The sequence below is a fragment of the Sphingomonas sp. genome, assembly GCF_050725575.1.
GTDB lineage: Bacteria > Pseudomonadota > Alphaproteobacteria > Sphingomonadales > Sphingomonadaceae > Sphingomonas.
This window is the reverse complement of sequence record NZ_JBOHHW010000002.1, coordinates 55,211-111,310: the sequence shown is the minus strand read 5'-3', so window position 1 is coordinate 111,310 and position 56,100 is coordinate 55,211. Positions and strand designations below refer to the sequence as shown.

Here is a 56,100-nt window from a genome sequence, read left to right as displayed (position 1 = left end):
TGCAGATCAAGCTGCTGATGGTGCAATTGCTCAGCCGCTATCAGATCGAGCTTGACCCGGGGGCAGGGCGTTCCTGGCAAAGCGTGCCCATCCCCCGGCCAAAGGATGGGCTGCCGCTCCGCTTCGTCCCGCTGAGCTGAGCTAGGTCTTCCGGTTATTCCGCCGTAACGCTCTCCAGTGCCGGATAGTCGGTATAGCCTTCGGCCTCCTGGCTGTACCAGGTTTTCCAGTTCGACTGGTTGAGCGGCGCGCCCATGCGCAGCCGTTCGGGCAGGTCGGGATTGGCGAGGAAGGTACGGCCGAACGCGATCGCATCCGCGGTGCCCGCATCGAGCACGGCTTGGGCCTGTTCGACGCTCGTATAGTCCGAATTGACGACCAGCGGCCCGCTGAACACTTCGCGAATCGCCGGCGACAATTTGGGCACGTCGGTACGGCCGAAAGTGCCGTCTGACCCGGGTTCGCGCAATTCGAGGAAGGCGATGCCGATCTCGTCGAGCGCCTTTGCCGCCGTCGTGAACAGCGCAGTCGGATTGCTGTCATCGACGCCTTGCGATTCGCCATTGGGCGACAGGCGGATCGAGGTGCGCTCGACCCCGGCGACCGAGGCGACGCGCTCGACCACCTGACGCATCAGGCGCACGCGATTATCGATGCTGCCGCCATAGATATCGTCGCGGAAATTGGCATTGTCGCGCAGGAACTGGTCAATCAGATAGCCGTTCGCGCCGTGGATCTGCACCCCGTCGAACCCGGCGGCCAGCGCGTTGCGTGTCGCCAGCTCATAATCATTCAGCAGGCGTGGAATCTCGTCGATGTCGAGCGGCCGCGCCGTCTCGTGATCCTGTTTGCCTTGATAGGTATGCACCTGGCCCGGGGTGGCGGTCGCCGATGACGATACGGCTTGCCCGCCGATCACCGACGAATGAACCTGACGGCCCATATGCCAGAGCTGGACGACGATATGGCCGCCTGCGGCATGGACCGCGCCGGTGACCGGCTTCCACGCCTCGACCTGCTCGTCGGTCCACAGCCCCGGCGCGAATGGCCAGCCCAACCCCTCTCGGCTGATCCCGGTACCCTCGGTGATGATCAGCCCCGCGTTCGCACGCTGTGCATAATAATTGACCATCAGGCCGGTCGGCACGCCCTGCGGGGTCGCGCGGCTCCGGGTCATCGGCGCCATCAGGATTCGGTTGGGTGCTTGGATCGCGCCAAGCTGGATCGGATCAAACAGGCTGGGCATTCGGTTTCCTTTTGCTACCTGACGCCGACCAGATAGGACGCTAAGGCGCAGCATGCACCTCCCCGGACTCAAGAAAAACTAGCATGGCTGAAACCACCGACACGCCCCGCGCGCTGCATCGCCTGGCCTTTGCCGCGCTGATCGCGTCCAACATGCTGCTCGCGTTCGGGCCATGGTTCGTGCGTCTTGCCGATACCGGGCCGGTCGCCGCCGGTTTCTGGCGCGTGACGCTCGCCGCGCCGTTGCTGCTCGGCGCAGCATTTGCCGGCGGCTGGCGGGGCAAGGGCCTGAACTGGGGACTATGGCTGATGATCGCCATTGCCGGGATCAGCTTCGCGGCCGATCTGGCCAGCTGGCATCTCGGTATCCTGCGCACCACGCTGGCCAATGCGACATTGTTCGGCAACGCCGCGACACTGATCTTTCCGATCTACGGCTTTCTCATCATGCGTGCCTGGCCGACTCGCGTGCAGGGCCTAGCGCTGATCCTCGCCGCGATCGGCGCGGCGCTGCTGATGGGCCAGTCCTACAGCCTCAACCCGCGCAACCTGGCCGGCGACCTGCTCTGCCTGCTCGCCGGCATTCTCTACACGCTCTATTTCATCTGTATGGCGCGCGCGCGCGACACCATGTCGCCGCTGCCCGCGCTGGCGCTGTCGACGATCGCCGGGATGCTGCCGCTGCTGGTGTTCGCCTGGGCGCTGGGCGAGCGGATCCTGCCTGACAACTGGACTCCGTTGATCGGCCTTGCACTGGCCAGCCAGGTGTTCGGCCAGGGACTGATGATCTATGCGCTTGGCCAGCTCTCACCGCTGATCGTCGGTCTCGGCTTGCTGACGCAGCCGATCGTCGGGGCGACGGTCGGCTGGCTGGTCTATAACGAACGGCTCGGTACCGCTGACTGGATTGGTGCAGTGCTGGTCGCGGTGGCGCTGGTGCTGGTACGGCGGACGCCCCGCCCGGCACCGCTTGCGCCCGGCGGCACTGAGCCTAGATTGGAGCCCGAGGAACTGGCTCCGGAGGAGACGCCGCGATGACCGATGCGCTGCCGCAGGATCCGACCCTGGACGAAGTGCGCGAGGCGCTCGCCCCGCTGATCGCCACCAATGCCGCGTTCGACGGCTGGGGCGACGCCGCGCGCGATGCCGCCGCGGATATGGCGAAGGTCGATCGCGACATCGCCCTGCTTGCTTTTTCCGATGGCCCGGTCGACATGATCGACGCCTGGTTTGCGAGCGTGGACCGCGCCATGCTCGCGGCGCTGCCGCCCGAAACGCTCGCGACGATGAAAGTGCGGGCGAAGATCACTGCATTGGTCGAGGCACGGCTCGCCGTCACCGCGCCCAACCGCGAGGCACTGCGCCGCGCGCTGGCGATCCTCAGCCTGCCGCAGAATATCGTGCGCGGCGCAAGGCTCGGCTGGCGTGCCGCCGATCTGATGTGGCGCGCCGCCGGCGACACCGCGACCGATTATAATCATTATACCAAACGTACGATGCTCGCCGGCGTCTATGCCGCGACGCTGACGGTGTTCCTTGACGATGAGAGCGCGGGGCACGCCGATACCAGCGCATTTCTGTCGCGCCGCATCGACGGCATCATGCGCTTCGAAAAGGCCAAGGCCGGTTTCCTCGCGCGCACCGCGCACCGGCCCAGCCTGTCGCGCTTTATCGGCCGGCTGCGCTACCCAGTGGTGTAATTCCGCTGGCGCGAATGGGGAGTTATTGATAATCAGTCGCATCATGGACGCCATGACCACCATCGCCATCAGCCTCGAGTCGTTGCCGCGCGGCCAGCGCGCGGTGGTGGCGGGTATCGACTGGCAGGGGCTGAGCATTCCCGAGGCGCGGCGTCTGCGCGAACTCGGCTTCGATGAAGGCGTCGGGGTCGAGGTGCTGCATCGCTCGCCGCTCGGCCGGGGGCCGATGGCCTGCCGCATCGGCCGCATGACTGTCGCGCTGCGTCGCACGGTTGCCGGAACGATCCGCGTGTCGCCACTGCACCGCTAGGATCGATGGACACATATCCTAGATGACGACGATTCCACTGGTGGCGCTGGTCGGCAATCCCAATGCCGGCAAGAGCGCATTGTTCAACGCGCTGACCGGCGCGCGGCAAAAGGTCGGCAATTATCCCGGGGTCACGGTCGAACGCCATTCGGGCAAGCTTGCGCTGGCCGATGGCCGCCCGATCGACCTGGTCGATCTGCCCGGCGCCTATAGCCTGGATCCGTCGAGCCCCGATGAGCGCGTGACGCGCGACGTGGTGACCGGGACACAGGCCGGCGAGCGGCTGCCCGATGCGATCGTCATCGTCGTCGATGCCGCCAATCTCGACAATCATCTGCGCTTCACGCTGCAATTGATTGCGCTCGGGCTGCCGGTGGTGGTTGCGCTCAACATGATCGACCTAGCCGAGCGCGACGGGCTGACGCTTGATGCGGCAAAGCTGTCGGCCGAACTCGGCGTGCCGGTGATCCCCACCGTGGCGGTGCGCCGGCGCGGCCTGGATGAGCTCAAGGCTGCGTTGACCGGTGCGATCGGATCGGGCGCCGCGGTGCGCCTGCGCTCGAGCGAAGGCCATGTCGGCGAGGACATCGTCACGCTGCAACGCCGCGCGCGCAGCATCGCCGCCGCCTCGACTGTGTCCGAAACCGCGGTGCGGCGCTGGACGCACATGCTCGATGCAATCGCGCTGCATCCGGTGGCAGGCCCGATCCTGTTGCTGACCATTCTGTTTGTCATGTTCCAGGCGGTGTTCGCCTGGTCGGAAACGCCGATCGGCTGGATCGAATCGCTGTTCGCCTGGATCGAAAGCGGCGTCCGTGCCGCAACAGTGCCGGACTTTATCCGGTTGGTGCTGGGTGACGGCGTCATCGACGCGGTTCGCTCCTTCCTGAGCGACGGCGTGATTGCCGGGGTCGGCGCGGTGATCGTGTTCCTGCCGCAGATCCTGATCCTGTTCACTTTCATCCTGGTGCTCGAGGCGACCGGTTATATGGTCCGCGCGGCGTTCATGATGGACCGGTTGATGGCCAGTGTCGGCCTGTCGGGGCGCGCTTTCATTCCCTTGCTCTCATCCTTCGCCTGCGCCGTGCCGGGTATCATGGCGACGCGCACCATCGATGATGAAAAAGACCGGCTGACCACCATCCTGATCGCGCCGCTAATGACCTGCTCGGCGCGGCTGCCGGTCTATACCCTGGTGATCGGCGCGCTGATCCCCAATACCCGAATCCTGCCGTTCGTCGGGCTGCAGGGGCTGGTCATGCTTGGCCTGTATGTGCTCGGGGTCGTCGGCGCGTTCTTCGCCGCGCTCGCGCTGCGCCGCACGGTGACCAAGGGGCCGTCATCGGGCTTCATGATGGAAATGCCCAAATATCAATGGCCCCGCCTCGGCGATGTCGCGCTCGGGCTGTGGAGCCGGGCGCTGATCTTTTTGAAGCGCGCTGGCACGACGATCGCGGCGACCGTGGCCCTGCTCTGGGTGCTGGCAAGCTACCCGGTCGCGCCGGCGGGACAGCGGCAAAGCGAATATTCGATTGCCGGTCGCATTGCGTCGGGGATCGAGGTGGTGGTCAGGCCGATCGGCTTCAACCATGATATCGCGCTCTCGCTGCTGCCTGCCATGGCCGCGCGCGAGGCGGCGGTCGGTGCGATGGCGACGGTCTATGCGATCGATAATCCCGAGGACGAGGCCGGCCAGGGCAAGCTGTCGGAAAATCTGCGTGGCCGCTGGAGTTTGCCCACCGCGCTCGCTTTCCTGATGTGGTTCGTATTCGCGCCGCAATGCATTTCGACCATCGCCGTCACCCGGCGCGAGACCAATGGATGGAAATGGCCTGCCTTCATGGTTGGCTATTTGTTCGCGCTCGCCTACATCGCTGCTGGGGCGACTTATTGGGCCGCCATTGGACTCGGATTGTAGGAAGTACGTTATGGCGGGCAGCGTCAATAAAGTGATTTTGGTCGGCAATCTCGGTCGCGACCCCGAAAGCAAGAGCTTCCAGAATGGCGGCAAGGTCGTCAATCTGCGCATCGCCACGTCCGACACCTGGAAGGACAAGAATACCGGCGAGCGCAAGGAAGCAACCGAATGGCATTCGGTGGCGATCTTCAACGAAGGGCTGGCGAATGTCGCCGAGCGCTATCTGCGCAAGGGCAGCAAGGTCTATATCGAAGGCGCGCTGAAGACCCGCAAATGGCAGGACGCGCAGGGCCAGGACAAATATTCGACCGAAATCGTGCTGCAGGGCTTCAACAGCGTCCTGACCATGCTCGACGGCGCGCCGGGTGCCGCTGGCGGATCGGGCGGCGGCGGATCGCGTGACGATTTCGGCGGCGGCAATGATTTCGCCGGTGGTTCGAGCGGCGGCTATGGCGGTGGCAGCCGCAGCGGCGGGTCGTCGGGCGGCGCGAGCCGGGGCAGCTTCTCAGACGATCTAGACGACGACGTGCCGTTCTGATGACGAGGCGCCTCGAAAGGGCCGTTTTGAACCCGAAACGGCCCGCGGGCGTTCTCCTCTCGCATGACTGACACCTCCTCCACCGATACGCCGGCCGCGAGCGGCTGGCGTATCGACGAATCGGCCCGTACGGCGGCGATCGCTCAGCACGATATCGAATCGCTGCGTGACAGTTCGGCGCTCAAATCGATCACCGATTTCGCAGCGGCGCTGTGCGATGCGCCGATCTCACTGGTCAGCCTGGTTGAGGAACGGCGCCAAACCTTCCTCGCCCGCACCGGGCTGGCGGCGACGGAAACACCGCGCGAAACCTCCTTCTGCGCGTTCGCCATGCTTGGCGATGATGTGATGGTCGTGCCCGATGCGACCCGCGACCCGCGCTTTGCCGACAATCCGCTCGTCACCGGCGAGCCCAATATCCGTTTCTATGCCGGCGCCCCGCTGATCGCCGCCGACGGGACGCCGCTCGGGTCATTGTGCGTGATCGATTCCGTGCCGCGTACCGGTCTCACCCCGCTGCAGCGCCAGGGGCTGGTGACGCTGGCGGGATCGGTGATGGAGCGGCTCAACGACAGCCGTGACGCCGCTGCCTGGCGCGATTCTGAAAATGCCAGCCACCGCGCGCTCGCCGAAAGCCATAATCGCTTCCGCGTGCTTGCCGATTCGATGCCGCAAATGGTGTGGTCGAGCCGGCCCGACGGCTATCACGATTATTACAATGCGCGCTGGTACGACTTTACCGGCGTGCCGGAAGGATCGACTGACGGAGAGGAATGGAATGGCATATTCCATCCCGAGGATCGCGATCGCGCCTGGACCATCTGGCACCAGTCGCTGGAAAGCGGCGACCCCTATCAACTCGAATACCGGCTGCGCCGTGCCGATGGCGCCTATCGCTGGACCCTGGGCCGGGCGCTGCCGATTCGCGACGATGCCGGCACGATCACGCGCTGGTTCGGCACCTGCACCGACATTCACGAACAGAAAGAGGCAAGCGAGGAGCGCGAGGTCATCGCGCAGGAACTGAGCCACCGCATCAAGAACATCTTCGCGGTGATTTCCGGCCTGATCAGCTTTGCGGCGCGGATGAATCCCGGTTTCTCGCCGATCGCCGAGGATTTACGCGCGCGGGTGACGGCGCTGGGCCGGGCGCATGATTTCGTCCGGCCGCACAGCGCCCAATCGGCCCCTGCGCTGGCCCAGACCAGCCTGCACGGCCTGCTCGATGAGCTTTTCCGGCCTTATCAGCCGATCGGCGGGCGACGGATCATGGTCAGTGGGAGCGATGTCGAGATCGATGACCGCTCTGCGACACCATTGGCGCTGCTGTTCCATGAACTCGCCACCAACGCGACCAAATATGGCGCGCTGTCGATCGATAGCGGCCATATCACGCTGGACTGCGCGATCGACCATGACGGCGTGGTGCTGAACTGGGTCGAGCATAATGGGCCGACCGTGACGACGCCGCCGGCCAGTCACGGCTTCGGGTCGCAACTGATCGAAATGAGCGTGGTGCGCCAGTTGGGCGGCGCGATCGACCGGTCATGGGATGCTGCGGGGTTGCACATGACGGTGCGCGTGCCGGTATCGGCCTTCAGCCGGCGCTAGGCTCGTCTAGCAGAACGAAGTCATCGTTTGCACCCGGCGCCAATTTGCTCTTGGCGCTGGCCAACGCCGCGGCGGCAAGGATGGCGGAATCGCTGAACGGCTTGCGGACATAGCCAAGCGCGCCGCTGGGGCACGCGATCTGACCCGGATTGGCGGTCACGAACACAACCTTCATGCCGTAATCGCGTGCCAGCGTCTTCGCCAGATCGGGCCCGGTCGGGCCATCGCGCAGATTGATGTCGACCAGGGCGAAGCTGCACTCGCCCGCCACTTCGTCCGCCGCCCGGATCGCGCCGGTCTTGTCCGCCGCGATCGCCTTCACCGTATAGCCCGCACCAGTGAGGATGCGTTCCAGGTCGAGGGCGACGAAGATCTCGTCTTCTACGATGATCGCGGTTGCGGACATTCTTTTAGGCGGTTCCAAGCGGTTGTTCCTGCCAAGAACCATGCGGACCGTCATTTGTTCCTGATCGAGATCAATTCTTCAGCAGGAACACCGCATGTTCGGCCAGGAAATTGGCCGCCGCCGAGGTCGTTTGCTTGTCGCCCGACAGAAACCACGCGCCTTCAACGGTGAGTCCGCGATCATTTACCAGCGCGCGAAAGTCATCGATCGTGACATGGTGAATATTGGGCGTGTCGAACCATTGTTCGGGCAAAAGCCGCGTCACCGGCATCCGCCCGCCCCACAGCAGCGACGCGCGCACCCGCCAATGCGCGAAGTTGGGAAAGGACACGAACGCGCGCTGGCCGATCCGGAGCAGTTGATCGAGCACGGCGTCCGGGCGCCTGGTCGTCTGCAGGGTCTGGCTGAGGATCGCATAGTCGAAACTGGCGTCGGGATAATCGGCCAGGTCGGTATCGGCATCGCCCTGGATCACCGACAGGCCGCGCGACACCGCCGCCGCGACATTGGCCGCTTCGATCTCCAGCCCCCGCGCATCGACGCCGCGCGTGTCGCGCAGCGCCGCCATCAGCGCGCCGTCGCCGCACCCGACATCGAGCACGCGCGATCCTTGCGCGACATTGTCGGCGATGATCGCCAGATCGGGGCGCAGCGTCACGCGCCGACCCGCAAAAAGCCGTCGATCACCCGGTTCATCTCCGGCGAGTCGAGCAGAAACGCGTCGTGCCCGAACGGGCTCGACAATTCGACGAAGCTGACCGGTGCGCCCGCCGCGTTGAGCGCATGGACGATCGCGCGCGATTCGGGCGTCGGATAGAGCCAGTCGGTGTCGAAGCTGATCAGGCAGAAGCGCGCCTTGCTTGCCTTGAATGCGTTTGCGAGATGCCCGCCATGCTCCTCGGCGAGATCGAAATAATCCATCGCGCGAGTGATATAGAGATAGGAATTGGCGTCGAAGCGATCGACGAACGCAATGCCCTGATGACGCAGATAGCTCTCGATCTGGAAATCGGCGTCGAACCCGAATGATTTCGCACCGTCCGGCCGGTCGGGCCGCGCCTGCAGCCGCCGGCCGAACTTCTCGGTCAGCCCGGCTTCGGACAGATAGGTGATGTGCGCTGCCATCCGCGCCACGGCCAGCCCGGCGGCGGGCGGATCGCCGCCATTCTGACCATTTACGCCCTGATCCCCGCCATAATAGTCGCCGCCGCGCCATTTCGGGTCGGCCATCACCGCCTGGCGACCGACTTCGTGAAAAGCGATGTTCTGTGCGGTATGGCGCGCGGTCGATGCGATCACGACCGCCGCCCTGACCCGTTCGGGGAAAGTGGCGGGCCAGCTCAGCGCCTGCATTCCGCCCATCGACCCGCCGACCACCGCATGCAGCACGCCGACGCCGAGATGATCGAGCAGCATCGCCTGCGCACGCACCATGTCGCGGATCGTGATGACCGGAAACGCCATGGCCCAGGGCGCGCCGGTCGCCGGATTGACGCTCGCCGGGCCCGACGACCCCATGCAGCTGCCCAGGACATTGGCGCAGACGACAAAGTGCCGGTCGGTGTCGATTGGCAATCCCGCGCCGACCATGCCGGCCCACCATCCCGGCTTGCCGGTCCGCGGATGGGCGCTCGCGACATGCTGATCCATGGTCAGCGCGTGGCAGATCAGGATCGCATTGCTGCCCTCGGCATTCAGCGTGCCATAGGTTTCATAGGCGATATCGACCGGCGAGAGCAGTCCGCCGCCATCGAGCCGAAGCGGGCCGGGCAAGGTGACAGTACGGGCAAGGCCGAAGCGCTGATCAGTGGTGGACACGCCGCAGGCGCTAGCGAGTTCGCTGGCGCTTGTGAACACCCTGCACTCGGTTTGGGCAGATCATGCCTCCCGGGCGAAGCGGCCGGGGGACAGAAACACCCGCCAATCCTTGTCAATTCGTGGCGGAACGTTATGCCCCGCGGCCATGACCGCACCGATACCCAAACCCTGGATCATGGCGATCGCGCCGTACATCCCCGGCCGCTCGACCACGGATGATGGCCGCAAGGTCGCCAAGCTCTCGTCGAACGAGAATCCGCTCGGCACTTCGCCCAAGGCGCGCGAAGCCTTTGCGGCGGCGAAGCAGTCGCTCGAACGCTATCCCGATGCGAGCGGCGCGATCGTGCGCGAGGCGCTGGCGGAAAAGCACGGGCTCGATCCGCAGCGCATCATCTATGGCAATGGCTCGGACGAGATTCTCCATCTCGCCGCCGGTGCGTTCGCCGGACCGGGCGATGAGGTGATCTTCGTCCATTACGGTTTCGCGGTCTATGAAATCGCCGCGCGGCGCGTCGGCGCGGTGCCGGTGATTGCGGCGGACAAGGATTATGCGACTGATGTCGATGCGATCCTTGGCCATGTCACCGACAAGACCCGCATCGTCTATATCGCCAATCCCAACAACCCGACCGGCACCTATTCGCCGGCGTCGGAAATTGCGCGGCTCCATGCCGGCCTGCCGGGCCATGTGCTGCTCGTGATTGACCAGGCCTATGCCGAATATCTCGATCCGCAGGACGATGACGGTGGGATGGCGCTGGCCATGACTGCGCCCAATGTGCTCGTCACGCGCACCTTTTCGAAGATCCACGGCCTCGCCGCCGAACGGATTGGCTGGGGCTATGCTTCGGCTGCGATCGTCGAGGCACTGCACCGCATCCGCCTGCCCTTCAACATCACCATTGCCGGGCAGCAAGCCGCGGTCGCGGCGGTCGGCGATGCCGAATTCGTCGAACATACCCGCTCGCACAACGCGACCTGGCGCGCCTGGTTCGCGGAACAGATCGCCGCGCTGGGCAATGCCGGCCTGCGCGCCGTGCCGTCCAAGGCCAATTTCCTCCTTGTCCTGTTCGAAGGCGCGCTGACCGCCGAGGTCGCGTATAAGGGGCTGATGGATGCGGGCTATATCGTCCGCTGGCTGCCCGGCCAGGGGCTGCCGCACGGCCTGCGCATCACCATCGGTACGGAGGAGGAGACGCGCGGCGTCGCCGCTGCGCTACGTCAACTGGTCGAAAAGACCGCCTGATGCTGCCCTTTGCACGTGTCACGATCATCGGGCTCGGGCTGATCGGCTCCTCGATCGCGCGCGCGGTGCGCCAGGCCATGCCGACGGTGCGGCTGACCGGCCATGATGCCGATCCGGAGGTCCGCGCGACCGCTGATGCGTTGCAGCTGTGCGACGATATCACCGACACGGCCGGGACAGCGGTGATCGATGCCGATCTGGTCATCCTGTGCGTGCCGGTCGGCGCAATGGCTGCCGCTGCCGCCGGGTTCGCCGCCGATCTGCCCGCCGATGCGGTCGTCAGCGATGTCGGGTCGTGCAAGGCGGAGGTCGCGCGCGCGCTCGCCGCGGCATTGCCCGGTGCAACGGTCATCCCGGCACATCCCGTCGCGGGAACCGAGCGCAGCGGGCCCGAAGCGGGCTTTGCCAGCCTGTTCCATAAACGCTGGTGCATTCTGACCCCGGCCGAGGGCGCCGATCCGGTCGCGGTCGAGCGCCTCGCCGAATTCTGGCGGCGGCTTGGCGCCGATATCGAACTGATGGCGCCCGACCATCACGACCGCGTGCTCGCGGTGACCAGCCATTTGCCGCATCTCATCGCCTATACCATCGTCGGTACAGCCTCGGACCTGGAGGAAGTGACTCAGTCCGAAGTGATCAAATATTCCGCCGGCGGCTTCCGCGATTTCACGCGCATCGCCGCGTCCGATCCGACCATGTGGCGCGATGTGTTCCTGTCCAATCGCGAGGCGGTGCTCGACATGCTGCAGCGCTTTTCGGAGGATCTGACCGCGCTGCAGCGTGCGATCCGGCTCGGCAAGGGCGACGAACTGTTCGACCATTTCGAACGCACCCGGGCAATCCGGCGCGGCATCATCGAACAGGGTCAGGACGATCCGGCACCCGATTTCGGGCGCAGCCATGATTGATCGGGGCGGGGTATGCGGATGATATCGGTCGGCGCGCTCAATCTGCATATCGAGGAAGTGGGGCCGACGGACGGCCCGCTCGTCATCCTGCTGCACGGCTTTCCCGAAACATCGCGTGCCTGGCGCAAGGTCATGCAGCCGCTTGCCGACAAGGGATTGCGGGTGGTTGCGCCCGATCTGCGCGGTTACGGCAAGAGCGATGTGCCGGTGGGACGCGACGCCTATGCGCTCGACACGCTGGCGGCCGATGTGGTCGGCCTGGCGGATGCGCTTGGCGCGCCGACTTTCGCGCTGGTCGGGCATGACTGGGGCGGGATCGTCGCCTGGGCGGTCGCGGCGCGCTATCCGGAGCGGCTGAGCCAGCTGATCATCCTGAACGCGCCGCACACCGATACCGTAAAGGCCGAGATGCGCGCGCACCCGGCGCAGATATTGCGCAGCCTTTATGTCGGCTTCTTCCAGATTCCGCGCCTCCCGGAGGCGCTGCTCGGCGCGTTCCGCTACCGCGCGCTGCGCCGCTCGCTCACCCGCACCTCGCGCCCGCTCGCGTTCGATGCCGGCGATCTCGACGCCTATGTGGAAAGCTGGTCGCGCCCCGGCGGGTTGACCGCGATGCTCAACTATTATCGTGCGCTGCGGGTGCCACGTGCCCCGCTCGGGCGCATCCGCGTTCCGACCCTGATCCTGTGGGGCATGAAGGACGGCTTTCTCGGCGCTCATCTCGCCGATGCCGCTGCGGCGATGTGCGACGATGCACGCATCTCGCGATTCAACGAAGCGACGCACTGGATTCAGCACGAAGAGCCGCGCCAGGTTGCAACGAAGATCGCGGCGTTCATTCAAGGCTAGGGTCCAGACCCTAGAAACGGCGGGCCGATTCAACGCCGGCATCGGACGCGGCAACATGTGCGGGTCGGGTTTCGGCACCGCTCTTTGACATGACGAACAGCTACCGCCGCACTCCCTGTTTCCGGCACGAACAGGGAGCGGCCGCTCCCTGTTATCTCCCTGTTATTGATAACAGGGAGATTGGAAGTAAGGTACCGGGAAACATTGGAAAATTTCGGTCAAAATGCGTCCGCCAGACCGAAAAAATTGTTTTCCCGAATAACAGGGAGAAACAGGGAGTTTAGTGCAGGAACAGGGAGCGTGCGGATCGGATCGAACGGCCATTGTCGCGCACGGCGTCAGGCGCAACGCATGGACGCTTTTGCCGATGCGCTCGTCACAATTGCCGTACTGGTCGGTGCCAGCGCTACCGCTCACGCGCCTTCTTCTTGTTGCGGACGATAGCCGCGATGATTCCACCGACGACGACAATGCCGACCGCGCCGGCCACCACGTCGCTGGTCTTTGTATCTTTCTGCCGCCTGCGCTCACGTTCGCGCTCGCCGCGACGCCATTTATCGTACCGTTCCACGCTGGAGATCCAGCGCCCCTGCTCGCCGTCGCAGCGCAGGCGATTACTACCATCCGGATCGCCGCTCGGATCGCCGCCCGGATCGCCGCAATGTGGCCGCGCGAAACGCTCTTCCCGTCGCTCGCCCGGCCGGTCCTGCGCATGGGTGGGGCCGATGACCGACATCGCGCCGATCAGCCACGCGCCGGCGCTTGTCGCCAACATCCATCTTCCCGGATTCGGCCCCATCATCTTATTCCTTGCACGCCGACCTCCTTGGGGCCGCGATGCAAGAAGGGGCGCCGGACATTGCCGCAGCATGGCGCGAGCCGGAGGCCCATTGCCTCGGTCAGCAGCCCAGGGCGGGCTTCGCGAAATCGTCGAAGCGCCAGCCATCCGCTGTGCGGTGGGCATAGAAGGTATAGAAGCAGCGCTGCTCGTGGGTGGTGCTCGGCGCGTACTCGGTGCGTATCTTCGGCCGGCCGCCATGCCGGCCGCCCTCGGCACGGGTGATGGCCTCCCCTTGCTGGGTGGTCGTCTCGACCTCCAGCCATTGATAGGCACGCCGGCCATCGGGCAGGTCGCGGACGTCGACCGGCGGTCCGTACTTCGCCATCACCGCTTCGGGCGAGCGGCCCATATATCCCCGCATGATATCCGCTGAGCAAGCGGCCAGGGACAGTGTCGCCACGGCCAGAACGGGCAGATTCAGGGAAAGACGCGATCTCATCACTGGCTCCATTGTCGTTGGAGAGCCGACGTGCGGCGAGAAGGTTGCGTCAGGGTTGCGGCGCGGCAACGAATTCCAGCCGCATGATCGTGCCGCCGCCGGGCGCATCGAGCGCCTCCACCCAGCCGCCATGTCGATCCATGACTTGCCGGACCAGATTCAGGCCAAGGCCAGCGCCGGTCTGTCGGGCGCGCAGGCGGTGGAACGGCTCGAACACCATATCGCGCTCTTCGATCGGGATTCCCGGACCGTCATCCTCGACATCGATGACAGGGCCGTCGACCCGAATGACGACCCGGCAGCCGCCATGTTCGATCGCGTTCTGGATCAGGTTGGTCAGCACGCGCTCGATCGCAGGCGGATCCCCTCGCACCAGCCCGGCACCGAGATCGACGACTTCCAGGTCACGGCCATGGGCAATCGCAAGGGGGGCTAGGTCGGCCGCCACCCGGCGGGCGATCGCACCGAGATTCACAACGTCGTCCGGCGGTGCGGTCCGGCCGATCCGCTGAAGATCGAGCAACTGCTCGGCGAGCGTGGCGAGGCGTGCGACGTCACGTCCGAATCGCTGCGCGATCATCCGGTCGCCCGATGCCTCGATCTTCGCCTGGAGGATTGCGATCGGCGTCCGCAATTCATGCGCCGCGTCGACGATGAACCGCTGATGGCGATCATACCCCTCGTCGAGCCGCTGCAGCGCGCCGTTGACCGCGCCGACCAGCGGCGCGACTTCCAGCGGGATGTCGGCCGCCGAAAGGCGGTGGCCGCGGCGGTCGATATCGATCCGTCCGGCCTCGTCGGCGATGACCGACAGACCCGCCAGGGCACGTCGCACGATCAGCGGCGTGGCGACGAGAGTCACCACCGCCAGCAGGCCGAGGATCGGAATCATCAGCAGGTTGGACAGGAACAGCACGACGAATGTCATGCTGAACAAATCTCCCTTGCCGAACACGGTAAACTCCCCGGCGGGTCCCGACGCACGGCGGATGATCGCCAGATTGGAGAAGGGCGCGGTCGTGTCGCGGATATCCGCAAAGGTCATCCGGTCCAGATGCTGGGCCATCGACCGGTACATTTCGGGTGTCTCGCCGGTCGTCACCACCTCGCCGCGATCATTGCGCGCAACGAACCAGAAATCGGGTACGTTGCGCCGCAGCGCGGCAAGCTCGTCGGTTTCCCACAAGCGGAGCCGTCCATCCGGGGCACGCGAGATCGCCTGCGCCGCGACTCTCGCGAATTCGGGACTGACCAGTACGCCGCCCTCGTCCGCCCGGACCAGATAGCCGACGAAGATCACCCCGAACAGAAGGAGGATGCCGGAATGGAAGAACAGCAACCTGGCGATCAGGCGTCGCTTGAGCGAGGTCGCCTTTATTGTCTTCACGCCGGCTGGCACAGCAGATAGCCGACGCCGCGAATGGCATGGATCTCGACGCCGGCGCCCGCTTCCGCCAATCGCCGGCGCAGCCGCGATATGTGCGAATCGAGCGTGTTGGACTGGATTTCGTCATCGAAGCCATAGACCGCGTCTTCCAGCGCCCCGCGTTGCACGGTGCGGCCGCGCCGCCGCATCAGCGCGGCAAGCACGAGCAGCTCGCGCCGCGGCAGGTCGAGCCGCTTGCCCGCGACGATCGCCTCGTTATTGACCAGATCATAGACGAGCCGGCCGAGCTGGACTTGCTGGGTGGGCAGGCTGGTCGGCCGCCGCCGCACCGCGCGGATGCGGGCAAGCATTTCCTCCATCGCGAACGGCTTGGCGAGATAGTCGTCGGCGCCGTGATCGAGGCCGGAGACGCGATCAATCACGTCGCCGCGCGCCGTGATGACGATGACCGGCATGCCCGGATTGCCGTGCCGCAACTCGGACAGCAACGAAAGCCCGTCGCCGTCGGGCAGCGTACGGTCGAGCAGGACAAGATCGCCGCAGCTCGACAACAACGCCTCGCGGGCATCGGCAAGACTGGCGACATGGTTCACCACATAGCCTTCCCGCTCCAGCACGGTGCGCAACGCGGTTGCCATCTCCATCTCGTCTTCGACCAGCAGGATTCGCAAGATCGTCTCCCGGTTTCCGCCCTGCCGGCATCGGCCAGGCGGCTCATATGCGCCGCCTGGCCGATGATATCGGGGCTGTTTTAGAAGCCCACCGACATTCCCAACAGAATCTTCGACGATTTGAAGCCGTCGCCATAGTTCACGCGATCATACTCCGCGCGCAAGAAATAGCCGGAGGATATCGCGGTTTCGATACCGCCGCCGTAGAGGATTCCGCCTTCGGTCGCGCTGCTTTCCTTGTCCTTCAGGGCAATGTCGCGAAAGTCGGTCTTTTCGCGTACCCGCAGCCAGCTATAGCCGGCCCGCCCATAGAGGAGCACCGACGGGGCGGGCAGGACGCCGACGCGTCCGGAGGCATCCCAGTTCCAGCGCGGCTTGATCGAATAATCGCCCGCCACGCTCTCCGTACGCAGCGTCTTTCCGCCGCGCCCGAACCCGGCCTCCCCGCCAATCACGAATGCGCTGCCAATCTGCGCGTCATAGCCAATATGTGCGCGATAGCCGATGCCGCCGCGCTTTTCGTCGATTCTGGTTGCGATGCGCGGCAGCGAATAGTCGCCATCGTGCCAGCGATAATCCAGCGATGCGCCGATCTTGACGCCGCTGAATGTGGCGTCTTCGGTCGATTGAGCGAGCGATGCTGTCGGCACAAGCGCCAGGGCGGCGGCAATCAGGTAACAACTCTTCATTGTACACGTCCTTGATTCTGAAACCGCCGGACGGGCGGCCGAACCATGGTCGATGACAAGAATTGCCTGAGCATTGCGGCACTCGCCGCCCGGGATTACCGCAGCGCGGCGTTAATCAGGCTGGCGTACATCCAGCGAATTGATTGCGGCATGGACCCGTGCCTCGGCTTCGGCGCGGGGCAGGCCGGGCGGGATGACCTCGCCGAAGCGGAACGTCACTGTCCCGGGCAGCTTCGGGCCATGTCTCGGCCAGACCTTCCCGGAATCGATTGCGATCGGCACCACCGGGATCTTCAACATCTGGTACAGGCCGGCAAAGCCGGCGCGCAGCGGCGGCTGCTCGCCCGGCGGAACGCGCGTGCCTTCGGGAAAGATCAGGATCGACCGTCCTTCCGCGAGCGCGACCTTCGCCTCGCGCAGCATTCGCCGCAGCGCGCCGGCCGATGCCTCGCGGTCGACGACGATGACGCCATAGCGTCGCGCCGCCCAGCCCCACACCGGAATGCTCGCCAGTTCCTGCTTCATCACGATCGCCGGCGTCCTGAGCATCCGGCCGAGCTCGAGCGTCTCGTACATCGCCTGGTGCTTGGCGGCGTAGATCACCGGGCCCGCACCGAACTGCGTGCCTTCGACCTGCTGGTTGATGCCCAGGATGGTGCGCGACGCCCAGTGGTGGAATTTGGTCCAGAGATGCGTGTTGGCGATGATCGCCTTGCGCCCGAACAGCGCTGTGATCGGCGTGGCCAGGACGATCGGTACCGATATTGTGTAGAAGACCAGCTGGAAGAGCAGCGTACGCAGCGCGTTCATCGGCCGATCCCGATCCAGAGGGCGACCCGGCGGAGCAGCAGCTTGTTATATTCGGCGACGAGCAGGGCGTAGCGCGGCTTGCTCGGCACGCCGTCGCCGACCACCGTCACATCATCGTCCAGCGCATTGACCAGCTCCATCTGCGCGCGCGCGACGTGCCAGTCCGACGTCACCAGCCGTACCGACTTGTAATGATGCTCGCGCACCCAGCGAGCGGTTTCTTCGGCATTGGATCTGGTATCGACCGCCTCATGGCCCAGGTCGACGCAACAGGCGAACAGCCTGGACGAGCTCTTATACTGTGCCGCAAGCTCAACCGGCCGTACCTCCGGCGCGACACCGGTGACCAGCATGCGCTGGGCCGCCTTCCGCTTCATCAGCGCCAGGCCGCGGTCGATCCGCCCCGCGCCGCCGGTCGGTACGACGATCGCGTCGGTATGGACGTCATCAAGCGGCTTGGGCAGTGCGAGCATGAACAGCGCGAAGCCAAGCAGCCACAGGATGATGGCGACGAGCAAGGTGCGCCAGATCACAGGATCTTCCTCAGCACGCCCAGCACCGCGATGCGCGCGGCGAAGGTCGCGAGCAGGGCAAAGGCGACGGGCAGAAGCGCGAGCAGCAGCCAGTCGCGCACGCCGAGCGTCAGGCCGCTGAGCAGGTCGGAGCCAAGCGTGCCGAGCTGCAACCCGATCAGGCCGATCAGGCCACATGCCAGCATCGTGCCGAGGATGCCGCCGAGCAGCGTATCGAGCGCGATGCGGCGCTGAAACAGCCGCGCGACCTGGACATCGGTCGATCCCAGCATGTGCAGCACCTGGATCGTGTCGCGATGCGTCTCCAGTCCGGCGCGCGCGGCGAGGATCACCACCGCTGCGGTCGCCGCCGCCATCAGCAGGACCAGCGCCGTGGCCAGAGCGGTGACCATGGTCATGAAGTTGCTCACCGGCGACATCCATGTCTCATGGCGATCAACCCGCGCGGCGGGGGCCACCGCCTGCACCGCCGCGGTAACGCGCGCAACCGCCGCATCGCTGCCGGCGCCGAGATCGACATCGATCATCGCTGGGATCGGCAAATCGGGATCGGCACCGTCCGCGCCCAGCCAGGGACGCAGCAATGACGCCAGTTCGGCCCGGTCGACCAGGGTCGCCTTTGACACGTCGGGCAGGCCGCGCAGCACCGCGACCGTGGCGGCCGCCTGCGTATCGCGCGTGCGTTCGACCGGCTCGACGATCTGCACCGTCAGCCGCCCGGCCAGCTGGCGGTCGAGCAGGTTGGCGGCCGACCGCGTGCCCAGCCCCAATGCGCCGGCCAGCACAGTCAGGAACAGCATGATTGCCATGATCCAGCCCATCGCGCGGGTGCGGCGGCTCTCGTCGAGCAGGCGGCGATCGGCGGCGGAGGGAATGAGGTTGATACTCATGTCTCGTCGTCTGGCGGCGGGAAGCGCAGCGAGCCGGTCGGGTCGAGCAGTCGTCCATTGTCGAGCCGCATCATATGCGCGCCGGGGATACGCCCGAGCAGATGGAAGTCATGCGTCGCCACCACCACGGTGGTGCCGAGCCGGTTGAGCGAATCGAACAGATGGAGCAGCCGTTCGGCCATGTCGGGATCGACATTGCCGGTCGGTTCGTCGGCGACGAGGATCTCGGGCCGGCCGATCACGGCGCGGGCGATGGCGACGCGCTGCTGCTCGCCGCCAGACAAAGTGCGCGGCTTGGCCGCGATCCGGTCCGACAAGCCGACCCAGGCGAGCATCTCGCGGACCGGCGCCTCGACATCGCTTTCCGACACACCCGAGACGCGCAAGGGGAGCGCGATATTGTCATAGGCCGACAAATGCGAGAGCAGCCGGAAATCCTGGAACACCACGCCGATACGGCGTCGGAAGCCAGGCAGCCGCTTGCGCGGCAGCGTCACCGCATCCTCCCCGAACAGCCGGATCATGCCGCGGGTCGGGCGCTGTGCGAGATAGAGCAGCTTGAGCAATGACGTCTTGCCTGCACCCGATGCGCCGGTCAGAAAATAGAATGAACCGCTCGCCAGCGTGAAACTGACGTCGGACAGCGTCTCCTGGCCCGTGCCGTAGCGCAGCCCCACATTTTCGAACTGCACGATATTGGCCATTACCGGCGCACGCCCACTCGCTCTTAGATCAGCCCCGCCCTGCCATCGCACGTTCGCACCCGCGGCATCAAGCACGCCGGGGCAATTGGGCGCGGGACTTGCCACACGCGGCCATCGGGTGTTTAGTTTTGGGTCACCACCCGGCGGCCGTAAAGCGTCCAATCATGATCCTCGAATGCACCCAGTGCCGTACCCGATACCTCGTCCCCGACTCGGCAATCGGAGCGGATGGGCGCACCGTGCGCTGTGCGAGCTGCAAGCATAGCTGGTTCCAGCCCGGGGTCGTGCTCGATCTGGTGGAACGGGCCGAAGCGCCTGCGGCTCCGCGCTCCGCCGCTCCACCTGCCGCCGCACCGCCCGTTGCGGAGCCCGTGTCGCCGCCCTCCCCACCCCCGCCCCCGCCCCCGCCCCCGCCCCCGCCGTCGCCGTCGCCGTCGCCGTCGCGGGTCGAACCGGCCTATGCGTCCGATGACGACGATGATTATGACGCCTTTGCGCACCGCGCGCCGTTTCGCCCGCGGCGCAATCCGGCGCGGCAATGGACGATGGTGGCGATCGCCGCCGGGGTCGCCATGCTGGCCGGGGTTGGTGTCCTGCTCTATTCCGACGCACCGGGCATTGCCTCGCGGCTCGGCTTTGCGCTGACCCCGGTGGAAACGCCGCTCACTCTGGTCGCCAACAAGCTCGACCGCCGCGATCTGCTCAGCGGCAGCCAGTTGTTCGCGGTCAGCGGCAAGGTGGTCAATCCGACCGACGCGCGCCAATCAGTCCCCGATATCCGTGCGGAACTGCGCGATGCACAGGGGCGACTGGTCTATAGCTGGACGATCCGGCCCGAGGCGACGACACTGCCGCCGCGCGGCACGGTCGAGTTCAACAGCGCAAAGCTCGATGTGCCGGTCAATTCGAAGAAGCTGGCGCTGAGCTTCGCCGACGAAGCGCCGCGCTGATCATCCAGAAGCGCGCGCCGTGGAGCAGGGTCGCAGCGACCATGCCCAGTCCCGAGGCATAGACCAGCCCCATCGGTCCGACGCCGTGATGGAGCATCCACCAGCCCGCACCGCCGGTCACCAGGAAGAAGGCGATGATGCTGTTGGCCCCGGCGACCACCTGATCGCCGAGTGAACGCAGCGCATAGACGAACACCACCTGCACGCCGTCGAACAGGATGAACGGCGCCCACACCGGCAGCATCGCCAAGGCGAGCGTATGAACGCCGGCCACCGCCGGAAATGCCGCCACCAGCGGCGCGCGCGCCACCACCAGGATCACCGCGAGCAGCGCGGTCGCCAGCGCCGCGACGGTCGCGGCAATCAGGGTGCGCGGAATCGCCTGCGCCGCATCGCCCTCACCCACCGCATTGCCCGCCCGAACCCCGGCCGCCGATCCCAGCCCGAGCGCGACACCGAACGTGACGTTGTGGATCGAGAAGACGATCTGGAATGCGTGGGTGGTGACGTCGCCAAGCTGAGTCGACAGCGCGATCAGGATCGAAAAGCCGGCCAGCTCAAGCCCCGACGCGATCGCCGGCACCACCCCGAACAGTGCGAGCCGCGCAGCACCCGCCGGTACATCGCGCCACGCCGCCCGTGAAAAGTCGTGCACGCCCCGGGCGACGGCGCGCGGCAACGTCCAGACCGCACCGATCATCCCGACCGCGCCAAAGGCCGACGCGATCGCCGTCGCGGTCGCGGCGCCCACCGCGCCCATCACCGGAAATCCGAGATGTCCGCCCGACATCGCCCAGGCGAGCACAGCATTGAACGGCAGCATCAGCAGGTTGATGGTCATCACCCGGCGCGGGCGGCTGACCCCTTCGAGGAAGAAACTCGCCGCGACGATCACCATCTGGAACGGATAGGACAGCGCCATGATCTGCACGACGCGCGCGGCGGGGCCGACCAGCGCGTCGGCAACGCCCATGCCGGCGAGCATCGGTGCGGCGAACAGGCTGAGCAGCAGCGCGCTGACCGATCCGAGCAGCAGCGCGAGCGCCAGGCCTTCGCGCAGCACGCCCCCGGTGCGTTTCAGGTCGCCCGCCCCGTCGGCGCGCGACACGAACACCAGTACACCGGACAGCCAGGCCAGGCCGGTGACGATCGTCACAAAGGTCAGCGACCGGCTCGCGCCCAGCGCCGCGACCTGATCGGTGCTGACCAGGCCGACCACGATCACATCGGTCAGATGCAGGATCGTCCAGTTCAGGCTGGTCAGCGCGACCGGCCAGGCGAGCGCGAGGATGCGCCGCGTTTCGGCCGAAATGGAGAAGGGCGCGGCCGTCGACATGGCGGCCCTGCTATAGCGTGCGGGATGCCGGGGGAAGGGCGTAAGCTCCGGATGCGCCGCTGGTGATGCGTTCCCCGGTTGCTATCTGTCGAACTGCTTGCTAGGGGCGCTCCCCTACCAGCTGCCGGGCGTGTCCGGTGGTGTTTCACGTGCGGCCGTGGCGGAACTGGTAGACGCGCAACGTTGAGGTCGTTGTGGGCGAAAGCCCGTGGAAGTTCGAGTCTTCTCGGCCGCACCACACTCTCTTTAGAACCATGACAAATGGGGAAGTTTCGGAATAGGCCGAACTTCTCCCCGCCCCGGTGCGTCGGTGCCGGTCGCTTTCGTCGCGGTGGGGCGATATCTCCCGATCATTGCTCGCTCGGGAGTCGCGCCATGATCAATCGCGTCCGTTTCGGCCTGTCGCTGCTCCTTGCCGGAATCCTTGGCGTCGCCGCGCTGGCTCAAACGCCGCTTGCCCAAACCATCTCTGCTCAGGCCCCGTCTGCTCAGGCCCCGTCTGCTCAGGCCCCGTCTGCTCAGGCAGCGTCGCGGGCGGGACCAACGCCGGGCCGGGACGATGTCTATGCCGACCGCAAGCGATTGCTCGTCATTGCCGACATTTCGACCGGTAATCAGACCGCGCATGGCGCACTGTCGCATGCCGCCTCGACGATCGAACAGATCGGCCGCGTGTCGGGCGCCTATGTGACGTTCATCCGCACCGACACCGATCTGGTCACCAAAGGCGAAGTGTGGGGCAAGGGCGATTATGCCAAAGGCGGCAGCAAGGCGTCGCGTGGCAATAATCTCGATTATTATGACGCCGTCCTGTTCTACACCAATGGTGAAACCAACCTCACCAGCGACCAGAAACGCGACCTGCTCGATTTCGTCGCGAAGGACGGCAAGGGCTTCATCGGCGTGCATACCGCGACCGCAACGGCCTATGGCTGGCCCGATTATGGCGAGATGATCGGCGGGTATTTCGACAATCATCCCTGGGGCGTGACCGATGCGAAGATCATCGTCGAGCGCCCGGACTTTCCGGCGATGAAGGCGTTCCGCACCGGCATGACGGTGCGCGACGAACATTATCAGATGCGCGCGACGCCCTATTCGCGTGCCAAGGTCGACGTCCTGGCGCGGCTTGACCCGAACAGCCTCGATCTGACCAACCCGAAGGTTCATCGCACTGACCGGGACTTCCCGCTCGCCTGGATCAAATCCTATGGCAAGGGCCGCGTCTTCTATTCCGATCTCGGGCATACCGATGCGAGCTGGGACGATCCGCGCGTGCGCACCTTGTATCTCGAGGGTATCAAATGGGCGCTCGGACTGGGCAAGGCCGAACCTCGGCCACATCCGATCCGGGCCCGCTAGAGATTGCCGCCATTGAACGCGGGGCGTACAGTAGCGTTATGCAACTCATGCACGGCGTCCGGCCGCGCTGCTGAAAGCCGCCCCCGCCCTTGTCCTTACCTGTTCCCGTCTATCTCAATGCGATCGGAACCGCTGTTCCGGAGCATGATATCCATCACGCTTTCATCGCCTGGGCGCGCGAGCGGCTGACCGATCCGCGCGTCGCGAAGCTGTTCGACCGGATGGCGGCGCGCTCGGCGATCAGCCATCGCTGGTCGATCCTGCCGCCGACCGGCAGCGGCGGCTCGCCGGTCGATCCGCAGGGCTTTTACGCCGATGCCATCCTCCCCGGCACCACGGCCCGTATGGGGATCTATGCCGAGGCGGCGCCCGCGCTGGGCATCGCGGCGATTGAGGCATTGGGTGACCGGATCGTCCCTGGCGACATCACCCATTTCGTCGTCGCCAGCTGCACCGGGTTCGTCGCGCCGGGCATCGATCAGATCGTCGCGAGGCAGATCGGCTTGTCGCCTTCGGTCGAGCGGCTGCTGATCGGCTTTATGGGCTGCTATGCCGCCGTCGCTGCGCTGCGCACCGCGCGGCACATCGTCCGCTCCGACCCCGCCGCGCGCGTGCTGGTGCTGTGCGTCGAGCTCTCGACGCTGCATTTGCAGGATGTCGCCGAGATCGAACCCTTGCTGGCGATGCTCCAGTTCGGCGACGGAGCCGCGGCCGCTTTGGTCACCGCCGAACCCGGCGGGTTCGTGCTGGGCGAGCCGTTCGCCACGACCTTGCCCGATTCGGAAGGCCTGATTCGCTGGGACATTACCGATCGCGGCTTCGCGATGCATTTGTCGGGCGAAGTCCCGGCGCGAATTGCCGCCGCGCTCGCCGATCCCGTTTTTGCCCAGGCGACGACCGGCGGGCGCGACCCGGTCGGGATTGATGGCTGGGCGGTTCACGCCGGGGGGCGGTCGATCCTCGATGCGGTGGAAGGGGCATTGCATCTGCCGGCCGAATCGTTGGCGGCCTCGCGCGGCGTGCTGGCCGACAATGGCAACATGTCCTCGGCGACATTGATGTTCGTGCTCGCGCGGCTGCTGGACGGACCAAGAGTCGCGGACGGCGTTGCGCTGGCCTTCGGCCCCGGCCTTGCCGCCGAGGGCTTCGGGTTCAGGAGTGCTGTATGAGCCTCGCGGTCCGTGCCCAGGCGGAGGAGCTGATGGACGCCGAGGATCTCGACGCCGCTACCTATGCCGATGTCGTCGGCGATCTCGCCCGGGTCAATGTCGTGACGATGGCGGCGCGGCCGACGCTCGATTTCCTGGCGCGCGGCACAAGGGGTATGACGCGGTTCCGCCTGCTCGATGTCGGTTTCGGCGATGGCGACATGCTTCGCCGCATTGCGCGTTGGGCGAAGCGGCGCGGGCTGGAGGCTGAGCTGGTCGGCGTCGATCTCAACCCGCGCAGCGAGCTGGCCGCGACCGCGCATACGCCGGCCGATCTGGGCATCACCTATATCACCGGTGATTATGCCGATCATGACGGCGCCGACCGCGGCGGCTGGGACTTCGTGATCAGCAGCCTGGTCGCGCATCATATGACGCATGACCAGCTGGTCGCGTTCCTGCGCTTCATGGAAGCAAAGGCCGTGCGGGGCTGGCAGGTCAACGACCTGCATCGCCACGGCTTTGCGCATTGGGGGTTCCCGATCCTTGCCACTCTCGCGCGCTGGCACCCGATCGTGCGGCATGACGGGCAATTGTCGATCGCGCGGTCGTATCGGCCGGACGAATGGTCGCCGATCCTGGCCGAGGCCGGCATCGTCGATGCGCGGGTCGCACGCGTCTTTCCTTTCCGGCTATGCGTCGAACGCCTGCGCTGATCGTCGGCGGCGGGCCCGCCGGGGCAAGCGCCGCGATCATCCTCGCGCGTGCCGGGCTGCCGCATCTGCTGATCGAGCGGAACCGCGAGACGGGCGATGTGCTGTGTGGCGGGTTTCTCAGCTGGCGGACGCTTGAGTCGCTGGCCAGTCTCGGCGTGGATCCGCAGGCGCTTGGGCCCGCGCGGGTCACGCGGGTGCGCCTCCTCGCGGGCGACAAAATGGTCGAAGCGTCGTTACCGCGACCCGCGCACGCCGTGTCGCGGCATCGTCTCGACACGCTGCTCCTCGCCCGGGCCGAGGCGGCCGGGGCGGCAATCGAGCGCGGTGTGACGGTAAAGGCGATCGAAAGTCGCGCGGCGCGACTTGGCGACGGCGCCGAAATCGCCGCTGAGGCGCTGTTCCTGGCCAGTGGCAAGCATGATGTCCGCGGCCTCGCCCGACCCGACTCCGCGCGCGGCGTCGATCCCACGCTCGGTCTGCGGGTCCGGCTGGGCCCCGCGCCGGCAGTCGAGCGGATGATCGGCGATGCGATCGAGCTGCACCTGTTCGACCGCGGCTATGCCGGGGTCGTGCTGCAGGAAGACGGTACCGCCAATCTGTGCATGGCGGTCCACCGCTCGCGCCTGGCCGAGGCCGGCGATCCCGAACGGCTGCTCGAGGCGCTGGGACGAGAACTGCCCGCGCTGGGCGAGCGGCTTGCCTGGCGCGCGACGGGGGCGGTCGATGCGGTCGCCAATGTGCCTTATGGCTGGCGCGCCCGGCAGGGTGAGACGGGGTTGTTCCGGCTCGGCGACCAGGCTGGCGTCATACCGTCACTCGCCGGCGAGGGCATAGGTATCGCCATCGCCAGCGGCATTCGCGCCGCCACGGCTTATGCAGCGGGCGGCAGCGATGCCGCGACGGCGTTCCAGACCCGGCTCGCGCGCGATCTCGCCCGGCCGATCGGGCTGGCCGGATTGATCCGGGATGGAGCCGAATCGCCACGCATCGCGCGAGCGGTCTTGCCGATCGCCCGCATCGCACCAATTATGATCGATGTCGTCGCCCGACTCACCCGGATCGGCCATGCTCGCGCCGACACGCGTTTCACTGCAGCCAAAGGTTGACCCGATGGATCATCTGACCCTGTCCGAAGGCGAGTGGCGCAAGAAATTGTCGGCCGAACACTATCATGTCCTGCGCGAAGCCGGGACCGAGCCGGCCTTTTCGGGCCGCTATAATCACAACAAGGCGGACGGCGTATATCGCTGCGCCGGCTGCGCCACGCCGCTGTTCGACAGTGCGGACAAATATGATTCGGGGTCGGGCTGGCCGAGTTTCACCCGGCCGATCGCCGCGGAGCATGTCACCGAACATGGCGATGACAGTCATGGCATGACGCGGATCGAGGCGCGCTGTGCCAAATGCGACGGCCATCTCGGCCATGTCTTTCCCGACGGTCCGCCGCCAACTGGCTTACGCTATTGCATCAACTCGCTGAGCCTGGATTTTCGCGCGCGCAGCGACGGCTGACGGTACAATAGCGCCGCTGCCGGTCTTGCCGACCTAACGCCCATCCCGGCCGAAATTGAGCCGCCGCGTCACGTTATAATCGAGCACCGCCATCACGAAATAGGCAGCGGCCTGCTTGATCCGCAGCCAGGGCGTGGTGCGGGCCTTGTACAGTTCGGCCGTGATCGCTTCGGATTCGGCGATCTCGCCATCGACATAAGCGCGGGCGTGCGCGGCGAAGGCGGCATCGTCGATCCGCAGCATGATTTCCAGGTTCAGGAACATGCTGCGAATGTCGAAATTGGCCGATCCGACATAAGTGACGTCATCGATCACGAACAGCTTGGTGTGGAGCTTGGTGGTCAGATACTCGTAGATCTGCACACGCTTGCGCAACAACCCGGCATAAGTGAAGCGCGACGCCCAGATCGATGCGCCATGATCATTCTTGGACGGCAGCACGATACGCACCCGCCCGCGCTTGCCGACCCGGTCGAGCCGGGTGAGCATGGCCGGGTTGGGAGCGAAATAGCCCGCGATCAGGTCGAACCGCGATGCGCTACGCATATCGTCCCGCACGGTCCGCGCCCAGGGCGACAAGCGCCGCGTCGGTCCGCCCAGCAACCAGCGCGCCGTGCCGTGCGGTTCGCTCCATACCGTAAGCATACGGCGCAACCGGCGCATCGACGCCTTGGGCTGCTTCGCCCAGGCCGACAGCGCGTCGAAATAGCCGGCCAGGCGCGTCGCCGCAGGCCCCTCGACCAGCAGCCCCAGGTCGCGCCAGGCCTGTTCGGCCGGGGTGCCGAAATAACTGTCCTGGATGTTGAACCCGCCGATGATGACGCGCGCCTGCGGGGTCGCGGCATCGGCGAGCGCGAGCTTCTGATGGTTGCGCAGCAGGTAGCGCCGCCCCCAGCGCGGCACGAAGCGGCATACCGTGACGCCGGCGGCATCGAGCGGCTCGAAGAAATGGCGTTGCGCGGCATGTTCGCTGCCCAGCCCGTCGACGATCAGCGACACCGCCACGCCACGCGCCGCCGCCGCGATCAACGCGCCGCGCACCCGCGCACCCGCGGCGTCATCGACATAGATATAATAGAGCACCCGCAAACTATGCTGTGCGCCGTCGATCAGGGCGATCAGCGCCTCGATCCGCCGCGGCCCGGTATCGAGCATTGTCAGCCGGTTGCCCTCGACGGTGAAGCACGGCTGTTCGGGCGGGTCGATCATCGCCTCAAGTGATGGCGACCGATTGCGCCAGGGGCAAGCCGGATTCCCCAACTCCGGGACGACTCCCGGATTCCTTGACTCTGGACCGATGGCACCTTAGATCGCGGCGCTTCACCTTATCGTCGTAAAGCGAAGGAAAGCCGTTCATGGCGCGCGTCACTGTCGAAGATTGCGTCGACAAGATTTCCAACCGGTTCGACCTGGTCCTGTTCGCCGCACAGCGTGCGCGTCAGATTTCGGGTGGTGCCGACCTCACGATCGATCGCGATCGCGACAAGAACCCGGTCGTCGCGCTGCGCGAGATCGCCGAGGAAACCGTCAAGCCGCCGCATCTCGAAGAAGCGGTGATTGCGGGCCTGCAGCGCGTCCAGGTCGATGACGAGGACGAGGCCGATGCCGTCGGCAGCATCGCCGCATCGGCCGAGGCGCTGCGCCTCACCGCTGCTGCGCCGCCGCGCAACCAGAATCTGGGCGCTGATTACGAGGGCTGAGCCTCCGCAGTCCGTTGTCCAATAAGCAAAGGGCCCGGGATGCGAATCCCGGGCCTTTTTGCGTTTGGCTCCCTTTTTTCCGTTGGGGATGCTCCGGCGCAAAGCCGATGACGCCCCTCGGCGCAAAGCCGATGACGGACGCGCGCGAAGCCGTTACAGGAGGCGGGATGAACCGTCCTGCCCTGTCCGTCGTCATCCCCTGCTACAATGAAGAGGCCTGCCTCGACCTGCTCCATGCGCGCGTTTCGGCTGCGGCACAGGCAGCGGTGGGCGAGGATTACGAGCTTGTCTTCATCAATGACGGCTCGCGTGACGCCAGCTGGCCGGCGATGCAGCGCCTCGCCGCTGCCGATCCGCATGTCGTTGCGATCAACCTGTCGCGCAATCATGGGCATCAGCTCGCACTGACCGCCGGACTCGATCTGTGCGCCGGCGCGCAGATCCTGATCATCGATGCCGATCTGCAGGATCCGCCCGAGTTGCTGGTCGACATGCGCGCGACGATGATCGCCGAGGATGCCGATGTGGTCTATGCCGTGCGTCGCAAGCGCGAAGGCGAGACGATCTTCAAAAAGCTCACCGCGGCTTTGTTCTACCGCATGCTCGACCGGCTGACCGATACGCCGATCCCGCTCGACACCGGCGATTTCCGCCTGATGAGCCGGCGCGCGCTCGATGCGTTCCTCAGCCTGCCGGAACAGGCGCGCTTCATCCGCGGCATGGTCGCCTGGATCGGCTTCCGTCAGGTGCCGTTCCTCTACGACCGCGCCGAACGCCATGCCGGGGAGACCAATTATCCGTTCGGCAAGATGGTGCGGCTCGCTTTCGATGCGGTGACCGGCTTCTCGACCGCGCCGCTGCGCTTTGCCAGCCATGTCGGCCTGGCGCTGACCGGCCTGTCGCTCTTGTTGTTCGTCTATATCGCGGTCGGCTTCATTTCGGGCAGCGCCGTGCAGGGCTGGACCTCGACCATGCTGGTGGTGGTGCTGCTCGGCGCAGTGCAGATGTTCGTGCTCGGCATGATCGGCGAATATCTCGGCCGGCTCTATGTCGAATCGAAACGCCGCCCACTCTATCTCGTGTCGGATATTGCCGGACCGGTGCAGGGCACAGCGACGCTTGGCTATCGTGCCGAAGCGCGTGTCGTGACGCTGCCGCCGGGGCCGGTCGAGGCGCTGATATCGCCCAATGTGGCGGGTGGTGCTCCGGCCAAGCCCCGCACGCGGAAACCCCGGGCCAAGGTTTGATCCGGCTGCGCTGACGCGTGGTACCAGCCTCGCTACGTTGACGGATTTCGAGTGGTCGGTGATCGAGCCGATCGGCGAGCAGCACGCCGCCGCCGAGCGTCTCTCGTCAAACTCGCTTCAGCCAAAATCTGGATGCGTCTTATGAGTCGGTGACCTAAGCCCTTGGTGCCGCCAGCGTGATGATCGATACGCCGGGCGTCATCGGCACGCGCCCGACCAGATGTCGTTCCAGCCGGAAGATCGCCTCGAACAGTGAATTGACCGGCTTGGGCGGCGGCGAATCGTCGCTGTCGTCGCGTCCGGTCACCCTCCCGAGCAGCCGCGCGGCGGCCGCGAGCGGGAAAAGCAGCGAGTTGAAATAGCCGAGCTTGCGCGGTTCGAGCCCGGCCTTGCGGATCGCCGCGATCAGCGTGCCCTTGGAATAGCGGCGGTGGTGATGGTTCACCACGTCATGCGCGCTCCACAGCCATTGATGCGCCGGGACCGTGATCAGGATCTTGCCGCCCGGCTTCAGGCAGGTCGCCATCGCCTGCAGCGCCGCGACATCGTCCTCGATATGCTCGACGACATCGAGCACCGCGATCAGGTCGTATGCGCCGCGTTCGACCCCGGGCAGGATCGGCAGCGGCGCGGCGCTGACCTCGCGCCCGAGCCGGAGGCTCGCGATATCGCGCGCGGCGGGATCGATCTCGATCGCATCGACGCTGCCGAAGCTCGCCAGCATCGGCAGATTATGTCCGGTGCCGCAACCAATCTCCAGGATGCGCGCCCCGGCGGGCAGATTGCCCTCGCGGGTCAGATAGTCCGCCAGGATATCGCGCCGCGCGCGGTACCACCAATGCGTCGAATCATGCGCCGCCATGCGGTCGTAGACGATTCTATCCATGCTTCTTGACCATCTCAGCCGAATCGCCCCCGAACACCCATTGCCGGTTGAGCGCAAAGGTCGCGAGCGGGGTGATCAGCACGACCGGGATCAGCGGCACCCAGGCGACCTGATGCAGCGGGCCGGTCAGCACCCAGGTGAACAGGGCGTTGAGCGCGAGACCGAAGCCCTGCACCACGAGGAACTTCAGGTGCTGGCGCCCGCTCGTGTCGCGCGTGCCGTGCCCCTTGAAGCTCCACGCACTATGCAGGAAGAATCCCGCCGTTACCGCCACGGCAAAGGCGAACGGCACGGCATACACCGCGTCGCCGCGCGGGAAGACCCAGGTCGCGAGCGGCAGATAGACCGCCGAATAGATCACGGTCGAAATCCCCCCGGCAATGCCGAAGCGGATCAGCTGACCGAGCATGCCACTCGAACGCCACATCTCGAAACGTCTGATAATCGCCGTCACGCCACCTTGCCCTTTACGCGCGCCGCAGTAGAGCGCGAGTCAAGGCGAGGGAAGCATTTTGAGCGACATATCCAAATCCAGCATCGAACTGCGCGACGAAATCGACCGCAACTGGATGCGGCTGACCCTGATCGCCTGGATCGTGATCCTCGCCTATTTCGTGTTCGACCGCTGGAATTCGATCCAGTGGCTGTCGCTCGGCGACACTGACGACAATATGCGGCTGATGCAGGTGCGCGCGCTGCTCGACGGGCAGGGCTGGTATGATCTGCGCCAGTACCGGCTCAATCCGCCGGGCGGTTTCGATATCCATTGGAGTCGGATCGTCGACTTGCCGATCGCCGGGCTGATCCTGATCCTGCGCCCGTTCGTCGGCGTGCCGGAGGCGGAACGGCTGGCGTGCGGCATTGCGCCGTTGCTGCCGCTCAGCCTGGCGATGATCGGGCTGGCCGCGACCGCGCGGCGGCTGGTCAGCCCGGTGGCCTGGCCGCTGGCGATCGTCTTCCTGCTTGGCTGCACCGCCACGATGCTGATGTTCATGCCCGATCGCATCGACCATCATGGCTGGCAGCTCGCCATGCTCAGCCTCACCGTCGCTGGCCTGGCCGACCCCAAAAAGGCGCGCGGCGGCGCGATTGTCGGGGTGACGAGCGCGGTGTCGCTCAATATCGGGCTCGAACTCCTGCCCTACGCCGCGATGGCCGGCGCGATCATTGCGCTGCGTTGGGTGTGGGACCGGAGCGAGGCGGCGCGGCTCAGCGTCTATGGCCTGACGCTCGCCGGCGGGTGCGGGATCGGATTCGTGCTGTTCGCGTCGAACGCCAACCAGGTGATGCGCTGCGATGCGCTGACCCCGGTCTGGCTGAGCGTGATGGTGGTCGGCGGCGGCCTGTTGTTCCTGCTCGCGCGCCTGAACCCGGAACAGCGCTGGGCCCGGCTTTCGCTGGCCGTGGTGGCGGGCGCGGTGATCGCGACCGGCTTCGCGCTGCTGTTCCCGCAATGCCTGGGGCGCCCCGAGCAAGTGTCGCCCGAACTCGCCCGCACCTGGCTCGACAATGTCCGTGAGGCGCGGCCGATCTACAAGCACCCATTCCGCATGGCCTTTCCGATCGTCACCCTGCCGGTGATCGGCATTCTCGGCGCGGCGTTCGCGACCTGGCGCGCGCGGAACGACATCAGCATCAATGGCTGGGTGCCGGTGCTGATGTTCTCGACCTTTGCCGGCCTCATGCTGTTGTGGCAGGCGCGTGCCGGCCCTGCCGCGCAGCTCCTGGCGGTGCCCGGCGCGGTTGCTTTGGCCTGGATCATCCTTGGCTGGACCCTGGGTCATGACCGGATGCTGGTGCGCGTGTTCGGCACGGTGATCGGCTTCATGGCGGTGTCGGGCATGTTCGCCGGCTTCGCGATCAAATATCTGCCGATCGACCGGCCCAGTCCGCGCACTAATGTGGTCAACCGCTCGACCGGCCTGTGCATGACGGTTCCGGCGATGAAGGGGCTCGACCGCTATCCGGCGCAGACCATCTTCACCTTTGTCGATCTCGGGCCGCGGCTGATCGCGACAACGCATCACAATGCGGTGGCCGGGCCCTATCATCGCAATGGCGATGCGATCCTCGACGTGCAGCACGCCTTTTCGCGCTCGCCGGAGAATTTCCGCGCGATCGCGAAACGGCATGGCGCGACCTTGCTGCTGGTCTGTCCGAACATGGCGGAATCGACGGTGTACCGCGCACGCAACCCGGGCGGGTTCTACGACCAGCTGGCCAATCGCAAGGTGCCGGCATGGCTCGAACCGCTGCCGCTCCAGGCCAAATCGCCCTTCCGGCTGTACCGGATCAAATAAGCGGCGGGCATGGGGATTCCTCTGAGCCGGTCGAAAGGCCGGCTTTCTTTCTCGATGATCGGTAACGCTCGGCCTCTATTAAGCAGCTGATATATAAAGATTTATATAGGATTATCGCTGAACCCGAGGCAGAAAGGGCATGACACAAATCGGTGTCCCATATCTCCCCGCCGCTCGCGGCCATAACGCTCGATGCTTTACGTCAGGCTGATGCGGATGCCGTCGATCACGAACTGAACCGCAAGCGCGGCGAGCAGCACGCCAAGCAGGCGCGTGATCACCGCCTCGATCTTCGCGCCGAGCACGCGCATGATCGGACCTGCGGCGAGCAGGGCGACGAGTGTCAGCAACAGGATCGTTGCCAGCGCGCCGAGCACGACCAGCGTGCGTTCCACGCCCTCATTCTTGCTCATCAGCAGCATGACCGAGGCGATCGATCCCGGCCCGGCGATCATCGGCATCGCCATCGGGAAGATCGACACGTCCTCGACTTCGGGCGTCGCGGCGACCTTGGCGGCGCGGTCCTCGCGCCGTTCGGTGCGCTTCTCGAACACCATTTCCAATGCGATCAGGAACAGCATGATGCCGCCCGCAATGCGGAAACTGGCCAGGCTGATGCCCAGGCCGCGCAGCAGATCCTCCCCGAACAATGCGAAGACCAGCAATATGCCCGAGGCGACCAGCACCGCACGGATCGCCATGGCGCGGCGGTGCGCCGGGTCGGCGCCCGCCGACAGCCCGGCATAGATCGGTGCGCAGCCCGGCGGATCGATCACCACGAAAAAGGTGATCAGCGAGGATACGAAGAGCTCGATCACTTCGGCGGTGCCGCTATGTCATTGTCGATCACGGCCACATAATCATGACCGTTCCAGATCTTTGCGGAAAATTGGCGCGACAGGTCAGGTTCTACCGCCCAATACCAGTTCAGCGTCGAATCCTTGGACTGGCCGGAGCCGCTTGGCGGCGCGCCAATTGTCACTAGTGGAATCGCTTTCGTGGCGCAGTCGGGCTTGACGAGCTTCGGCTCGGCCGGCCGTTCGCGCGGCGCGGTCAGCTCGTCACCGCCATCGACGATCCATTTCCAGCCGCCATCGGCCTGGCGCTGCCACACGGTGGTGAAATAACCGACCGCACCATCCGGCCGCTTCCAGCCGCCGGTGTTGATCGCCAGTGTCTCGTCGCACGAGACATAGCTTTCGGTCGGCCACCACTCGATCGCCTTGGGTGGGTCCTCGCGGTCCTTGAGGAACTCCTGCGCTTTGACCACTTGTGGCACGAACATCACCGCATTCTCGGTCGCATAGCGGCGAAACGCCGTCCATTGACCGTCCGTCTGCGCCGCGGCGGCAAAGGCGCGCTCGGCATCGATAGCGGTCATGGCAGGTGCAGCGGCGGCTATGAGCAGCGCGAGCAGCATCACAGCGCCCCCTTGTCATAAGCGACGCCGCATCGGCGATGCGCGGAGACCAGAGTATTGCGCAACAGCACGGCAATGGTCATCGGCCCGACTCCGCCCGGTACCGGCGTGATCGCACCGGCGACGCTTGCCGCGCCGGCGAAATCGACATCGCCGACCAGGCCATCCTCGGTGCGGTTGATGCCGACATCGATCACCGTCGCGCCGGGCTTGATCCACTCGCCCTTGATCATGCGTGGCCGGCCGACCGCGGCGACGACGATATCGGCGCGGCGCACCACGCTCGACAGGTCGCGCGTCTTCGAATGCGCGATCGTCACGGTGCAGCTGTCGCCGAGCAGCAATTGCGCCATCGGCTTGCCGACAAGGTTGGAGCGCCCGATTACGACTGCGTCGAGCCCGGCAAGATCGCCAAGCCGGTCCCTGAGCAGCATCAGGCAGCCAAGCGGGGTGCACGGCACAAAGCCCTCGAGCCCGGTCGCCAGCCGCCCGGCATTGACCGGATGCAAGCCGTCGACATCCTTGTCCGGGTCGATCCGGGTGATCACCACGCGGTCATCGATATGGCCGGGCAATGGCAGCTGGACCAGGATGCCGTCGACTGCCGGATCGGCATTGAGCGTCTCGACCAGGGCCAGCAATTCGTCCTGCGACGCGGTCGCGGGCAGGCGGTGCTCGAAGCTTTCCATGCCCGTAGCGCGCGTCGCCTTGCCCTTCGACCGGACATAGACCGCGGACGCCGGGTCGTCGCCGACCAGCACGACCGCCAGCCCCGGCGCGCGTCCGGCAGCGGCGGCGAAAGCGGCAACCTGGACGGCGAGCCGTCCGCGAAAGGCTTCGGCAAATGCCTTGCCGTCGATGATCTCTGCGCTCATGTCCCGGCCTCATAGAATGCGGCGGCAATTCCCGCCAGCGTGGTGACGTCGCCACTGATGTGCAGCCGCTTCAATCGCGCGGTATCGCCTGCGATCAGGCTGACCGCGCGTTTCGGCACGTCGAAAGCCCTTGCCACCAACGGCACCAGCGCCGCGTTCGCCGCCCCTTCCACCGGCGCGGCGGTCAGCCGCGCGATGAAATGGTCCGGCGTGCCGGCGGCGAAACTCTCGCGCGATGATCGCGGCGTGACTCGAACGGCGATGGCGATGCCGTCGCTGCGTTCAATCCAGGCGCTCACATTGCGGGCGGTGCGCTCATCTGGATCGCGATCGCCGGAATCAGGATCGTCTGGATGATATAGATGACCAGCAGCACGACGAGCGGCGACAGGTCGAGCGCGCCGAAATCGGGCATGATGCGGCGGATTGGCCGGTATAGCGGCTCGGTCATGCGCTTCAGCGCCTCCCACACCGTGCGCACCGTGTCGTTATGGGTGCTGATGACGTTGAAGGCGAGCAGCCAGGATAGGATCGCCTGAACGATGATGATCCACCAGACGACGGTGAGCAGAACCTGGACGATTCTGAGAATGACGAACAATTGCGCTCTCCGCTTGGCGTGGGCGCACACCGATAGCGGAAAGCGGGTGCCCTGAACAAGGGCACCCGTGACCGTTCGTTACGCGATCGTAAGAATGCGGCGGGTTTCCCCGGACTTTTGCGGTGTGCGGACGGCTTCCGCCACCTGCACGACGGCCAGATGCGTACGCCGTGTCGCGCCTGCCGGGCCGCAGGGCAGTGGTTCGGCACGACGCAGCTTGGCGACGGCGCGGCGGTCGAGGCTGTCGTCGCCCGATCCCTGGATCACGCGGATGTCGGCGATCGCGCCGCTCGCGTCGACGCTGAAGGCCAGAGTTGCGGTACCGCTGCGATAGGCGATGCCGGGGGTGACGGGATCGGCCGCGGTCGCGCGGTCGATCGCCGTGCCGAGAGCCGCGATCCAGCGGGCCTCGTCGAAGCTGTCGGTGTGAATCATCGCCGTCTCCTTCGCTCTTCCGGAAGGAATTTGTAGCGCGGCGATGTTAAGCGGGCGCGACACTGGCGTGACGACGGTGACACGAAAACGTCACAGGAGTGACACGAAGCGTTGCAATTCGCTGAGGTGCGGCACCGGCCGGTGGCGTCTTCCTGGATCAAGCTCTAGCGGTGGACGAGCGTACCCGCGCCCTGGCGGGTGAAGATTTCGAGCAGCATCGCATGCGGCACGCGTCCGTCGAGGATGACCGCCGCATCGACGCCGCCCTCGACCGCGGCGACACAGGTTTCGAGCTTGGGGATCATCCCGCCGCTGATCGTGCCGTCGGCGCGCAGTTCGGCGATCCGCGCCGGATCGAGATCGGTGAGGAGTTCGCCCTGCTTGTCGAGGACGCCGGCGACATCGGTCAGCAGGAACAGCCGTGACGCCCCCATCGCGGCGGCGACCGCGCCGGCCATGGTGTCGGCGTTGATATTATAGGTATGACCGTCATCGCCGATCGCGATCGGTGCGACCACCGGGATCACCCCGGCCTGACTCAGCGTATCGATGATCGACCGATCGACCGACACGGGTTCGCCGACAAAGCCGAGATCGACCACGCGTTCGATATTGCTGTCGGGATCCCGCTTGGTCCGCTCGACCTTCCGCGCACGCACGAAACTCGCATCCTTGCCCGAAATGCCGACTGCGCGACCGCCGGCCTGGCCGATCCAGGCGACCAGCTCCTTGTTGATTGCACCCGACAAAACCATTTCCGCGACCTGCGCGGTCTGCGCGTCGGTCACCCGCAACCCGTCGATGAAGCTCGATTCGACGCCAAGCTTTTTCAGCATCGCGCCGATCTGCGGCCCGCCGCCATGCACCACGACGGGGTTGATCCCGACCGCTTTCATCAACACGACATCTTCGGCGAAATCGCGCGCCAGCTCCGGATCGCCCATCGCATGACCGCCATATTTCACCACGAAGGTCGCGCCGGCATAGCGCTGCATATAGGGCAGCGCTTCGGTGAGCGTTTCGGCCTTGGCGAGCAAAGCGGGGTCGGGCGAATGATCGGTCATGGTCCCGCCCACTAGCGCCCGGAGCCCATCACCACAATGATCGGGTTTCACGATGGGGATCGGGTCTCACGAGGGCTGACCTTCGATACCCTATGTCCCCGGATCATGATCGTCCCTATCATGCGCTGCAGAGGAGAGAAGGATGCACAGCCACATCAAGATCGCCATCGTCACGGGCCTGGCGCTCGCCGTCTCTGCCTGCAGTGGCCGGCATCGCGGCCCCGCCGACCTCGATAAGAATGAGACGCTGCTCCAGGTGAGCGCGACCGGCCAGTCCGAAAGCAAGCCCGACGAGGCTAATTTCGCGATCGGTGTCTCCTCGATCGCCGTGACGTCGGAAGCTGCCACCGCCGCGAACAATGCCAAGATCAACGCCGTCGTCGCCGCCCTCAAGGCGCTCGATGTGCGTGACGCGGACATGCAGACCCGCCAGGTCGGTGCCTCGCGGATCGAATGGGGCGCGAACCGCAATAAGTTCGAAGCGAACAACAGCATCTCGATCCGGATGCGCGACGTCTCGAAGGCCGGCGCCGCGATCCAGGCCGCGACGCGCGCCGGCGCCAATATCCTGTCGGGCCCCGATCTGCGTGTCTCGGACCCCGAGGCGGCCAGCCGCGGCGCCTATGCATCGGCCTATAAGGCCGCCCGCGCCCGCGCCGATGTCTATGCCGAGGCGACCGGGATGAAGGTGGTCCGCATTCTTGCGATCCGCGATGGCGGCGGTGTGCCGGTCCCGCAGGGGGGCGCCATGTACGACACCGCAAAGCTGCAAGAGGCCGATGCCGCCCCGCCGCCGGTATTGGCCGGCGCCGACCGCTCGCAGGCCGGCGTCAGCGTCGATTTCGTGCTCGGGCCGAAATAGCGTTCAGTTTAAGGGTCAGCGCTGTGCGGCCGTGCCGTCCAGCCACCGCCCGATCGCGACGACCAGATAGATCAGCGGCGGGACCAGCACAGCGGACAGCGTGACCTTGGCGAGCATCTGGCCGATCAGCAGTTGGCCGATCGGGAAGACGCCGAGAAACGCGATCGAGATGAACAGCAACGTGTCGACGATCTGCGACAGCACGCCTGCAATCGCGCCGCGCAGCCACAGCAGCTTGCCGCCTTCGCGTCTGAGCCAGCTGAACAAGGTCACGTTCAATGTCTGCGAGGCGCCATAAGCGACGATTCCAGCGATCCAGATGCGGATCGTGCCGCCCAACACGAGCTGGAAGCCGTCGCGGAGTGCCGGGTTCATGCCGGGAGAGGCGGGCAGATGGAGGACGATCTCGAGCAAGGCGATCGACCCGAGCAGCGGCACGAAGCCGAACCGGACCAGCGTGTTGGCGACCGTCGGCCCGTGCAGCTCGGCAACCGCGCTCGACACGACCACCAGCAGCAGAAAGGCAAAAATCCCCGCCTCGACCGCCAGCGGACCCTGCCCGAACAGCGGCCCGATTGCGGAAAGCGGGCCGAGCGAAACCTGTTTCGACCCGAGCACGCCGGCGATGCAGACCATGCCGCCATAGAAAATCGAGAAGGCGAAGAGCGAACGCGGGATCGCGGGACTGGGTTGGTTCATCGCCATGACGCTAATGGCTTGGTGCCGCGCGTCAATCCGGCAGGTGAGGGTCGGCCCGGGCGCGCCAGCGCAATTTTCTTGCACAACTTCCGCTTATGCTGCGAAGCTGGGGCAAATTGGGGGCGTGCCAGAACGCCGGCGGGGTTAATCGATGAACAAGTTTCTGATCGGTCTGGCGGGGATCGCCGTCATTCTCGGCATTGCCGTGCTGCTGTCGAACAATCGCCGCGCGATCCGTCTGCGTGTGGTCGGCGCAGCCTTTGCGCTGCAGGCCGGAATCGCCGTGCTGGTGCTCTATGTGCCCGCCGGCAGACATATCCTGCAGTTCCTCTCGGGCGGCGTCGCCAATCTGCTGGGCTATGCCAAGGCCGGCACCGATTTCCTGTTCGGTTCGCTCGCGAGCAACCCGCTGGGGCAGAATTTCGCGATCCAGGCGCTGCCGGTGATCATCTTCTTCGCCAGCCTTGTCTCGATCCTCTATTATCTCGGCATCATGCAGTTCGTCGTGCGCTGGATCGGCGGCGCGATCGAATGGGTGATCGGCGTATCGAAGGTCGAATCGCTGTGTGCCGCGGCCAATATCTTTGTCGGGCAGAGCGAATCGCCGCTCGTCATCCGGCCCTATCTTGCCGGCCTGACCCCGCCACAGCTGTTCACGGTGATGACGAGCGGCATGGCCGGCGTCGCCGGCACGATTCTCGCCGCCTATGCCTCGATGGGCATCTCGATCGAATATCTCCTCGCCGCGAGCTTCATGGCCGCGCCCGGCGGCATCCTGATGGCGAAGATCATCATGCCCGACGTGCCTGCGACCGTTCAGGGCGAATTGCCGCTCGGCGATCATCCCGAGGACCATATCAAGCTGTCCGAGGCTCGCGTCAGCGGACAAGGCCCCGCAGCACTCCTGCCCGAAGGCACGCCCGGTGAACCGATGCCCGAGGCGAGCCATGACGAGGAAAAGCCCGCCAACATCATCATGGCGGCGGCGCAGGGTGCGCAGACCGGTGTCAGACTGGCGGTCGCGGTCGGCGCGATGGTGCTCGCCTTCGTCGCCCTTGTCGCGCTTGCCAACGGCATTCTCGGCGGCATCGGCAACTGGTTCGGGTTCAAGGATCTCAGCTTCCAGGCATTGCTCGGCTATGTCTTCGCGCCGGTCATGTTCCTGCTCAACGTGCCATGGCACGAGGCGGGCGCCGCGGGCGGCCTGTTCGGGCAGAAGATCGTGCTCAACGAGTTCGTCGCCTATATCGATCTCGGCAAGCAGGCGGCGGCACTGTCCCCGCGCACCGTCGCGGTGGTCACCTTCGCGCTGTGCGGCTTCGCGAACTTTTCCTCGATCGCGATCCAGATGGCGGTTACCGGCAGCCTTGCCCCCAATCAGCGCCCGATGATCGCCAAGCTCGGCCTGCGTGCGCTGTGCGCGGGCAGCCTGGCGAACCTGATGTCGGCGGCGCTGGCGGGGCTGCTGATTCCTTGAGCGCAGATTCGCCGCTGTCGGTGCATCGATCGTTCTTTTTTTGGTTTAGTATTTGATATATAAAGATATTATGTAAAGCCTTCGGCTGGACGACGGCCTGAGATATGGCACATGACTGGTGTCCCATATCTCCCGAGACCGGTCCTTTCGTCCGTCGCGTGCGTCCCGCTCGAAACGGTCGAATTGCTCAGGGGTGAGGTGTCTGCCCCGCTTCAAAGGTCGAGCTGCGGCGTCGCGTCCTCTTCCGCATCGAAGGTCGACAGCGTCACACCGATCAGCCGGATGCCGGCGCGCAGCGGGAACAGAGTCCTGACCAGCGACAGGGAGGCGTCGTACAGGGCCTCCTTGTCCGCGACCGGCGATGCCCTTGTCCGGCTGCGTGTGACCTGACGGAAATCGGCATAGCGCGCCTTGACCGTCACGGTGCGGCCACGACCGCCGGATTTCTCGCACCAGGCCCACACATCGTCGGCCATTGCGCACACGCCCGCTTCGACCTCTTCCGGTGTGATCAGGTCGACCTCATAGGTCGTCTCCGACCCTGAGGATTTGCGCGGCCGGTCGGGCGTCACCTGCCGGTCGTCCTCGCCGCGCGAAATGGCGTGGTACCAGACCCCGGCCTTGCCGAAATGGCCCTGCAGGAAATGCAGCTCGTGCTCGCGCAGATCGGCGCCGGTCATGATGCCGAGCCGGTTCATCTTCTCCGCGGTCTTCGGCCCGATGCCGTGAAAGCGCCCGACCGGCAGCGCGGCGACGAACTCCAACCCCGCGCCGGGCGGAATGACGCACTGGCCATTGGGCTTGTTCTGGTCGGAGGCGAGCTTGGCGAGGAATTTGTTGTAGGAAATGCCCGCCGACGCGGTGAGCCCGGTCGTCTCCAGAATACGCGCCCTGATCTCTTTCGCCGTATCGGTCGTCGAAGGCAGGCCGCGCAGATTTTCGGTCACATCGAGATAGGCTTCATCGAGCGAGAGCGGTTCGACCAATGGGGTATAGTCATGGAAGATCGCGCGAATCTGTGCCGATACCGCGCGATAGACCTCGAAACGCGGCGGTACGAACACCAGATCGGGACAGCGCCTTAGCGCGGTGACTGAGGGCATCGCCGAGCGCACGCCGAACGACCGGGCCTCGTAGCTGGCGGCCGCAACCACGCCCCGCCCGCTCGACCCGCCGACCGCCAGCGGCCGGCCGCGCAGCGCCGGATTGTCGCGCTGCTCCACAGACGCGTAGAATGCGTCCATATCGACATGGATGATCTTGCGGGTCACAGCCGCAATTATGTGCCACCGGCCAATGCGGAAAGCATCGCTATTCTGCGTGCACCACCGCGCCGACCGCCACCTCCTCCAGCCCGAGCCAGCCGGCCATGCGGCGCAGTTCGATGGCCAGCCGTTCGATCGTCTCGGCTGGCGCGCCGGGTTCCACCGTCACGCGGTGCGCCAGCAGCTTTCCCGCCTGCCGGTCCGCCTTCACATCGACTCGCGCGACGATCCGGTCGTCGAGCAGGAAGGGCAGCACATAATAGCCGTGGCGACGCTTTTCGGCCGGGACATAGATCTCGATCCGGTAATGGAAGTCGAACAGCCGCTCGGTCCGTGCACGTTCCCAGATCAGCGGGTCGAACGGGGCAAGCAGAGCGGCTCCCGTGATACGGCGTGGCCGTCGTGCGTCGCGGTGAAGATAAGCCGATTTACCCCAGCCGGGCACCTCGACCGGGATCAGTACGCCCTCTTCGACCAAAGTCGCGACACTGGCGCGCGCCGCGTCGGGTTTCAGCCGGAAATAGTCGCGCAAGTCGATTTCGGTCGCCACACCCAGCGTTCGCGCGGCACGCTCGGTCAGCGCGCGAAAGGCATCGGCATCGCTCGGCGTGGGCAAGTCGAGGATCGCTGCGGGGATGACGCGCTCGGCGACGTCATAGACGCGTTCGAAACTGCCGCGCCGGGTTGCGGTGGTGACATGCCCGGCGCGGAATAGCCATTCCAGCGCCTGTTTGGAATCGCCCCATTCCCACCAGCCGCTGCGGCTCCTGCCGTCCTCGAAATCCGATGCGGCCATTGGCCCGTCGCTGCGGATTCGCGCCAGCATCGCCTCGGCGGTGCCGCGCTGTTCGGTGGCAAAACGCCTCAGACTGGTCCAGCCGCCTTCGCCGCGATCGGCCTGTGCCATGCGCCAGCGCAGCAGCGGGTGCAGTGCCAAGGGCAGCAGCGACGCCTCATGCGCCCAATATTCGAACAGCCACCGCTCGCGCTTCGGCCCCCAGGCGGCACGGTCAATCAGTGTGCGATCATAGCTGCCGAGCCGCGAAAAGGCCGGCAGGTAATGTGCCCGCACCGCAACATTGACGCTGTCGATCTGGTGCAGCGACAGCGTGTCGACCGTGCGGCGCAGATGGTGATTGCCGACGGTATCCGGCAACGCCGCCCCGAAGCCCTGCGCAGCCAGTGCGATGCGCCGTGCCTGCGCGATGCTCAGCGTCTCGGTCAGGAGTCGCGCCCCAGTTGATCGGCGGCGCGGGCATAGTTTTCCGCTGCTTGTCGTTCCCGGGCATCCTTGAATGCGGTTGCCGGATCGGGTGCAGCACCCAGACTGTGCAGCAACACCCAGAGTGCAAAACGCCGGCTCGATTCGCGCTCAGTGCCGAAATCGATCCGCAGTCGCTCAAGGCCGGAGTCGATCGCCGCCTCGTCCAGGGTCTCGAGCGCTTCGGTCCCGAAATAATGATAGAGCAGCGCGTCGAGATCCAAGGCGGTTTCCTATCACGGCACCTCATGTGGCGCAGCGTCTGCCCTGCATTTGGCGCTTGGCTAGAGTGAGAGCAACCCCGCGCCAGTTGCGATCACGGCCAATGCCAGCAATCCCGCCCTTCCGCCGTGGCGTACACTGGCCGGACCATAACGCTCATACAGCATGATCAGAGCGACTGCTGCCATCACCAGAAGGTGCGGCGCCCCTTCGAAGCAGAAGGGCAGCGCCATCAGCGCCCAGCATGATCCGACGCACGCGCCGGCGACCATGACGCCATGACGTGCGGCGGCCAGTTCGTGCGCGAAACCCGACCGGGGCATCGGTGCCGTGCCGCAGTGATGCAGGAAATGCCGCTTGAGCGGTGTCGCCTGCCACGCAGCCGCCATGCCGAGTGCGATCAAAGGTCCGGCCAGCATGCTTGATGCCGTCGCCAGCCGTAGTAATGACGTCAGTGCAACGAGCAGGACGATCGCCGTCATCCAGATCGCGACATAGGCGATCAGAAAGGCCAGGATGGCGCTGGTGCGGTGGCGCACGGGTCCAGCGGCGCGGACCTGCAGCAGCGGCGCGTGGAGCAGTGGCAGCATCATCGCACACAGCATCACCAGCCAGGACAGCAACAAGGGCTGAAGCGGGTTGATACGCAGTGCGAGCGCGAAGCTCGCCGGCATCGTGGTCCAGAAATGCCCGCCCGGGCCGCACAAATCGGGCAGGATCGGGATGATGCTCCATGACGTCAGCAATGCCCAGGCGATCAGGCTTGGCGCGGCCAATGGCCAGTACCGGGCGCCCCGCGCGATCATGACGACGCTTGCGTTCCGGCCGGTGGCCAGGGCGGCATCGGGCAGGTCTTGGCCGGGGTGAGCTTGCTGCGCACCGGCGGGTCGGGATAATATTGCGTCGTGCGCTGAACCTCGCGCGCGACCTTCCCGCCCTTGAGCAATTTGATCAGCATCAGCGCTTCGTCGAGCCCGGAGGAGATGCCGCCGCCAGTCAGCCGGTCGCGGTCGAGATGGAAGCGCGGATGCCCGCGGACGACCTTGATATGCTTGTACGCCTTCAGGCACGGGATGAACGCCCAGTGCGTGGTCGCCTTATAGCCATCGAGCAGGCCGGCCGCCGCAAGCAGCAAGGCGCCCTCGCATACCGATGCGACCATCGGGGTGATCGCGGCCTGCTTCACCAGAAAATCGAGATAGACGCGCTTCGGGTCATGGATCAGCTGCGACAGCGCATTGGGATCACCGCCAGGCACCCATAGGGCGTCATATTGACGTGCCTGGGCAAAGCTTCGCTCGACCTTGAACGGAAAGGCGTCGCGAAACTGAACCATGCGGCGTTTCACGGCGAGCAGGTCGACGTCGATCCCGGCCCAGCGGAACATCTCGTATGGGCCGGTGACGTCAAGCATATCGACATCGTCATAGACCGGTATGCCGATGATCATGGCGTGCCTCCCATCCGCTTCGCGGTGTCGTCCAATGCCCTGCTTTGCCAGAATGGCGCGTCCGGCCAGCGTGCGGCCTCGGCATAATGCGCGGCGAGCGTTTGCGTATAACCGTGAAAGCCGTGCGCGCTGATCATCGCATAGCGTCGCCTGATCTCGCTCTCTCTGATCGTGCCGGTATCGCTGTCGAGCAGATCGGCAGCGGCATAGGCCGCGATGATGCCCGATCGCAGTGCATGGATGATGCCGCGCGACGAGAGCGGATCGGCGGCGAACAGCGTGTCGCCCGCGGCGATCCAGCGTCGTCCGGCGGCGGGATCGATCGTCGCGGTACCGGCCGAGCGCACCAGCGTCTCGCCTTCCCGCGCATCGGCGGGCAATAGCGCGCGCATATGCCGGGTGGCGTCAAGCACCTGACGCCATCCGTCATGCGTGCGCAGGCCGAGCGTCTCGGCGATCTGCGGCTCGGTCATGCAGGCGATGATGCGGCGATCGCCGGGCAGATCGGCGCTGTACCACCAGCCTTCGGGCCGCGCCTCGATCACCGTCCGGCAATCCCCCGCCACGCCATCGAAGAAGCGCGTATGGGCGACGAGACCATCATGCACGCGCAACCTTGCGCCGAAGGGGCGTGCGAGCCGCCAGCTGCGTCCCGTGGCCCACACCACCGCGCGTGCATCGATTTCGCTGCCATCGGCGAGCGTCAGCCGCCAGCCCTCACCCTGCGGTGCCGCCGACCGTACCGCGCATCCGACCCTGACTGTCACGCCGGCGGCCTCGGCCGCATCGGCGAGCAACCGGTCGAAGCGCGTGCGATCGAGATGCCAGCCGGGCCCTTGCGCAGAAAAGATGCTGTGCCGCTCATCCAGCTCGTCATTGGCCCAGGCCGAGGCGACCGCGCGTCCGACGACGAAGCCCTGACGCTCGAATGCCGCCATGACGCCAAGCTGTTCAAGCAGGCTGCGTGCCACGGCTGGCAGCACTTCGCCGGGACGAGGGGTGCTGTAATCGCTTGCCTCGACCAGGCGGACGTTCAGGCCCGGCGTGTGGCGACGCAGCGTCAGCGCGGCGGCAGCCCCGGCGGGGCCGCCACCGATAACCGCGATATCAGCCTTGGCGCGTGGCATAGAAGGACGCGACCACGCCGGCCGGCGATGTGCCGCCGCCACCGCTCGAATGCGGGATGGTGCGCGTCACCGATCCGACAAAGGCGGCGGTCTGGAGTTCAGTCGTGCTGTTGGGCCAGACCGGCACCAACCAGCCGATATAATCGTAGATCCACTGCTCGCCGCCGACCACGCCCTTGCCCTGGAAGCGTATCTGCATCGGCGATCCGAAGCCGAAACCGCCGTGCAGGTCGAGCGACCAGCCCGGCCCGCCGATCGTGCCGCCCAGCTCGGCCGGACCAGTCTCGGTAATGACCAGCGTGCCGCGGCCGAATTCCAGGTCGTTGAACGCGGTGTCGACATCGGGATCGTTGAGCAGGCTGCGATAGGTCCAGCTGCCGATAAAGGGATTGGCGATGAACGGATTGGTCATGGTCAATCTCCCGAATCTTCGATGCAAATATATTTGGAATCCGGGGACGGGCCGGGCGCGACCTTGGGGTTGCGCACCACGAAGCCGAGCTTCGACCATTCGGTGACCATTTTCAGGTCGCCCGCCAGCGTCTGGGGAATGCCGCGCGCCCAGTTGCGGAATTGCAGCGTCGCCTTGCCGTCGACCATGGTGGGATAGAAGACCTGCATCGGCCGGTGCGCGGGCCACCACAGGGTTTCCCAGACCTGCTGTTCCTGCGTCATCAGGCTGTCGCCGATGCTGTCAGGGCTCAGTTTGTTCCACGCCTCATAAGTGACGTCGATCATCTGGGTGGTGCACTCGTTGAAATCGGCCTGCCACGGCAGCCCGGACAATTTGGTCATGTCGCCGGGCTGCAGCCCGGTATCGAAATCGCTGCTCTGCGACAGCGGATTGCTTATGTACGCGACATAGCCTTCCTCGCTGACTCCAGCACCCCAGCGATTGGCGTTCTGCTGCGCGGCGGTCAGCTGGAACTGATACCATTCGGGATCGGCCTTGATGCGATAGGGCGCGCGCCAGATCGCCGAGTTGCGGATGATCCAGGTCACCTCGCCGCCGGGGCAGAAGGCGCCGCCCAGCGCATTGGACAGCACGCCGCGATCGAGCTCGCGCCCGGTCTTCGCGGTCCAGCCTTTGTAGGGCTGCCACGGATCGATCGTATCGGGCACGAAACCGGCCGCGACCTCGTCGATGAACAGCCCCTTGGCCCATTGCCGCAGCAGGAAGAGCTGCGTGTCGGTCAGGCGCAGGAATTTGCTCACCGTCTTGTTGGTGATCGGATTATCGCCGGCGAGCAGCGGCATCAGCGGCAGATGATAGGTGCGCGTCGCCGGGTTGCTGCCGAGGCGGAAGCTGTTCTCCTCGCCCGGCTTGCGCAGCAGGTCGAACAGATATTGCCGCGCCGCGCGGCCCGGATCGGTGGTCGCGTCGATCCGCGCCCGGTCGAGCGCACGCGTCAGCAGGATGCCGGCGCGATATTCGAAGGCAAGCCGGCGCAGCACCGACTCGATCGGCTCGTCGGGATTCTGCGTGCGGTCGGGCTCGCCCGGCTCCTGCCGGGTCGATGTGCGCGCGAGTTTGAGCAGCGGCTTGTCGACCGGCGCGACCGCTGATGCGACCGCAGCGATCGCCGCATCGACCGCCACGCCCCAGGCGGCATGCGCTTGGGCATAGGTGGCCGAGGGCGCGGCTTCATTCTCGGCCTGGATCAGCCGCCAGCGTGCGGCATAGGCTTCGGGCGTCTCGCCCTTGACCGGCGGGCAGACCGTAGCGGCGAAGGCAGCGGCCGCCGCCTTCAGCGGACCTGAAGCGAGATCGGTCGCCGAGGCTGCACCCGGTGCCTGGGTCGCGTCGAGCAGCATCAGGCTCGGCTCGAGCGCTGCCTCGAGCAATTTGCCCGAGCGATGATCGTCCGTCGCGGCGACCAGCTTCTTGGCCAAAGTGCGTGGTGCGATCCTGGGCGGGATGCACAGCCGGTACGGGTCGAACGTGCCGCGGCTCGACTGATTGTGCGGGAAATTCGACAACTGCAGGATCGCTGCGAAATAGGAGAATTCATCGGCGCGGAAGATGATCGGCCAGATGTCGCGCCAGAACCATGGGCGGTAATCCGGATTCCACTGCACCGGCCCGGCCTTCCAGTGCAGCAAGGCGGGCGCGTCGAGCGGATCGACCGGCTGCGGATCGGCAAAGGTGCCGGCGGTGCCGTACATGTCGGGGCGATAGGCGAACTCGCGGATCGACAGATCCTCGACCACATCCTCAAGCGTGATCATGTCGAGCACTTCAGGCGCGTAGCGCGGATAGCCGGCCAGCACCCAGGCGGGATATTCGACGTCGATATAACGCAGTTGCCCGATATTTTCGGCCTGCATCACCAGCCGCGCCATCACTGGCCCATCGGAGATATCGTCGAACCAGCTGTCGCTATTGGCATAGGTGTCGATGCGCGGATAACCGAAGCCGGTGGCGAACGAGCCGCTATGCCCATGCCCGGCGAGTACCAGCAGCCGGCCGTCATCATCGGTGATCAGGTCGCCGAGCGTGTCGATATCGCGCGGCTGCATCCCGGTCGGCGGGAAATTGACCGCATAGGCCGGGTTGGCGTCGCGAGCGAAGCTCGCCTTGCGCCGCGTCTTGTGATCGACGGTCTGCGGGCCGGGATCGATGATCAGCTGCTGGCGTGCCTGGGGATCGGTGATGGTCGGGTTGCGCAGCGGCGCATCGTTGGGATAGCCCACTTCGCCGCGCAGACCGTCGAATGTGTACCAGGCGGCCTTTTTATTGGCGAGCTGCACGCGCCACTGGATATCGACCAGCGTGCCTTGATTGCCGCCGCCTTCGATCCCGTCCTTCAGCTTGAGCGGTCGTCCGTCCGGGCTCTTCTCGTCATAGACATAGATCTGGAAGCGTGCGGCCTGGCGCTTGATGCGGCCCTTGCTGTCCTTGAATTTCTTGACCGGCGCATTGCCCTTGGCCGGATTGCCCATCGAATCGCACTCGATCGGCAATTGTGCCGGGCCCTCGGGCGTGATGCAGAAACCGTCCGGGCTGTCGCCGAGCCGGGCGATGCCGATCGCGGGATGGATGCGATATACCGGTGGCGACGCCATAGAATTCCCCTTTGGCCGGCGCCCGATCGGCGCCCCCTCCTGCTTCAATCGAGAAAGTTGAGCGACACCCCATCGAGCCGCAGCAATTCGCGATCCTCCTCGTACGAGGCGCCGATCACGACCAGGCTGACGGTCAGCGTCTTCGCCCCCGCGGCAAGCAGCTTCTTCACGCAGCGCGTCACATCGATACGGTGGTTGCGCGGCGTGTTCATGCTGCGCTCGCGCCGGTCGAACTTGCGGTTCTTCGCCGGCGGCAGCTCGCAATGACCGGGCCCGCCATAGCATTCGCCATGCCCGAACACCGCCGCATAGCCAGCATAGCCATCGCTGGTCAGCGGGGTCGACGCATCGGCATCGGGCGTGTTGATGAACACGCGGATGAAGCAGGATCGCGGCAATTGCGGCACACGGTGCAGCCGCACCTCGGCCGAGCGGAAGCCTTTGTGGAGTGCGTCCGACACCGGCAGCGGCGCCGAGACGAAGCGGCCGACCGGATTGGTCAGCCCGACCGGGATCATGCTGCCGCCACGAACATATTCATAGCCGAAGCGGTGCATGTCGAGCGTATCGCGCGTGGCATAGCTCCACGGCGTCAGCGGTGAATCGAGATCGGCGGGCAAGCCGTCGGGATGCTCCTGCTGCCAATTATGCCACAGCCGGTCGATATTGGCGTGTACCGGCCAGAAGATCGGATCGTATGACGCGGTCAGGTTGCTGAACATGTCGCCGTACTGCGGCTCGCTGTACAGATCCTCGCGCTGGTGGAATTTGCGCCCCGCGACCTGCACCGCGCGGTTGCGGTCGAGCGGCGCCTTGGTCTCGAACGCCGGATTGATGCCGCCGGTCCAGATATGCATCGTGTTGTGCGGATTCTGGTCGATAAAGCCGAAGCTGTCGACATACAGGCTGCCCCCGCCGAAATCGCGGAAGGTGCGCAGCGACATGATCTCGTCAATGTCTTCCTGGCGCGGGTAATGGTAATGGATCACGCTGTTGATCGTGCCGCTGCCGAACTCTCCCGAATAGCGCAGCGGGTACCACAGCGAATTCGCCTCGAGCAGCGCATCGATCAGGCGTTCGCGGTACGCGCCCTTGGTATATTTGTCGCCGATCGCCGCACTGACCGCGGCGAGGACCTTGCTCAGCGTCGCATAATGCACCCCGACCAGCGGCTGTAGCTTCTTCACCGGAAAGCCCTGGCCGGCGAGCGTGCGCAGCGAGGCTTCGGTCAGGAATGCCTTGAACGCCTCGGGCAGGATCGCGCCCTTGGACGGATCTTCGGGAGTGTAGCGTGGTGCTGGAAAGTCCCACCACGGCATCGTCACATCGGGGCAATGATCCTGCAGCGCCTGTTCAAATTCATAGAGATAGACGCGGTGCCAGGGCAGGAAGCGTTCCCAGCCATGCTGGCAGTGATTCTGGTGGATCAGCGCGAGATTATTATAGCTGCGCTTGTCGCCGACCCATTTGTTGAGCGTGTAGAGTTCGCGAAAGGCGCAGCGCAGCCGCTCCTTCTGCGGTCCGCTCATCGCATCGACGTCCATGCGCTGGCGTAGCTCGCCCTTGGCATAGGCATAGGCGCCGGGGTCGCTGGTCGGCGCGAACACCGGCCCGTTCAGCCCGCTCACCTCGACCCGGGTCTCGCCGGGCACGCTGACTTCGCCGGCAATGGCGAGCGTATCGAGCAGCGCACCGGGACAGCCTTCGTCGATCCACGCCTCGATTCGGTCGATATCGGCTGCCGCAACCGCCGTCCCGCCCCAGGGCAGGCGCGGGAATTGCGTGCCGTCGAACGGCGATTGCCCGCGCAAACCACGGATCAGCCCCGACTGCGCGCCGCGATCCGATGCACTGCTGCTCTTGCCGCAACAGCTGCCACTGGTCTCGGGCCCGATCAGGGTCACGCCCATCACGCTCAGGCCGAGGAACTGCGGCAAGGGCAGGTCCCAGAATGCGCCCAGCGGCCCGGTCCCCGTCCCGCCTGCACCCCGCAGGATCGCTTGTACATCGCGATAGCCGAACACCGATGATACCGGGGGCTTGGCCGGCTTCGGTGCCTTGGGCGCCTTAATGGTTGCCATGGGGATTGACCTGCAGCTGCTGTGGCGTACCGGCCGGGGCGCCGACATTGCCGTCGGGCAGGACCACCGCGACATTCTGCATCATGCCCTGATCCTCATGATCGAGGATGTGGCAATGGAGCACGAACTCGCCGATATAGCGCTCGTAGCGGGTGCGCACCTTGACCGTGTAGATGCCGGAAAAGCCCTCGGGCATGCTGTTGCCGTTGATCAGGCTCTTGATCCACAGCGTATCCTTCCACACGCCTTTCAGCCCGGCATATTGCGGATCGACATCGCCACCGGCATCGTCGACCGACCCGATCGCGCTGACATCCTTGCCGTTGGGATCGATGATCGAGACGATCTGGAACGGATTGACATGGATGTGGAACGGATGGCTGACGAAATGCGATTGCAGCGTCCATTCGTCGACCCCGCCAAGCTTCAGCGCGCGGTCGAGCCGGTTGGGATCATAGGATTTCGCATCCGCCGTCACCAGCGTGTTGCCGACCTCGAACTTGGTGTCGGGGGTCGCGGTATCGATGAAGAAAGTCAGCTCCTGCGTGCCGGTCACTTCGCTCGCTTCGATCGTCGGATGCGGCACGAAGCGGGTCAGTTTCATGCCCGCCTTGAGATCCGCGATCACTGAGGGCTGGACGTCGGCCGGGATCACCTTGGTTGCGTTGGCGACCAGCGCGTCGGTGACATAAGTGCCGACAGTGCCGGTCACCTTGGTGCCCGGCGCGACATTGACGAAGCCGAGCAATTGCCGGCTCACCGCCAGCGCGTTGACCGTGCCGGCCTTGGGCGCCGCTGAATCGATGACGCAATAGCCGGCGGTATCGGGGAACACGACCAGCGCGTCGTAGCGATAGCCGGGCTGGAAAGTGGTGAGTTTGGTCTGCTGCCCCGCCGCCATGGTCAGCCCGTCGGCTGCCACCACCGAATAAGGCAGCGCCTCGGTCCCGCACGTTTCGCGGATGACCTTTTCCTCGTCCTCGGCCGATTTGATCAGGCGCAGTTTCTTGATCAGCTTGCCCGGTTTGGCCTTGAAGAATTGCAGGCTGATCGTGTCGCGCACGCCGGCATGGATCATGCGCCAGCGCTCGACCTGTCCCTGCACTGCGTTGAACGAGGGCAGGACTTCGCCATTGAGCGAGGTGTAGCGGCCCGATGCCGGCCAGCTGCCGGGGCCGAATTGATCATAATCCTCGATCACCCCGACATCGCCCGGCTCGCACAGATAGCGGCCCTTGATGGTCTGCTTGATCGTGCCGTGCGGATGGCCCGGCGAGGGCGCGGTGCGGCAGGCGTACTGGATCTGCTGCATGACCAGGATGCGCTCGGGCATGCCCGCGACGATCGTGTCGAGATCGCCATTGCTCTTCAGCGTCGGCAAACGGTCGCCGCGAATGATCAGCGCCCCGGCCATGCCGCTCGACACCTGCAGCGCGGTCGATCCATGGCGGTGGGTATGGTACCAGAAGGTGCCCGACGGATGTTCGCCCGGGACATTATATTCATACTGGAACTTCACGCCCGGATTGATCGACAACAGGACATTGTCGCCATTGCCGGCCGGGTTCACCCACAGGCCATGGGTGTGGAGATTGGTGCCGTTGAAGCAATGCGGCTTGTCCGGCATGTGGTCGGACATGGCGCAGCCGGGATCGGCGGGCAGCTGATTGTCGAGATTGACCCGGATTGTCTCGCCCGGCCGGATCTCGATCGTCGGCGAGACATAGGGCTTGGTCGGGTCGACGTCAGTGCCATTATAGCTGCGCAACCGCACCTTGTCGTTCAGCCCGGTGGCGGGATTGTAGAGCTGCCCGTCGGTCATCACGACGTTCAGATTGAGCACACGCTCGCGCACCGTCGGCGCAGGCGCCGGGCGGGTCGCGTCCGGCACGGCGGCCAGCAGCAGCTTCGACGCCGGCTGGCTCGAATCTCCCAGGGTGCGCGGATTTTCCACCGTCCGCTCGGCATCCTGAGCGGCGGCCTGGCCGGCGGATCCGATCGCCAGGGCGATCGCCAGGGTGGCAAGGCTGGTACGGGCAAACTTTACGTCGAGATGCAGCATGATCCCCCCTCAGGTCTTCACGCGTTTCGGTGTGACGCTGAACTTGTCCACCCAACACCCGATGATGTCGAGTAGCTGATCAGGAAAATTGGGACCATTTTGGCTATTGCGGCGCCATCCTCTCCATATTGGCGGAAGATATCGGCGTTAATGCAGATTTGACCTTGGCGTGAAGCAATCACGCGCAAGATGGCGCCGTTTCGGTGTTATAGCGGATTCAGGGTTTTTTGTAAGAAACGGCGCAACAACTTGGTTGATTGTTGCTGCGGGCAATATTGTCACGGCCGCAAGTCCGGTTGATCGGCATTGCGGCCGGCGCCGGGATCATCCGCCGAGACGTGTCAGGGCCGTCGCGAGCGCGTCCATATCCGCCATGCTGTTGAACAGGGCGGGCGTCACCCGGATACAGGCACCCTTGGCCGGCCCGGTGCGGTGCACGGTGAAGATGCGATGCCGGTCGAGCAAGGTTGCGGCTAGTGCGATATTATCGGCAACGCTCGTCTTGCCCGCGATCCGGAAAGCGGTGATTCCGCCATGCAGCGCGGGATCGTCGGGCGTCAGTATCTCAATGCCGGGGACCTGCCGCGCGCGCGACACCCAGCGGTTGCGCAAGGCGCTCAGCCGGTCGGCGCGGCGTTTGGTGCCGATCGCCTGCTGAAAGGCAATCGCATCGGGCACGGTCAGCTGCGCGGCGAAATCCACCGTGCCGGTATGGACGCGCGCCTGCACCGTGTCGCGGTCGCCTGCATCATTGGCCGGATCGCGATCGATCGCCGCCAGCGCGCTCTTGCGGATATGGACCGCGCCGACGCCGAGCGGCGCGCCGAGCCATTTGTGGCAGTTCAACCCGATAAAATCGCAATCGAGATCGGCGAGCGCGAAATCGAGCTGGCCCCAGCTGTGTGCCGCGTCGACGATCGTATCGATCCCGCGCGCCCGTGCCAGCGCCGCGATCTCGCGCACCGGCACGACCAGCCCGGTACGATGGCTGAGATGCGTGAGAAGGATCAGCCTGAGCCGCGGATTGGCCGTCATCGCCGCGGCATAGGTGTCGATGATCGACTGGCGCGTCGCCGGCTCGGGCAGCGCGATCCGCACCACATCGGCGCCCTGCCGCCGGGCCAGGCTCTCCATGCACGCCTGCATGCTGTCATAATCGAGATCGGCATAGAGCACCGCCTCGCCCGGCTTGAGCCGGTTATAACCCAGGATCAGCGTGCGCAGCGCCTCGGTCGCGTTGCGGGTGAAGGCGACCTCGTCGGCGGGGACGCCAAGCGCCGCCGCCAGCCCGTCGCGCGCGGCGATCACGTCGCGCACCATGCCGCGCCGGGCATAGAAGCTGGTGTCGCGATTGACCCGCTCGACCGCCTGTTCATAGGCGTGCAGCACCGGGCGCGGCATCATGCCCCAATTGCCGTTCTCAAGCTGGATGACTTCGCGCGTCACGTCATATTGCGCCGCGATGCCGCGCCAGAAGGCGTCATCATCGCCTGCCGGCCCGGGCAACGCTGCCGCGGCGCGCGCCGTGACGGGCAGTGCCATTGCACCCGCCAGCAACGCGCGCCGGTCGATCGGAAACCCATCCGCCATCAAAAAGTCACCCCCAGCCGGACATAATATTGCCCGCCATCGGTATCGTAAGGCGCGTTGCGCGAATAGATCAGGCCGCGCACCGCCTGGTTGGTCGCTTCGTCGGGATAGGTGTTGAACAGATTCTCCGCCCCGACCCGCACCGAGACATGTTCGGTCACGGCATAGCGCGCCGACAGGTCGAACAACGCGATCGATCCGAAGCGCTGGAACAACTGGGTCGTGCCATTGGCGGATATATCGGTCCATGCTCCGTAATAGCGCGCGCGCGCCAGCAGTGAGACCGGGCCGATATCATAGCCAATGGTGGCCGTGCCGTTATGCTGGGGCAGGCGTTCCTCGAAAACGCGGCGCTGCGTATCATCGGGAATCGCCGCGGAAATGCCGCTCCTGACCTTGGTCTGGTTATAGTTGTACGCCAGGTTCAGGCTCGCGCGCCCCGGCCCGATCCGATGCGCATAGGACAGCACGGCGTCGATCCCGCGCGTCCGCGTGTCGAAATCATTGGTGAAGAAGCTGATGGCGGTGAAATGCTGCGGATTGGGGACGCCGGATGGCGGCGCGGCAGGTGTCGACTGGCTGAAGCGATCATCGACGTCGATCTGGTACAGGTCGATACTCCCGCTGAGACCGAAGCCGCTCTGGAAAGTCAGGCCCGCCGTCGCGGTGCGCGACTTTTCCGGCGTCAGCGGCTTGGCCTTGAGCGCGACGGCCAGCGGATCGCTCGGCGACAACCGACCCTGGGTGAAGATTTCCAGCGTGTTCGTGTTGAGGCCCTGGGTGGTCTGCGAGGTGTTGAGCTGCGCCGGCGTCGGGGCGCGGAAGCCGGTCGAATAGGTTGCGCGCGCCGCGATTCCCTTGATCGGCTCGACCCGCGCGGACAGCTTGTAGTTGAAGGTGTTGCCGAATGCGGAGAAATCCTCGTAACGGCCCGCCGCGCCGAGCGTCAGCATCTCGACCGGTTTCCATTCGAGATCGAGATAGCCGGCATAGCTGGTCTGGTCGAACGTGCCGGCGACGGCCGAACTGAAGCCGGGAAAACCGTTCGAATTGGGCGCAAGCCCGGTCGCCGCACCCGGTCCGACGGCATAGGAGGCAGGGTCGCCGGCGGACACCTGATAGGTCTCGACCCGACGCTCGGCGCCAAACGCGATATTGACTGGCTCGGCGGTGCCGACCGGCAGGCGATAGACGAAATCGGCGTTCAGGTTGAATTCGCGCTGTTCGAGCCGGCCGAGATAAAAGCTGGTCGGGCTGAGTGGTCCGAGTGAGGCATTGAGGGTCTCGCCCAGCGTATAGGCGATCCGGCTGCGGCCCGCTGCCGCGCTGAGATCATAAGTGAAGCGATCGCCGATCGCCCCGCGTACGCCGCCATTGGCCTGATAGTCGCTGAACGTCGTACCCAGACGCGGCGTGAAGCCGGTCGGATAGAGGGTGAGGAAGGAAAAGCCCGGAAATGCCGCGCTGGGCTTGAACACGCTGGTGGTATCGACCGGGTGGCGCCAGTTGAAATCGGTCACGCCTTCACCCTGTTGCACGGTGCCGAAGGCATAGAGGGTTGCGGCGTCCGACAGATCGTAATGCGCGTCGACCGCGCCGCGGATGCGCTCCTCGTCAGGCTGGCCCCAGCGCTGCACCGGGTTGGGCACGACCAGGCCCGGGTTCTGGTCCTGGAACTTGATCGCATCGGGCCGCTGCCGCGTGCGCGATGTCGCCTCGCCATGATCATATTCGCCGGTCACGACCAGCATGCCGCGGTCGCCCAGCGCGATGCCGCCGCGTGCGCCGGCCTGATATTCCTTCCCGTCGCCGCGATAATATTGCGAGAACTGGCCGAATGCATCCATCCCGACGCTGTCGTCGAGGATGATGT

58 protein-coding genes and 1 tRNA gene (2 of these 59 only partly in view) are annotated in these 56,100 nt (G+C 65.5%); 22 read left to right on the top strand and 37 right to left on the bottom strand.

The genetic code is table 11. The features are described 5' to 3' along the window. Positions 1–140: the final stretch of a cytochrome P450 gene (locus ACRECS_RS01735; RefSeq protein ID WP_431581226.1), read on the top strand. Its footprint begins 1,246 nt before the window's first position; only the last 140 of its 1,386 coding nucleotides appear in the window; its start codon lies beyond the left edge, outside the window; its stop codon occupies positions 138–140. A 14-nt stretch (positions 141–154) separates the two neighbouring features. On the opposite strand, the gene ACRECS_RS01730 is transcribed toward ACRECS_RS01735, so the two are convergent. After that, the gene (locus tag ACRECS_RS01730) at positions 155–1,246 is read right to left on the bottom strand and encodes an alkene reductase (RefSeq protein WP_431581225.1); all 1,092 of its coding nucleotides are present in this window, start codon (positions 1,244–1,246) and stop codon (positions 155–157) included. Between the two features lie 83 nt (positions 1,247–1,329). Between ACRECS_RS01730 and ACRECS_RS01725 the strand changes: the two genes are divergently transcribed. From ACRECS_RS01725 to ACRECS_RS01700, 6 genes are all read left to right on the top strand, one after another. After that, positions 1,330–2,283, top strand: coding sequence for a DMT family transporter (locus ACRECS_RS01725; RefSeq protein WP_431581224.1), 954 nt, complete (start codon positions 1,330–1,332; stop codon positions 2,281–2,283). Beyond that, positions 2,280–2,945, top strand: a complete 666-nt coding sequence (locus ACRECS_RS01720) for a COQ9 family protein (RefSeq protein ID WP_431581223.1) — start codon at positions 2,280–2,282, stop codon at positions 2,943–2,945. Before ACRECS_RS01725 ends, ACRECS_RS01720 begins: the two co-directional genes overlap by 4 nt. A 43-nt stretch (positions 2,946–2,988) precedes the next feature. Next, positions 2,989–3,255 (top strand): FeoA family protein, encoded by a 267-nt coding sequence (locus ACRECS_RS01715; RefSeq protein WP_431581222.1) that lies wholly within the window; start codon positions 2,989–2,991, stop codon positions 3,253–3,255. A 22-nt stretch (positions 3,256–3,277) separates the two neighbouring features. After that, the gene (gene feoB / locus ACRECS_RS01710) at positions 3,278–5,173 is read left to right on the top strand and encodes a ferrous iron transporter B (RefSeq protein ID WP_431581221.1); all 1,896 of its coding nucleotides are present in this window, start codon (positions 3,278–3,280) and stop codon (positions 5,171–5,173) included. Positions 5,174–5,183: 10 nt separating this feature from the next. Next, a complete protein-coding gene (gene ssb, locus ACRECS_RS01705) occupies positions 5,184–5,711 on the top strand; it encodes a single-stranded DNA-binding protein (protein WP_431581220.1) in 528 nt (175 codons plus the stop codon). Positions 5,712–5,774: 63 nt separating this feature from the next. Next, the gene (locus ACRECS_RS01700; protein ID WP_431581219.1) at positions 5,775–7,322 is read left to right on the top strand and encodes a sensor histidine kinase; all 1,548 of its coding nucleotides are present in this window, start codon (positions 5,775–5,777) and stop codon (positions 7,320–7,322) included. Here ACRECS_RS01700 and ACRECS_RS01695 read toward each other — a convergent pair. From ACRECS_RS01695 to metX, 3 genes are all read right to left on the bottom strand, one after another. Continuing rightward, positions 7,309–7,728 (bottom strand): response regulator, encoded by a 420-nt coding sequence (locus tag ACRECS_RS01695; protein WP_431581218.1) that lies wholly within the window; start codon positions 7,726–7,728, stop codon positions 7,309–7,311. The genes ACRECS_RS01700 and ACRECS_RS01695 overlap by 14 nt on opposite strands. A 70-nt stretch (positions 7,729–7,798) precedes the next feature. Further along, a complete protein-coding gene (metW, locus tag ACRECS_RS01690; RefSeq protein WP_431581217.1) occupies positions 7,799–8,386 on the bottom strand; it encodes a methionine biosynthesis protein MetW in 588 nt (195 codons plus the stop codon). After that, a complete protein-coding gene (metX, locus tag ACRECS_RS01685) occupies positions 8,383–9,546 on the bottom strand; it encodes a homoserine O-acetyltransferase MetX (protein WP_431581216.1) in 1,164 nt (387 codons plus the stop codon). The genes metW and metX overlap by 4 nt, the downstream gene beginning before the upstream one ends. A gap of 145 nt (positions 9,547–9,691) precedes the next feature. Between metX and hisC the strand changes: the two genes are divergently transcribed. Genes hisC through ACRECS_RS01670 form a run of 3 tightly spaced genes read left to right on the top strand, consistent with a single transcriptional unit; the run spans position 9,692 to position 12,549 of the window. Beyond that, positions 9,692–10,792 (top strand): histidinol-phosphate transaminase, encoded by a 1,101-nt coding sequence (hisC, locus tag ACRECS_RS01680; RefSeq protein ID WP_431581215.1) that lies wholly within the window; start codon positions 9,692–9,694, stop codon positions 10,790–10,792. Continuing rightward, positions 10,792–11,700 carry a prephenate/arogenate dehydrogenase family protein gene (locus ACRECS_RS01675; protein ID WP_431581214.1) on the top strand — a complete coding sequence of 303 codons (909 nt, stop codon included), beginning with the start codon at positions 10,792–10,794 and terminating at the stop codon, positions 11,698–11,700. Before hisC ends, ACRECS_RS01675 begins: the two co-directional genes overlap by 1 nt. 12 nt (positions 11,701–11,712) lie before the next feature. Further along, positions 11,713–12,549 carry an alpha/beta fold hydrolase gene (locus tag ACRECS_RS01670; RefSeq protein WP_431581213.1) on the top strand — a complete coding sequence of 279 codons (837 nt, stop codon included), beginning with the start codon at positions 11,713–11,715 and terminating at the stop codon, positions 12,547–12,549. Between the two features lie 406 nt (positions 12,550–12,955). Here the strand turns inward: ACRECS_RS01670 and ACRECS_RS01665 are convergent, their stop codons facing one another. The 9 genes from ACRECS_RS01665 to ftsE form a co-directional block, all read right to left on the bottom strand. Further along, the gene (locus ACRECS_RS01665; RefSeq protein ID WP_431581212.1) at positions 12,956–13,324 is read right to left on the bottom strand and encodes a hypothetical protein; all 369 of its coding nucleotides are present in this window, start codon (positions 13,322–13,324) and stop codon (positions 12,956–12,958) included. Positions 13,325–13,448: 124 nt separating this feature from the next. Continuing rightward, positions 13,449–13,829 (bottom strand): hypothetical protein, encoded by a 381-nt coding sequence (locus ACRECS_RS01660; RefSeq protein WP_431581211.1) that lies wholly within the window; start codon positions 13,827–13,829, stop codon positions 13,449–13,451. 49 nt (positions 13,830–13,878) lie between these two features. Continuing rightward, a complete protein-coding gene (locus ACRECS_RS01655; protein ID WP_431581210.1) occupies positions 13,879–15,216 on the bottom strand; it encodes a sensor histidine kinase in 1,338 nt (445 codons plus the stop codon). Next, positions 15,213–15,887 carry a response regulator transcription factor gene (locus ACRECS_RS01650; protein WP_431581209.1) on the bottom strand — a complete coding sequence of 225 codons (675 nt, stop codon included), beginning with the start codon at positions 15,885–15,887 and terminating at the stop codon, positions 15,213–15,215. Before ACRECS_RS01650 ends, ACRECS_RS01655 begins: the two co-directional genes overlap by 4 nt. 80 nt (positions 15,888–15,967) lie before the next feature. Further along, a complete protein-coding gene (locus ACRECS_RS01645) occupies positions 15,968–16,576 on the bottom strand; it encodes an outer membrane protein (RefSeq protein ID WP_431581208.1) in 609 nt (202 codons plus the stop codon). A gap of 111 nt (positions 16,577–16,687) precedes the next feature. Then, the gene (locus ACRECS_RS01640) at positions 16,688–17,386 is read right to left on the bottom strand and encodes a lysophospholipid acyltransferase family protein (RefSeq protein ID WP_431581207.1); all 699 of its coding nucleotides are present in this window, start codon (positions 17,384–17,386) and stop codon (positions 16,688–16,690) included. Continuing rightward, positions 17,383–17,919, bottom strand: a complete 537-nt coding sequence (locus ACRECS_RS01635; protein WP_431581206.1) for a YdcF family protein — start codon at positions 17,917–17,919, stop codon at positions 17,383–17,385. Before ACRECS_RS01635 ends, ACRECS_RS01640 begins: the two co-directional genes overlap by 4 nt. After that, entirely contained in the window at positions 17,916–18,809 is an 894-nt protein-coding gene (locus ACRECS_RS01630) for a cell division protein FtsX (RefSeq protein ID WP_431581205.1), read from the bottom strand. The genes ACRECS_RS01635 and ACRECS_RS01630 overlap by 4 nt, the downstream gene beginning before the upstream one ends. Next, a complete protein-coding gene (gene ftsE, locus ACRECS_RS01625; protein ID WP_431581204.1) occupies positions 18,806–19,513 on the bottom strand; it encodes a cell division ATP-binding protein FtsE in 708 nt (235 codons plus the stop codon). The genes ACRECS_RS01630 and ftsE overlap by 4 nt, the downstream gene beginning before the upstream one ends. Positions 19,514–19,677: 164 nt before the next feature. Here ftsE and ACRECS_RS01620 point away from each other — a divergent pair, with 164 nt between their 5' ends. Further along, positions 19,678–20,463, top strand: coding sequence for an MJ0042-type zinc finger domain-containing protein (locus ACRECS_RS01620; protein WP_431581203.1), 786 nt, complete (start codon positions 19,678–19,680; stop codon positions 20,461–20,463). Here ACRECS_RS01620 and ACRECS_RS01615 read toward each other — a convergent pair. Continuing rightward, positions 20,414–21,799: an MATE family efflux transporter gene (locus ACRECS_RS01615; protein WP_431581202.1), complete on the bottom strand. Its 1,386-nt coding sequence runs from the start codon at positions 21,797–21,799 to the stop codon at positions 20,414–20,416. The genes ACRECS_RS01620 and ACRECS_RS01615 overlap by 50 nt on opposite strands. Before the next feature lie 151 nt (positions 21,800–21,950). Between ACRECS_RS01615 and ACRECS_RS01610 the strand changes: the two genes are divergently transcribed. The 6 genes from ACRECS_RS01610 (at position 21,951) to msrB (ending at position 26,537) form a co-directional block, all read left to right on the top strand. Further along, positions 21,951–22,037, top strand: a tRNA-Leu gene (locus ACRECS_RS01610). 137 nt (positions 22,038–22,174) lie between these two features. Beyond that, the gene (locus ACRECS_RS01605; protein ID WP_431581201.1) at positions 22,175–23,161 is read left to right on the top strand and encodes a ThuA domain-containing protein; all 987 of its coding nucleotides are present in this window, start codon (positions 22,175–22,177) and stop codon (positions 23,159–23,161) included. A gap of 89 nt (positions 23,162–23,250) precedes the next feature. After that, positions 23,251–24,330 carry a type III polyketide synthase gene (locus tag ACRECS_RS01600; RefSeq protein ID WP_431581200.1) on the top strand — a complete coding sequence of 360 codons (1,080 nt, stop codon included), beginning with the start codon at positions 23,251–23,253 and terminating at the stop codon, positions 24,328–24,330. Then, positions 24,327–25,025, top strand: a complete 699-nt coding sequence (locus ACRECS_RS01595; protein WP_431581199.1) for a methyltransferase domain-containing protein — start codon at positions 24,327–24,329, stop codon at positions 25,023–25,025. Before ACRECS_RS01600 ends, ACRECS_RS01595 begins: the two co-directional genes overlap by 4 nt. After that, positions 25,004–26,131: an NAD(P)/FAD-dependent oxidoreductase gene (locus ACRECS_RS01590; protein ID WP_431581198.1), complete on the top strand. Its 1,128-nt coding sequence runs from the start codon at positions 25,004–25,006 to the stop codon at positions 26,129–26,131. Before ACRECS_RS01595 ends, ACRECS_RS01590 begins: the two co-directional genes overlap by 22 nt. Positions 26,132–26,135: 4 nt before the next feature. Continuing rightward, positions 26,136–26,537, top strand: a complete 402-nt coding sequence (msrB, locus tag ACRECS_RS01585) for a peptide-methionine (R)-S-oxide reductase MsrB (protein WP_431581197.1) — start codon at positions 26,136–26,138, stop codon at positions 26,535–26,537. Between the two features lie 33 nt (positions 26,538–26,570). Here the strand turns inward: msrB and ACRECS_RS01580 are convergent, their stop codons facing one another. Further along, entirely contained in the window at positions 26,571–27,746 is a 1,176-nt protein-coding gene (locus tag ACRECS_RS01580) for a phospholipase D-like domain-containing protein (protein ID WP_431581196.1), read from the bottom strand. 146 nt (positions 27,747–27,892) lie between these two features. Between ACRECS_RS01580 and rpoZ the strand changes: the two genes are divergently transcribed. Then, positions 27,893–28,237 carry a DNA-directed RNA polymerase subunit omega gene (gene rpoZ / locus ACRECS_RS01575; protein WP_431581195.1) on the top strand — a complete coding sequence of 115 codons (345 nt, stop codon included), beginning with the start codon at positions 27,893–27,895 and terminating at the stop codon, positions 28,235–28,237. Between the two features lie 167 nt (positions 28,238–28,404). After that, complete coding sequence (locus ACRECS_RS01570; RefSeq protein WP_431581194.1) at positions 28,405–29,484, top strand: glycosyltransferase family 2 protein; 1,080 nt, start codon at positions 28,405–28,407, stop codon at positions 29,482–29,484. Between the two features lie 154 nt (positions 29,485–29,638). Here ACRECS_RS01570 and ACRECS_RS01565 read toward each other — a convergent pair whose 3' ends face one another. Both ACRECS_RS01565 and ACRECS_RS01560 read right to left on the bottom strand, forming a co-directional pair. Next, positions 29,639–30,370 (bottom strand): class I SAM-dependent methyltransferase, encoded by a 732-nt coding sequence (locus ACRECS_RS01565; RefSeq protein WP_431581193.1) that lies wholly within the window; start codon positions 30,368–30,370, stop codon positions 29,639–29,641. Next, positions 30,363–30,779 (bottom strand): GtrA family protein, encoded by a 417-nt coding sequence (locus ACRECS_RS01560; RefSeq protein WP_431581405.1) that lies wholly within the window; start codon positions 30,777–30,779, stop codon positions 30,363–30,365. The genes ACRECS_RS01565 and ACRECS_RS01560 overlap by 8 nt, the downstream gene beginning before the upstream one ends. 160 nt (positions 30,780–30,939) lie before the next feature. Here ACRECS_RS01560 and ACRECS_RS01555 point away from each other — a divergent pair, with 160 nt between their 5' ends. After that, on the top strand, positions 30,940–32,670 hold the full coding sequence (locus tag ACRECS_RS01555; protein ID WP_431581404.1) for an AcrB/AcrD/AcrF family protein: 1,731 nt from the start codon (positions 30,940–30,942) through the stop codon (positions 32,668–32,670). Between the two features lie 197 nt (positions 32,671–32,867). On the opposite strand, the gene ACRECS_RS01550 is transcribed toward ACRECS_RS01555, so the two are convergent. The 7 genes from ACRECS_RS01550 to argB all read right to left on the bottom strand — a co-directional run bounded on the left by ACRECS_RS01550 (position 32,868) and on the right by argB (position 37,065). Beyond that, a complete protein-coding gene (locus ACRECS_RS01550; protein ID WP_431581192.1) occupies positions 32,868–33,488 on the bottom strand; it encodes a MarC family protein in 621 nt (206 codons plus the stop codon). Beyond that, positions 33,485–34,090: a hypothetical protein gene (locus ACRECS_RS01545; protein ID WP_431581191.1), complete on the bottom strand. Its 606-nt coding sequence runs from the start codon at positions 34,088–34,090 to the stop codon at positions 33,485–33,487. Before ACRECS_RS01545 ends, ACRECS_RS01550 begins: the two co-directional genes overlap by 4 nt. Next, positions 34,090–34,965 carry a bifunctional methylenetetrahydrofolate dehydrogenase/methenyltetrahydrofolate cyclohydrolase FolD gene (folD, locus tag ACRECS_RS01540; protein ID WP_431581190.1) on the bottom strand — a complete coding sequence of 292 codons (876 nt, stop codon included), beginning with the start codon at positions 34,963–34,965 and terminating at the stop codon, positions 34,090–34,092. Before folD ends, ACRECS_RS01545 begins: the two co-directional genes overlap by 1 nt. Next, positions 34,962–35,264 (bottom strand): DUF167 domain-containing protein, encoded by a 303-nt coding sequence (locus ACRECS_RS01535; RefSeq protein WP_431581189.1) that lies wholly within the window; start codon positions 35,262–35,264, stop codon positions 34,962–34,964. The genes folD and ACRECS_RS01535 overlap by 4 nt, the downstream gene beginning before the upstream one ends. Continuing rightward, positions 35,261–35,566 (bottom strand): YggT family protein, encoded by a 306-nt coding sequence (locus ACRECS_RS01530; protein ID WP_431581188.1) that lies wholly within the window; start codon positions 35,564–35,566, stop codon positions 35,261–35,263. The genes ACRECS_RS01535 and ACRECS_RS01530 overlap by 4 nt, the downstream gene beginning before the upstream one ends. A gap of 78 nt (positions 35,567–35,644) precedes the next feature. Further along, positions 35,645–36,001 (bottom strand): energy transducer TonB, encoded by a 357-nt coding sequence (locus ACRECS_RS01525; RefSeq protein ID WP_431581187.1) that lies wholly within the window; start codon positions 35,999–36,001, stop codon positions 35,645–35,647. 164 nt (positions 36,002–36,165) lie between these two features. Then, a complete protein-coding gene (gene argB / locus ACRECS_RS01520; protein ID WP_431581186.1) occupies positions 36,166–37,065 on the bottom strand; it encodes an acetylglutamate kinase in 900 nt (299 codons plus the stop codon). 142 nt (positions 37,066–37,207) lie between these two features. Here argB and ACRECS_RS01515 point away from each other — a divergent pair, with 142 nt between their 5' ends. Continuing rightward, entirely contained in the window at positions 37,208–37,927 is a 720-nt protein-coding gene (locus ACRECS_RS01515; RefSeq protein ID WP_431581185.1) for an SIMPL domain-containing protein, read from the top strand. Positions 37,928–37,942: 15 nt separating this feature from the next. On the opposite strand, the gene ACRECS_RS01510 is transcribed toward ACRECS_RS01515, so the two are convergent. Then, complete coding sequence (locus tag ACRECS_RS01510; RefSeq protein WP_431581184.1) at positions 37,943–38,626, bottom strand: queuosine precursor transporter; 684 nt, start codon at positions 38,624–38,626, stop codon at positions 37,943–37,945. Positions 38,627–38,777: 151 nt separating this feature from the next. On the opposite strand from ACRECS_RS01510, the gene ACRECS_RS01505 reads away from it, so the two are divergent. Then, positions 38,778–40,103: a NupC/NupG family nucleoside CNT transporter gene (locus ACRECS_RS01505; protein WP_431581183.1), complete on the top strand. Its 1,326-nt coding sequence runs from the start codon at positions 38,778–38,780 to the stop codon at positions 40,101–40,103. 212 nt (positions 40,104–40,315) lie between these two features. Here ACRECS_RS01505 and dinB read toward each other — a convergent pair whose 3' ends face one another. The 12 genes from dinB to ACRECS_RS01445 all read right to left on the bottom strand — a co-directional run. Beyond that, a complete protein-coding gene (dinB, locus tag ACRECS_RS01500; RefSeq protein WP_431581403.1) occupies positions 40,316–41,386 on the bottom strand; it encodes a DNA polymerase IV in 1,071 nt (356 codons plus the stop codon). Between the two features lie 28 nt (positions 41,387–41,414). Continuing rightward, the gene (locus ACRECS_RS01495; protein ID WP_431581182.1) at positions 41,415–42,524 is read right to left on the bottom strand and encodes a winged helix-turn-helix domain-containing protein; all 1,110 of its coding nucleotides are present in this window, start codon (positions 42,522–42,524) and stop codon (positions 41,415–41,417) included. A 65-nt stretch (positions 42,525–42,589) separates the two neighbouring features. Then, on the bottom strand, positions 42,590–42,853 hold the full coding sequence (locus tag ACRECS_RS01490) for a hypothetical protein (RefSeq protein WP_431581181.1): 264 nt from the start codon (positions 42,851–42,853) through the stop codon (positions 42,590–42,592). A 60-nt stretch (positions 42,854–42,913) separates the two neighbouring features. Next, positions 42,914–43,657, bottom strand: a complete 744-nt coding sequence (locus ACRECS_RS01485) for a DUF2182 domain-containing protein (protein WP_431581180.1) — start codon at positions 43,655–43,657, stop codon at positions 42,914–42,916. Next, positions 43,654–44,301: a DJ-1/PfpI family protein gene (locus ACRECS_RS01480; protein ID WP_431581179.1), complete on the bottom strand. Its 648-nt coding sequence runs from the start codon at positions 44,299–44,301 to the stop codon at positions 43,654–43,656. The genes ACRECS_RS01485 and ACRECS_RS01480 overlap by 4 nt, the downstream gene beginning before the upstream one ends. After that, complete coding sequence (locus ACRECS_RS01475; RefSeq protein WP_431581178.1) at positions 44,298–45,428, bottom strand: FAD-dependent oxidoreductase; 1,131 nt, start codon at positions 45,426–45,428, stop codon at positions 44,298–44,300. Before ACRECS_RS01475 ends, ACRECS_RS01480 begins: the two co-directional genes overlap by 4 nt. Next, positions 45,409–45,840, bottom strand: a complete 432-nt coding sequence (locus ACRECS_RS01470) for a hypothetical protein (RefSeq protein WP_431581177.1) — start codon at positions 45,838–45,840, stop codon at positions 45,409–45,411. The genes ACRECS_RS01475 and ACRECS_RS01470 overlap by 20 nt, the downstream gene beginning before the upstream one ends. Positions 45,841–45,842: 2 nt before the next feature. Continuing rightward, complete coding sequence (locus tag ACRECS_RS01465) at positions 45,843–48,494, bottom strand: LodA/GoxA family CTQ-dependent oxidase (protein ID WP_431581176.1); 2,652 nt, start codon at positions 48,492–48,494, stop codon at positions 45,843–45,845. Positions 48,495–48,538: 44 nt separating this feature from the next. Beyond that, entirely contained in the window at positions 48,539–50,575 is a 2,037-nt protein-coding gene (locus ACRECS_RS01460) for a tyrosinase family protein (protein ID WP_431581175.1), read from the bottom strand. Then, positions 50,562–52,637, bottom strand: a complete 2,076-nt coding sequence (locus tag ACRECS_RS01455; RefSeq protein WP_431581174.1) for a multicopper oxidase family protein — start codon at positions 52,635–52,637, stop codon at positions 50,562–50,564. The genes ACRECS_RS01460 and ACRECS_RS01455 overlap by 14 nt, the downstream gene beginning before the upstream one ends. Positions 52,638–52,961: 324 nt before the next feature. Beyond that, positions 52,962–54,227, bottom strand: a complete 1,266-nt coding sequence (locus ACRECS_RS01450; RefSeq protein ID WP_431581173.1) for an aminotransferase class V-fold PLP-dependent enzyme — start codon at positions 54,225–54,227, stop codon at positions 52,962–52,964. Then, a protein-coding gene (locus tag ACRECS_RS01445; RefSeq protein WP_431581172.1) for a TonB-dependent receptor plug domain-containing protein crosses the window boundary here: on the bottom strand, positions 54,227–56,100 show its 3' portion. It continues 526 nt past the right edge of the window; only the last 1,874 of its 2,400 coding nucleotides appear in the window; its start codon lies off the right edge, out of view; it ends in the stop codon at positions 54,227–54,229. The genes ACRECS_RS01450 and ACRECS_RS01445 overlap by 1 nt, the downstream gene beginning before the upstream one ends.

Coding starts and splice junctions, on each gene's coding strand:
- ACRECS_RS01570 (WP_431581194.1), top strand. CDS start 28,405: ATGAACCGTCCTGCCCTGTCCGTCGTCATCCCCTGCTACAATGAAGAG.
- ACRECS_RS01485 (WP_431581180.1), bottom strand. CDS start 43,657: ATGATCGCGCGGGGCGCCCGGTACTGGCCATTGGCCGCGCCAAGCCTG.
- ACRECS_RS01505 (WP_431581183.1), top strand. CDS start 38,778: ATGAACAAGTTTCTGATCGGTCTGGCGGGGATCGCCGTCATTCTCGGC.
- ACRECS_RS01675 (WP_431581214.1), top strand. CDS start 10,792: ATGCTGCCCTTTGCACGTGTCACGATCATCGGGCTCGGGCTGATCGGC.
- folD (WP_431581190.1), bottom strand. CDS start 34,965: ATGAGCGCAGAGATCATCGACGGCAAGGCATTTGCCGAAGCCTTTCGC.
- ACRECS_RS01460 (WP_431581175.1), bottom strand. CDS start 50,575: ATGGCAACCATTAAGGCGCCCAAGGCACCGAAGCCGGCCAAGCCCCCG.
- ACRECS_RS01525 (WP_431581187.1), bottom strand. CDS start 36,001: ATGATTCACACCGACAGCTTCGACGAGGCCCGCTGGATCGCGGCTCTC.
- ACRECS_RS01640 (WP_431581207.1), bottom strand. CDS start 17,386: ATGAACGCGCTGCGTACGCTGCTCTTCCAGCTGGTCTTCTACACAATA.
- msrB (WP_431581197.1), top strand. CDS start 26,136: ATGGATCATCTGACCCTGTCCGAAGGCGAGTGGCGCAAGAAATTGTCG.
- rpoZ (WP_431581195.1), top strand. CDS start 27,893: ATGGCGCGCGTCACTGTCGAAGATTGCGTCGACAAGATTTCCAACCGG.
- hisC (WP_431581215.1), top strand. CDS start 9,692: ATGACCGCACCGATACCCAAACCCTGGATCATGGCGATCGCGCCGTAC.
- ACRECS_RS01590 (WP_431581198.1), top strand. CDS start 25,004: ATGCGTCGAACGCCTGCGCTGATCGTCGGCGGCGGGCCCGCCGGGGCA.
- ACRECS_RS01580 (WP_431581196.1), bottom strand. CDS start 27,746: ATGATCGACCCGCCCGAACAGCCGTGCTTCACCGTCGAGGGCAACCGG.
- ACRECS_RS01665 (WP_431581212.1), bottom strand. CDS start 13,324: ATGTTGGCGACAAGCGCCGGCGCGTGGCTGATCGGCGCGATGTCGGTC.
- ACRECS_RS01465 (WP_431581176.1), bottom strand. CDS start 48,494: ATGGCGTCGCCACCGGTATATCGCATCCATCCCGCGATCGGCATCGCC.
- feoB (WP_431581221.1), top strand. CDS start 3,278: ATGACGACGATTCCACTGGTGGCGCTGGTCGGCAATCCCAATGCCGGC.
- ACRECS_RS01450 (WP_431581173.1), bottom strand. CDS start 54,227: ATGGCGGATGGGTTTCCGATCGACCGGCGCGCGTTGCTGGCGGGTGCA.
- ACRECS_RS01715 (WP_431581222.1), top strand. CDS start 2,989: ATGGACGCCATGACCACCATCGCCATCAGCCTCGAGTCGTTGCCGCGC.
- ACRECS_RS01545 (WP_431581191.1), bottom strand. CDS start 34,090: ATGCTGCTCGCGCTGCTCATAGCCGCCGCTGCACCTGCCATGACCGCT.
- ACRECS_RS01480 (WP_431581179.1), bottom strand. CDS start 44,301: ATGATCATCGGCATACCGGTCTATGACGATGTCGATATGCTTGACGTC.
- ACRECS_RS01605 (WP_431581201.1), top strand. CDS start 22,175: ATGATCAATCGCGTCCGTTTCGGCCTGTCGCTGCTCCTTGCCGGAATC.
- ACRECS_RS01515 (WP_431581185.1), top strand. CDS start 37,208: ATGCACAGCCACATCAAGATCGCCATCGTCACGGGCCTGGCGCTCGCC.
- ACRECS_RS01630 (WP_431581205.1), bottom strand. CDS start 18,809: ATGAGTATCAACCTCATTCCCTCCGCCGCCGATCGCCGCCTGCTCGAC.
- ACRECS_RS01615 (WP_431581202.1), bottom strand. CDS start 21,799: ATGTCGACGGCCGCGCCCTTCTCCATTTCGGCCGAAACGCGGCGCATC.
- ACRECS_RS01695 (WP_431581218.1), bottom strand. CDS start 7,728: ATGTCCGCAACCGCGATCATCGTAGAAGACGAGATCTTCGTCGCCCTC.
- ACRECS_RS01560 (WP_431581405.1), bottom strand. CDS start 30,779: ATGCTCGGTCAGCTGATCCGCTTCGGCATTGCCGGGGGGATTTCGACC.
- argB (WP_431581186.1), bottom strand. CDS start 37,065: ATGACCGATCATTCGCCCGACCCCGCTTTGCTCGCCAAGGCCGAAACG.
- ACRECS_RS01555 (WP_431581404.1), top strand. CDS start 30,940: ATGCGGCTGACCCTGATCGCCTGGATCGTGATCCTCGCCTATTTCGTG.
- ftsE (WP_431581204.1), bottom strand. CDS start 19,513: ATGGCCAATATCGTGCAGTTCGAAAATGTGGGGCTGCGCTACGGCACG.
- ACRECS_RS01645 (WP_431581208.1), bottom strand. CDS start 16,576: ATGAAGAGTTGTTACCTGATTGCCGCCGCCCTGGCGCTTGTGCCGACA.
- ACRECS_RS01475 (WP_431581178.1), bottom strand. CDS start 45,428: ATGCCACGCGCCAAGGCTGATATCGCGGTTATCGGTGGCGGCCCCGCC.
- ACRECS_RS01620 (WP_431581203.1), top strand. CDS start 19,678: ATGATCCTCGAATGCACCCAGTGCCGTACCCGATACCTCGTCCCCGAC.
- ACRECS_RS01670 (WP_431581213.1), top strand. CDS start 11,713: ATGCGGATGATATCGGTCGGCGCGCTCAATCTGCATATCGAGGAAGTG.
- ssb (WP_431581220.1), top strand. CDS start 5,184: ATGGCGGGCAGCGTCAATAAAGTGATTTTGGTCGGCAATCTCGGTCGC.
- ACRECS_RS01700 (WP_431581219.1), top strand. CDS start 5,775: ATGACTGACACCTCCTCCACCGATACGCCGGCCGCGAGCGGCTGGCGT.
- ACRECS_RS01720 (WP_431581223.1), top strand. CDS start 2,280: ATGACCGATGCGCTGCCGCAGGATCCGACCCTGGACGAAGTGCGCGAG.
- ACRECS_RS01730 (WP_431581225.1), bottom strand. CDS start 1,246: ATGCCCAGCCTGTTTGATCCGATCCAGCTTGGCGCGATCCAAGCACCC.
- ACRECS_RS01470 (WP_431581177.1), bottom strand. CDS start 45,840: ATGACCAATCCGTTCATCGCCAATCCCTTTATCGGCAGCTGGACCTAT.
- ACRECS_RS01660 (WP_431581211.1), bottom strand. CDS start 13,829: ATGAGATCGCGTCTTTCCCTGAATCTGCCCGTTCTGGCCGTGGCGACA.
- ACRECS_RS01455 (WP_431581174.1), bottom strand. CDS start 52,637: ATGCTGCATCTCGACGTAAAGTTTGCCCGTACCAGCCTTGCCACCCTG.
- ACRECS_RS01565 (WP_431581193.1), bottom strand. CDS start 30,370: ATGGATAGAATCGTCTACGACCGCATGGCGGCGCATGATTCGACGCAT.
- ACRECS_RS01595 (WP_431581199.1), top strand. CDS start 24,327: ATGAGCCTCGCGGTCCGTGCCCAGGCGGAGGAGCTGATGGACGCCGAG.
- ACRECS_RS01725 (WP_431581224.1), top strand. CDS start 1,330: ATGGCTGAAACCACCGACACGCCCCGCGCGCTGCATCGCCTGGCCTTT.
- ACRECS_RS01510 (WP_431581184.1), bottom strand. CDS start 38,626: ATGAACCAACCCAGTCCCGCGATCCCGCGTTCGCTCTTCGCCTTCTCG.